The 55,361-nt window shown below is 60.0% G+C and carries 55 protein-coding genes and 1 other annotated feature (1 of these 56 only partly in view); of the genes, 17 read left to right on the forward strand and 38 right to left on the reverse strand.

Annotated elements, in window-relative coordinates:
• On the forward strand, nucleotides 1-379 hold the 3' portion of the coding sequence (locus ACEVJK_RS11980) for a TRAP transporter small permease (protein WP_186852921.1). Its footprint begins 107 nt before the window's first position; only the last 379 of its 486 coding nucleotides appear in the window; its start codon lies off the left edge, out of view; it ends in the stop codon at nucleotides 377-379.
• On the forward strand, nucleotides 376-1,644 hold the full coding sequence (locus ACEVJK_RS11985) for a TRAP transporter large permease (RefSeq protein ID WP_186852922.1): 1,269 nt from the start codon (nucleotides 376-378) through the stop codon (nucleotides 1,642-1,644). The genes ACEVJK_RS11980 and ACEVJK_RS11985 overlap by 4 nt, the downstream gene beginning before the upstream one ends.
• 39 nt (nucleotides 1,645-1,683) lie before the next feature.
• On the opposite strand, the gene ACEVJK_RS11990 is transcribed toward ACEVJK_RS11985, so the two are convergent.
• From ACEVJK_RS11990 to ACEVJK_RS12070, 17 genes are all read right to left on the reverse strand, one after another.
• Nucleotides 1,684-2,196, reverse strand: coding sequence for a Gx transporter family protein (locus ACEVJK_RS11990; RefSeq protein ID WP_340405913.1), 513 nt, complete (start codon nucleotides 2,194-2,196; stop codon nucleotides 1,684-1,686).
• On the reverse strand, nucleotides 2,177-2,554 hold the full coding sequence (locus ACEVJK_RS11995) for a NusG domain II-containing protein (RefSeq protein ID WP_186852923.1): 378 nt from the start codon (nucleotides 2,552-2,554) through the stop codon (nucleotides 2,177-2,179). Before ACEVJK_RS11995 ends, ACEVJK_RS11990 begins: the two co-directional genes overlap by 20 nt.
• A complete protein-coding gene (locus ACEVJK_RS12000; RefSeq protein ID WP_374740684.1) occupies nucleotides 2,551-3,588 on the reverse strand; it encodes an FAD:protein FMN transferase in 1,038 nt (345 codons plus the stop codon). Before ACEVJK_RS12000 ends, ACEVJK_RS11995 begins: the two co-directional genes overlap by 4 nt.
• Nucleotides 3,589-3,621: 33 nt before the next feature.
• Nucleotides 3,622-3,864 carry an RNA-binding S4 domain-containing protein gene (locus ACEVJK_RS12005; RefSeq protein ID WP_147572461.1) on the reverse strand — a complete coding sequence of 81 codons (243 nt, stop codon included), beginning with the start codon at nucleotides 3,862-3,864 and terminating at the stop codon, nucleotides 3,622-3,624.
• Between the two features lie 64 nt (nucleotides 3,865-3,928).
• Complete coding sequence (locus tag ACEVJK_RS12010; RefSeq protein WP_147572462.1) at nucleotides 3,929-4,204, reverse strand: HU family DNA-binding protein; 276 nt, start codon at nucleotides 4,202-4,204, stop codon at nucleotides 3,929-3,931.
• A 76-nt stretch (nucleotides 4,205-4,280) separates the two neighbouring features.
• Nucleotides 4,281-5,081: a nucleoside triphosphate pyrophosphohydrolase gene (mazG, locus tag ACEVJK_RS12015; RefSeq protein ID WP_147572463.1), complete on the reverse strand. Its 801-nt coding sequence runs from the start codon at nucleotides 5,079-5,081 to the stop codon at nucleotides 4,281-4,283.
• Nucleotides 5,082-5,178: 97 nt separating this feature from the next.
• On the reverse strand, nucleotides 5,179-7,014 hold the full coding sequence (locus ACEVJK_RS12020) for a polysaccharide biosynthesis protein (protein ID WP_147572464.1): 1,836 nt from the start codon (nucleotides 7,012-7,014) through the stop codon (nucleotides 5,179-5,181).
• A 72-nt stretch (nucleotides 7,015-7,086) separates the two neighbouring features.
• Nucleotides 7,087-8,391 carry an amidohydrolase gene (locus ACEVJK_RS12025; protein WP_186852926.1) on the reverse strand — a complete coding sequence of 435 codons (1,305 nt, stop codon included), beginning with the start codon at nucleotides 8,389-8,391 and terminating at the stop codon, nucleotides 7,087-7,089.
• Nucleotide 8,392: 1 nt separating this feature from the next.
• A complete protein-coding gene (locus tag ACEVJK_RS12030; protein ID WP_186852927.1) occupies nucleotides 8,393-8,665 on the reverse strand; it encodes a hypothetical protein in 273 nt (90 codons plus the stop codon).
• A gap of 34 nt (nucleotides 8,666-8,699) precedes the next feature.
• The gene (locus ACEVJK_RS12035; RefSeq protein ID WP_147572467.1) at nucleotides 8,700-9,524 is read right to left on the reverse strand and encodes a purine-nucleoside phosphorylase; all 825 of its coding nucleotides are present in this window, start codon (nucleotides 9,522-9,524) and stop codon (nucleotides 8,700-8,702) included.
• 10 nt (nucleotides 9,525-9,534) lie between these two features.
• Nucleotides 9,535-9,927, reverse strand: coding sequence for a zinc ribbon domain-containing protein (locus ACEVJK_RS12040; protein WP_147572468.1), 393 nt, complete (start codon nucleotides 9,925-9,927; stop codon nucleotides 9,535-9,537).
• Between the two features lie 192 nt (nucleotides 9,928-10,119).
• Nucleotides 10,120-10,731: a signal peptidase I gene (gene lepB / locus ACEVJK_RS12045; RefSeq protein ID WP_240286383.1), complete on the reverse strand. Its 612-nt coding sequence runs from the start codon at nucleotides 10,729-10,731 to the stop codon at nucleotides 10,120-10,122.
• Between the two features lie 68 nt (nucleotides 10,732-10,799).
• Entirely contained in the window at nucleotides 10,800-13,052 is a 2,253-nt protein-coding gene (locus ACEVJK_RS12050; RefSeq protein ID WP_240286381.1) for an ATP-binding protein, read from the reverse strand.
• Nucleotides 13,049-14,131 (reverse strand): exonuclease SbcCD subunit D, encoded by a 1,083-nt coding sequence (locus ACEVJK_RS12055; RefSeq protein WP_374740685.1) that lies wholly within the window; start codon nucleotides 14,129-14,131, stop codon nucleotides 13,049-13,051. Before ACEVJK_RS12055 ends, ACEVJK_RS12050 begins: the two co-directional genes overlap by 4 nt.
• A 2-nt stretch (nucleotides 14,132-14,133) precedes the next feature.
• A complete protein-coding gene (locus ACEVJK_RS12060) occupies nucleotides 14,134-14,910 on the reverse strand; it encodes a TIGR00282 family metallophosphoesterase (protein ID WP_147572471.1) in 777 nt (258 codons plus the stop codon).
• 361 nt (nucleotides 14,911-15,271) lie between these two features.
• Nucleotides 15,272-16,693, reverse strand: coding sequence for a glycine--tRNA ligase (locus tag ACEVJK_RS12065; protein ID WP_147572472.1), 1,422 nt, complete (start codon nucleotides 16,691-16,693; stop codon nucleotides 15,272-15,274).
• A gap of 321 nt (nucleotides 16,694-17,014) precedes the next feature.
• On the reverse strand, nucleotides 17,015-17,188 hold the full coding sequence (locus tag ACEVJK_RS12070; protein ID WP_240286377.1) for a ribbon-helix-helix domain-containing protein: 174 nt from the start codon (nucleotides 17,186-17,188) through the stop codon (nucleotides 17,015-17,017).
• 94 nt (nucleotides 17,189-17,282) lie between these two features.
• Between ACEVJK_RS12070 and ACEVJK_RS12075 the strand changes: the two genes are divergently transcribed.
• Nucleotides 17,283-17,504, forward strand: a complete 222-nt coding sequence (locus ACEVJK_RS12075; RefSeq protein ID WP_147572474.1) for a hypothetical protein — start codon at nucleotides 17,283-17,285, stop codon at nucleotides 17,502-17,504.
• Nucleotides 17,505-17,542: 38 nt separating this feature from the next.
• Here ACEVJK_RS12075 and ACEVJK_RS12080 read toward each other — a convergent pair whose 3' ends face one another.
• The 14 genes from ACEVJK_RS12080 to ACEVJK_RS12145 all read right to left on the reverse strand — a co-directional run bounded on the left by ACEVJK_RS12080 (nucleotide 17,543) and on the right by ACEVJK_RS12145 (nucleotide 31,844).
• Entirely contained in the window at nucleotides 17,543-18,283 is a 741-nt protein-coding gene (locus ACEVJK_RS12080) for a DivIVA domain-containing protein (protein ID WP_374740686.1), read from the reverse strand.
• A gap of 123 nt (nucleotides 18,284-18,406) precedes the next feature.
• Nucleotides 18,407-18,907, reverse strand: a complete 501-nt coding sequence (locus ACEVJK_RS12085; protein WP_147572476.1) for a cell division protein SepF — start codon at nucleotides 18,905-18,907, stop codon at nucleotides 18,407-18,409.
• A gap of 26 nt (nucleotides 18,908-18,933) precedes the next feature.
• On the reverse strand, nucleotides 18,934-19,659 hold the full coding sequence (locus ACEVJK_RS12090) for a YggS family pyridoxal phosphate-dependent enzyme (protein ID WP_240286373.1): 726 nt from the start codon (nucleotides 19,657-19,659) through the stop codon (nucleotides 18,934-18,936).
• Between the two features lie 50 nt (nucleotides 19,660-19,709).
• A complete protein-coding gene (locus ACEVJK_RS12095) occupies nucleotides 19,710-20,975 on the reverse strand; it encodes an HlyD family efflux transporter periplasmic adaptor subunit (protein WP_147572478.1) in 1,266 nt (421 codons plus the stop codon).
• Nucleotides 20,976-21,079: 104 nt separating this feature from the next.
• Nucleotides 21,080-21,190, reverse strand: coding sequence for an RNA chaperone Hfq (locus ACEVJK_RS12100; RefSeq protein WP_374740687.1), 111 nt, complete (start codon nucleotides 21,188-21,190; stop codon nucleotides 21,080-21,082).
• A gap of 119 nt (nucleotides 21,191-21,309) precedes the next feature.
• Nucleotides 21,310-21,546: an RNA chaperone Hfq gene (gene hfq / locus ACEVJK_RS12105; RefSeq protein ID WP_147572480.1), complete on the reverse strand. Its 237-nt coding sequence runs from the start codon at nucleotides 21,544-21,546 to the stop codon at nucleotides 21,310-21,312.
• Between the two features lie 67 nt (nucleotides 21,547-21,613).
• Nucleotides 21,614-22,555, reverse strand: coding sequence for a tRNA (adenosine(37)-N6)-dimethylallyltransferase MiaA (gene miaA / locus ACEVJK_RS12110; RefSeq protein WP_374740688.1), 942 nt, complete (start codon nucleotides 22,553-22,555; stop codon nucleotides 21,614-21,616).
• Between the two features lie 21 nt (nucleotides 22,556-22,576).
• Nucleotides 22,577-23,251, reverse strand: a complete 675-nt coding sequence (locus ACEVJK_RS12115; protein ID WP_240286369.1) for a hypothetical protein — start codon at nucleotides 23,249-23,251, stop codon at nucleotides 22,577-22,579.
• A gap of 165 nt (nucleotides 23,252-23,416) precedes the next feature.
• Nucleotides 23,417-25,447, reverse strand: coding sequence for a DNA mismatch repair endonuclease MutL (gene mutL / locus ACEVJK_RS12120; protein WP_374740689.1), 2,031 nt, complete (start codon nucleotides 25,445-25,447; stop codon nucleotides 23,417-23,419).
• A 50-nt stretch (nucleotides 25,448-25,497) separates the two neighbouring features.
• Nucleotides 25,498-26,007 (reverse strand): hypothetical protein, encoded by a 510-nt coding sequence (locus ACEVJK_RS12125; protein WP_147572485.1) that lies wholly within the window; start codon nucleotides 26,005-26,007, stop codon nucleotides 25,498-25,500.
• A 2-nt stretch (nucleotides 26,008-26,009) separates the two neighbouring features.
• Nucleotides 26,010-26,765, reverse strand: a complete 756-nt coding sequence (locus tag ACEVJK_RS12130) for an AAA family ATPase (protein ID WP_374740690.1) — start codon at nucleotides 26,763-26,765, stop codon at nucleotides 26,010-26,012.
• Between the two features lie 10 nt (nucleotides 26,766-26,775).
• Nucleotides 26,776-29,382: a DNA mismatch repair protein MutS gene (mutS, locus tag ACEVJK_RS12135; protein ID WP_147572487.1), complete on the reverse strand. Its 2,607-nt coding sequence runs from the start codon at nucleotides 29,380-29,382 to the stop codon at nucleotides 26,776-26,778.
• A gap of 25 nt (nucleotides 29,383-29,407) precedes the next feature.
• Complete coding sequence (gene miaB, locus ACEVJK_RS12140; RefSeq protein ID WP_262669543.1) at nucleotides 29,408-30,823, reverse strand: tRNA (N6-isopentenyl adenosine(37)-C2)-methylthiotransferase MiaB; 1,416 nt, start codon at nucleotides 30,821-30,823, stop codon at nucleotides 29,408-29,410.
• A gap of 373 nt (nucleotides 30,824-31,196) precedes the next feature.
• The gene (locus ACEVJK_RS12145; RefSeq protein WP_186852938.1) at nucleotides 31,197-31,844 is read right to left on the reverse strand and encodes a GNAT family N-acetyltransferase; all 648 of its coding nucleotides are present in this window, start codon (nucleotides 31,842-31,844) and stop codon (nucleotides 31,197-31,199) included.
• 256 nt (nucleotides 31,845-32,100) lie between these two features.
• Here ACEVJK_RS12145 and ACEVJK_RS12150 point away from each other — a divergent pair, with 256 nt between their 5' ends.
• From ACEVJK_RS12150 to argB, 5 genes are all read left to right on the forward strand, one after another.
• On the forward strand, nucleotides 32,101-32,556 hold the full coding sequence (locus tag ACEVJK_RS12150) for a hypothetical protein (protein ID WP_186852939.1): 456 nt from the start codon (nucleotides 32,101-32,103) through the stop codon (nucleotides 32,554-32,556).
• Between the two features lie 212 nt (nucleotides 32,557-32,768).
• Nucleotides 32,769-33,836, forward strand: coding sequence for an alanine racemase (locus tag ACEVJK_RS12155; protein ID WP_240286360.1), 1,068 nt, complete (start codon nucleotides 32,769-32,771; stop codon nucleotides 33,834-33,836).
• 60 nt (nucleotides 33,837-33,896) lie between these two features.
• Complete coding sequence (locus tag ACEVJK_RS12160) at nucleotides 33,897-35,117, forward strand: ATP-grasp domain-containing protein (RefSeq protein ID WP_262669544.1); 1,221 nt, start codon at nucleotides 33,897-33,899, stop codon at nucleotides 35,115-35,117.
• A gap of 59 nt (nucleotides 35,118-35,176) precedes the next feature.
• The gene (locus tag ACEVJK_RS12165; protein ID WP_374740691.1) at nucleotides 35,177-35,893 is read left to right on the forward strand and encodes an aspartate/glutamate racemase family protein; all 717 of its coding nucleotides are present in this window, start codon (nucleotides 35,177-35,179) and stop codon (nucleotides 35,891-35,893) included.
• 108 nt (nucleotides 35,894-36,001) lie between these two features.
• A complete protein-coding gene (argB, locus tag ACEVJK_RS12170) occupies nucleotides 36,002-38,365 on the forward strand; it encodes an acetylglutamate kinase (RefSeq protein ID WP_374740692.1) in 2,364 nt (787 codons plus the stop codon).
• 14 nt (nucleotides 38,366-38,379) lie between these two features.
• On the opposite strand, the gene ACEVJK_RS12175 is transcribed toward argB, so the two are convergent.
• Nucleotides 38,380-38,550, reverse strand: a complete 171-nt coding sequence (locus ACEVJK_RS12175) for a ribbon-helix-helix domain-containing protein (RefSeq protein ID WP_186852942.1) — start codon at nucleotides 38,548-38,550, stop codon at nucleotides 38,380-38,382.
• A 133-nt stretch (nucleotides 38,551-38,683) separates the two neighbouring features.
• Here ACEVJK_RS12175 and ACEVJK_RS12180 point away from each other — a divergent pair, with 133 nt between their 5' ends.
• The gene (locus tag ACEVJK_RS12180) at nucleotides 38,684-38,836 is read left to right on the forward strand and encodes a hypothetical protein (protein WP_186852943.1); all 153 of its coding nucleotides are present in this window, start codon (nucleotides 38,684-38,686) and stop codon (nucleotides 38,834-38,836) included.
• Between the two features lie 77 nt (nucleotides 38,837-38,913).
• On the opposite strand, the gene ACEVJK_RS12185 is transcribed toward ACEVJK_RS12180, so the two are convergent.
• Together ACEVJK_RS12185 and glf are read right to left on the reverse strand one after the other, a co-directional pair.
• Entirely contained in the window at nucleotides 38,914-39,942 is a 1,029-nt protein-coding gene (locus ACEVJK_RS12185) for a glycosyltransferase family 2 protein (protein ID WP_186852944.1), read from the reverse strand.
• 95 nt (nucleotides 39,943-40,037) lie between these two features.
• Complete coding sequence (gene glf / locus ACEVJK_RS12190; RefSeq protein WP_186852945.1) at nucleotides 40,038-41,201, reverse strand: UDP-galactopyranose mutase; 1,164 nt, start codon at nucleotides 41,199-41,201, stop codon at nucleotides 40,038-40,040.
• A 180-nt stretch (nucleotides 41,202-41,381) separates the two neighbouring features.
• Nucleotides 41,382-41,631, forward strand: a binding site (T-box leader).
• 322 nt (nucleotides 41,632-41,953) lie between these two features.
• Here glf and ileS point away from each other — a divergent pair.
• From ileS to ACEVJK_RS12205, 3 genes are all read left to right on the forward strand, one after another.
• The gene (gene ileS / locus ACEVJK_RS12195) at nucleotides 41,954-44,731 is read left to right on the forward strand and encodes an isoleucine--tRNA ligase (protein ID WP_374740693.1); all 2,778 of its coding nucleotides are present in this window, start codon (nucleotides 41,954-41,956) and stop codon (nucleotides 44,729-44,731) included.
• A 346-nt stretch (nucleotides 44,732-45,077) separates the two neighbouring features.
• Complete coding sequence (locus ACEVJK_RS12200; protein WP_262669547.1) at nucleotides 45,078-46,442, forward strand: Na+/H+ antiporter NhaC family protein; 1,365 nt, start codon at nucleotides 45,078-45,080, stop codon at nucleotides 46,440-46,442.
• A gap of 16 nt (nucleotides 46,443-46,458) precedes the next feature.
• The gene (locus ACEVJK_RS12205) at nucleotides 46,459-46,971 is read left to right on the forward strand and encodes a macro domain-containing protein (protein WP_147572501.1); all 513 of its coding nucleotides are present in this window, start codon (nucleotides 46,459-46,461) and stop codon (nucleotides 46,969-46,971) included.
• A 45-nt stretch (nucleotides 46,972-47,016) separates the two neighbouring features.
• Here the strand turns inward: ACEVJK_RS12205 and ACEVJK_RS12210 are convergent, their stop codons facing one another.
• Entirely contained in the window at nucleotides 47,017-47,169 is a 153-nt protein-coding gene (locus ACEVJK_RS12210; protein ID WP_186852948.1) for a ribbon-helix-helix protein, CopG family, read from the reverse strand.
• Between the two features lie 377 nt (nucleotides 47,170-47,546).
• On the opposite strand from ACEVJK_RS12210, the gene rpsO reads away from it, so the two are divergent.
• From rpsO to ACEVJK_RS12225, 3 genes are all read left to right on the forward strand, one after another.
• Nucleotides 47,547-47,813 carry a 30S ribosomal protein S15 gene (gene rpsO, locus ACEVJK_RS12215; protein WP_008982127.1) on the forward strand — a complete coding sequence of 89 codons (267 nt, stop codon included), beginning with the start codon at nucleotides 47,547-47,549 and terminating at the stop codon, nucleotides 47,811-47,813.
• A 265-nt stretch (nucleotides 47,814-48,078) separates the two neighbouring features.
• Nucleotides 48,079-50,229 carry a polyribonucleotide nucleotidyltransferase gene (locus tag ACEVJK_RS12220; RefSeq protein ID WP_147572503.1) on the forward strand — a complete coding sequence of 717 codons (2,151 nt, stop codon included), beginning with the start codon at nucleotides 48,079-48,081 and terminating at the stop codon, nucleotides 50,227-50,229.
• 207 nt (nucleotides 50,230-50,436) lie between these two features.
• Nucleotides 50,437-52,311: an LTA synthase family protein gene (locus tag ACEVJK_RS12225; RefSeq protein WP_374740694.1), complete on the forward strand. Its 1,875-nt coding sequence runs from the start codon at nucleotides 50,437-50,439 to the stop codon at nucleotides 52,309-52,311.
• 39 nt (nucleotides 52,312-52,350) lie between these two features.
• Here ACEVJK_RS12225 and ACEVJK_RS12230 read toward each other — a convergent pair whose 3' ends face one another.
• The 3 genes from ACEVJK_RS12230 to ACEVJK_RS12240 all read right to left on the reverse strand — a co-directional run bounded on the left by ACEVJK_RS12230 (nucleotide 52,351) and on the right by ACEVJK_RS12240 (nucleotide 54,770).
• Nucleotides 52,351-53,547 carry a VWA domain-containing protein gene (locus ACEVJK_RS12230; protein WP_374740695.1) on the reverse strand — a complete coding sequence of 399 codons (1,197 nt, stop codon included), beginning with the start codon at nucleotides 53,545-53,547 and terminating at the stop codon, nucleotides 52,351-52,353.
• Between the two features lie 3 nt (nucleotides 53,548-53,550).
• Nucleotides 53,551-54,360 carry a MoxR family ATPase gene (locus ACEVJK_RS12235; RefSeq protein WP_147572506.1) on the reverse strand — a complete coding sequence of 270 codons (810 nt, stop codon included), beginning with the start codon at nucleotides 54,358-54,360 and terminating at the stop codon, nucleotides 53,551-53,553.
• Between the two features lie 191 nt (nucleotides 54,361-54,551).
• On the reverse strand, nucleotides 54,552-54,770 hold the full coding sequence (locus ACEVJK_RS12240; protein WP_374740696.1) for a hypothetical protein: 219 nt from the start codon (nucleotides 54,768-54,770) through the stop codon (nucleotides 54,552-54,554).
• 52 nt (nucleotides 54,771-54,822) lie between these two features.
• Between ACEVJK_RS12240 and ACEVJK_RS12245 the strand changes: the two genes are divergently transcribed.
• A complete protein-coding gene (locus ACEVJK_RS12245) occupies nucleotides 54,823-55,137 on the forward strand; it encodes a DUF6442 family protein (RefSeq protein WP_186852952.1) in 315 nt (104 codons plus the stop codon).
• A 4-nt stretch (nucleotides 55,138-55,141) separates the two neighbouring features.
• Nucleotides 55,142-55,351: a helix-turn-helix transcriptional regulator gene (locus ACEVJK_RS12250; RefSeq protein ID WP_147572509.1), complete on the forward strand. Its 210-nt coding sequence runs from the start codon at nucleotides 55,142-55,144 to the stop codon at nucleotides 55,349-55,351.
• Nucleotides 55,352-55,361: the final 10 nt, after the last annotated feature.

Here is a 55,361-nt window from a genome sequence, read left to right on the forward strand (position 1 = left end):
TTTGAAGTCCCCCCTACCCTGGAGCCAGGATATCCTCCGCCTTGCCTTTACTTATCTAGTATTTTGGGGCGCCGCCTGGTGTGTCCGCGACAAGAACCATCTGAATGTAGACGTAATCCTTACCTCTCTGCCCAATAAGGTCCAGAAGGTAGTGGAAATAATAATTAACTTGGTTCTGTGCGGCTTCTTTGTTTTTTTGATTGTTATTGGCTATCAGTTCGCAATCGGCGGTATGCGCCAGACCACCTCTTATCTGCCCCTGCCCATGACCGCTTATTACGCAAGCATCCCCAGCGCTGCCGTGCTGATGTTGTACTACATGATCAAGAATATTATCGGCCAGTTCCGTAACTTTAATAAGGAGGAGGAAAAGAAATGATTTATATTCTGTTGCTCTTTGTTCTCTTCCTCATTGGTATTCCTATCTGCTTTTCCCTGGGGCTGGTTTCCCTGGGTGGCATCGTCGCCGGCGGTTATCCCCTTACCGTAGTCATCCAGCGCCTGTTTACCGGGGCTGACAGCACCGCACTGATCGCTATTCCTCTGTTCATCCTGGCTGGCGGTCTGATGGTACAGGGCGGCATTTCCAAGCGTATTGTCGACTTTGCCGATGCCCTGATTGGCCACCTGCCCAGCGGCCTGGCCTTGGTGAGTATTTTAGCCTGTATGTTCTTCGCCGCCATCACTGGTTCCGCCATTGCGGCTACCGCAGCAATCGGCGGAATTATGATGCCCATCATGGAGAAAAAGGGTTATGAAAACACCTTTTCCGCTCCTCTAATTGCCTGCGGCGGCTCCATCGGCCCCATCATCCCCCCCTCTATCCCTCTGCTGCTCTATGGCACCATGGCTGGCGTCAGCGTGGGCAAGCTGTTTATCGGCGGCTTCATCCCCGGCATCATCATGGGCGTTGGACTGATGATCCTCAGCTATTTCATCGGCAAGAAGCGCCACTATGTCGGCCGTGAGACCCGCGCCTCTATGAAGGAGATTCTTTCCACCGGTAAGGATGCCATTCTGGCTCTGATTATGCCCATTATTATCATTGGCGGTATCCTGTCCGGTGTCTTTACCGCCACCGAGTCCGGCGCCATTGCCTGCGCCTACGCCCTCATCCTGGGCATCTTCGTCTATCGTGAGCTGAAGCTGAAGGATCTCTTTGGCCTGTTCGTTGACTGTGCTAAGTCCACCGGCCAGGTGTTGCTGGTGGTGGCCTGCGCATCTCTGTTTACTTGGATCATCACTGTGGCCCAGGTACCTCAGATGGTTAGCTCCTTCCTGTCCGCTACCATTAGTAACAAGTATGTTCTGCTGCTGGTCATCAACATCGTATTGCTCATCGCCGGCACCTTTATCGACACCACCAGCGCCTTGGTCATCTTTACTCCCCTGTTCCTGCCCCTGGTTCAGTCCATGGGTATCGACCTGATTCACTTTGGCCTGGTTATGGCGGTAAACCTGACTATCGGTATGTGTACTCCTCCTCTGGGTGTGTGCCTATTTGTGGCTGGATCCATTGGCCGAGTCTCCTTGAAGGAGCAGATGAAGGACCTGCTGCCTATGCTGGGTGTGTTGCTCATTGTTCTGATCATCATTACCTATATCCCTGGTACGGTTACCTTACTGCCCAATCTAGTGGGTTAACCTTATAAAAAACTCCCGACACGTTGTGTCGGGAGTTTTTTAATGTATTTTCTCCAAATGTCGGATGAGCACCTGGGCACATAGGCCGGTAAACAGACCGGCCGCCGCGCCGGCCATGACCAGATAGGGGAGATAGGCCAAAACCGCCCAGGTCTTCATTACTCCGGCTGCCACCAGGAGCTGGCCCAGGTTGTGAAATATGGCAGCCACAGGACTGCACAGCCAGATCTGGTCTCTGGAGAGGACCCTTCTCAGCAGGCATAGGGCCAGCCAGCACAGCAGTCCGCCTCCGGCGCTGTACAACAATGTACTCATCTGTCCGGAGAACACCGCGCCCAGGAAAACCCTGGCGGACAGCACCAGCAGGGCATCACCGGGCCCCAGGACAAACATCACATACACAGTGACAATGTTGGCCAGCCCCAGCTTCACTCCTGGAATCGGAATCGGCACGGGGATCTGGGCCTCGACCATAAAAATCGTCAGGGCGATAGCGGTAAATAGGGCCAGCAGAGTAAGCCTGCGGGCCCCCCTAGCCGGTGGCCGCGTCAAGGCCGCCACCCCCTCCTGTAATCTCGATGATAAGCTGATGGGGCAGGCAGACGATGGGTACCGTACCGTCGGATATGGCGCCCTGGTCCACACAAACCTGGTCGGGACAGTTGGCCTGACTGATCCGGATACGCCCCCGCTCCACCTGTACCGTATTTGTACCGCCCGCTCCGTCAGACAGTACAAAGGAGTAGGGCGCGGACACCTTGTCCAGCTCTATCTTTTGGAGCACCTGTCCATGCTGGGTGATAACAGCCACAGGGGCCTCGGGGCGTTCCTGCTTCAAGAACACCGCCAGGGCAGAGGCAACTACCGCTGCCCCAAGCAGGGCCAGGATGATCTTGGTATTTTTATTCATGACAGCACCTCTACCTCCCGGTCCTCATAGCCCTGCGCCAGAGTAAAACTGTCCTTTAGCCCAGAGGTAAGGGCCAAAGAGCCGTCCTCCAGAATAAAGAGGGCCTCAAACTCCAGTTCGGGGTGATCCCGCCAAAATTGTGTCCCCCGCTCCAGTCCCATAACGAACAGAGCGGTGGACAGGCCGTCACAGGCAAGGCCGGAGGGGGATACTACTGTGACCGAGAGCAGGCCGCTTCGGGCTGGAGCAGCGGTGGCCGGATCAATAATGTGCCAGTAACGCACTCCATCCCTCTCAAAGTACCGCTGATAGCCGCCGGAGGTGCCCATGGCCTGCCCCTCCAGCTCCAGAACGCCCAGATAGCTCTCTCCCTGGGGATCCTGGATGCCGATGCGCCAGGGGGAGCCATCGGGCTTGGCTCCCAGGGCCAAGATGGTGCTCTGGCCCAGGTCCAGCAGGGCGGAGGTGATGTCTCGCTCCTGGGCTAGCTTGGCTAGACGGTCAGCCGTGTATCCCTTGGCCACAGCCCCCAGATCCAATTTCATCCCATCGGGCAGGGAGGCGCTCTCCTGGTCCAGGCTCACTCGCGTATAGTCGATATGGTCACCCAACTCCTCCAGCTCCGCCTGATTGGGTACTCGGTACTCCCCGGTGGTAAAACCCCATGCCTCCACCGCGGGGTAGGCTGTGATATCCAGCGCCCCCCCGGTGAGGGCACACAGCGCCAGAGCGGCGGAGAGCAGTTGGGCCGTATCAGGGGAGAGGTGTGCCTGTCCCCCTTCATTAAGGGCAGATATCTCGCTGTCTGGGGCGGTGGCGGACAGCAGGTCCTCCAGCTCATAAACCTCCGCCACCCCCTCCTCTAGAGCCTCCCGTCCACTTTCTCGGTCCTGCCCGTAGTAGGTCAAGGTCATGACCGTATCCATGGCAAAGATTCGGCTCTCCTCCCCGACATCCTCCACCTGGCAGCCTGCCGGCAGAGAGAGGAACAGCCCCAGGACCAGGGCGGCAGTCCATATGCGCGTTTTGACCACAGAGGTCCCTCCTTTTCCTTCTCCGCTCAGGCTTTACAGAACCTCACGATACATAGCCGCCGCGTCGCTTTTCCCAACATTATCGGCCACCACCAGCACCTCTACCTTGACAACGCGCTCTCCAAAGCGGAGCTCCAGGATGTCTCCTGCTTTTACATCATAGCTGGCCTTCACTGGACGGCCGTTGGCGACCACCCGGGCATTGTCACAGGCCTCATTAGCCACGGTGCGGCGTTTGATGAGGCGGGAAACCTTCAACCATTTGTCCAATCGCATAGAATGATCTCCTCTACGGAAAACGGGGACGCTGTATACAGCGTCCCCGTTCTATTTACGGAACTTACTTGGACACAGCATCCTTCAGAGCCTTGCCGGCCTTGAAAACAGGGGTCTTGGAGGCGGGGATCTGAATGGTCTCCTTGGTCAGGGGGTTGCGGCCAACACGTTCAGCGCGGGCCTTAACCTCAAAAGATCCAAAGCCGACCAGCTGTACCTTCTCACCGTTCTTCAAAGAGTCAGTAATGGCGTCGATGGTGGCAGTAATGGCGGCCTCAGCGTCCTTCTTGGACAGCTCGGCCTTCTCAGCAACAGCAGCAATAAGTTCGGTCTTGTTCATGGTGGTTTTCTCCTCCTGTGAATTTGGGCAGCGCCAGCGCGCCGCCGCCGTGATTATACTTAAATCCCGGGGGATGTTAAGTCATCGAAGTGGAGTCGCTATCCCGCTTTGCCTGTGCCCAGAACCGCTCCAAATCAGATAGCTCCATCTGGGTCATCGGCTGCCCGGCCAGCTCTTCTGTCCGGCGGAAGCGCCGGATAAATTTTTCACAGGCCGCGTGGAGTGCCAGCTCGCTGTCCAGTCCCAGAAACCGGCCGACCTTGACTGCAGCGAACAGCAGATCGCCCAGCTCCTCCTCCACGTTGGAGCCCTGGGCCGCGGCCGTCTTCAATTCTCCCAGCTCCTCGGACAGCTTGTCCAGCGCCGGACTGATATCCGGCCAGTCGAATCCCGCCTTTTTGGCCTTGTCCTGAATTTTCTCCGCCCGCATCAGCGCTGGCAGAGAACGGGCCACACCGTCCAGAGAATCAGCGGCGGTCTTCTGTCCTTTCTCCTCCCGCTTCTGCTTCTCCCAGGCGGTAAGAGCGCCGTCCGCATCCCCGGCCTCTACAGTGCCAAAGACATGGGGGTGGCGGAATACCAGCTTCTTGCAGATGCCGTCCACCACATCGTCAAAGGTAAACAGCCCCTCCTCCTGGGCCATGCGGGAATGAAACACCACCTGAAGCAGTACGTCGCCCAGCTCTTCCTTCAGGTTGGCTGTGTCCTGGTTATCGATGGCTTCGGCCACCTCATAGGCCTCCTCCAGCATATTGCGCCGGATGGACTGGTGGGTCTGCTCTCTGTCCCAGGGGCACCCCTCCGGAGCGCGGAGCAGCTCCATGATGCGGAGAAGGTCCTCCATGGAATAGTGGTCCATACACTGAAAATTTACCACAATTTCGCTTCCTTATCAAGTCATTTTATATATTTTCAAGTTTTTCAGGAAAAATACCTAAAATCTTTGAAATAATGCCACATTATGGAATTTGCGCTTACAGCCGGAGCAACCGGGCCAGCTTATCCCCCTTGGGCATCAGGGACAGGTCCTCCCGTGAGATGGCCCGCAGGGCCACCACCAGCACCAGATAGACCACCATAGCCACTCCGATAGCCGCCAAGGTGGCCACAGCGTTGCCCATCCTGCTGAGGACCGCCTCCGTCCCCCCCTCGGGGACCGCACTGAGCAACCGGGCCAGCACACGGTAGACTACCCATGCGGCTCCGCCCATCAGAGCGGAAGCTGCCAGCGGTTTAACAAAAATAGGCAGATACCGGGGCCTCTTGGGGATGACCCGGGAAATAATAAGCAAGTCCAGCGCCAGGCATAGGCCGAAGCACAGAATATTACCCGCCGGTGCGCCGAAGATACCGACTTCGGGCCGGACCACCAGGTTATAGTTGGTCACGATCTTCAGCACCCCACCCAGCACCATGACCAACACGGGCAGGTTGACAAACCCATGGGCCTGGAGGATGGAGTTGCACACCAGCATCATACACACAAAGACAGTAGCCAGGCCCAGAGTGGACAGCAGGGGACCAGCCAGATCCGGGTTGAGCTTGGTAAAAAGCAGCCGCATGATAGGCTGGCCCATGACGAACAGGCCCACTCCCATTGGGAAAGCCAAAAGGGCGGTGATGCGTAGAGCGGAGCCAGTGATCTTGGCGCTTCCCCGGCGGTCCCGGCGGGCCAGCGCACCAGAAACGGCTGGGATAACCGAGGCAGTGATGGCAGCCATAAGGGAAGTAGGCAAATTATAGATATTCAGCGCCCCGCCATAATTCCCGTAGAGGGTCCGGCTCACATCCTGCACCGCGTCGCTCAGGGCTTGGGCAGCGGCCGGCGGGGCCTCCAGGGCCATCTGCTGGGTCAAAGAGGCCATGTTAGCGGCGGCCCCAGCAGCCAGAGTTTCCTTCCATGTGTTCAGTGCGTTCTCCAGGGCGCCAAAGTCCACAAAGTCGGCATACAGCGCCCAACTGGCGGGGTCCTCCACCAGTGCCCGCTGAAGCTGCCCCTGGACCAGCGAGGAGTCGATGACCGTAACGATGCCCACCATAGAGGAGCTGAGGGTGATTGGAATGGCGATGCGCAGGATATCCTTCAAAATACTGCCCGCGCCGTCTGGCACATCTCGGGACAGCCGGGGCTCACGGGCCCGGCCAAAGCCGTAGCTGAGCAGCATATAGGCCAGGGCCACCACAGTACCCACCGTCACGCCGGTAATAGCGCCGGCAGCGGCCACATGGGCGGGCTGCCCCGCCTGAATCAGCCAGTAGGCCAGGGACAGGCCGATGACCAGCTTGCAAAGGGCCTCAATGATCTGGGAGATGGAGGTGGGGGCCATGTCGCTGTGTCCCTGGGAATACCCCCGGAAGGCGGCCAGACAGCCCACGCACACTACGGCGGGAGCCAGCGCCTTGATGCCGGCGGCGGCCTTGGTGTCGTTCATCATGGCGGCCAGCGTATCGGCCTTGAAATACATCACTAAAAAGGAGACCAGACCCAGGGACAAAAACAGGAGCATCGATACCCGAAAGGTCTTGCGCATCTGATTGTGGCGACCCAGGGCACTGGCCTCGCTGACCAGCTTGGACACGGCCACAGGCAGGCCGGCAGTGGAGATGGTCAGCAGGACCGCATAGATATTATAGGCGTTGGTAAAGTCGGTGTTCCCCTGCTCCCCAATGATATTGACCAGGGGGATCTTGTAGAACATACCGATGAGCTTGACCACCAGGATGCCCACAGCCAGGATGGCCGCTCCGCCAAAAAAGGTATTTTGTTTCTGACCGCTGATCCGGCGGGGGGCGGTATCTCGTTGGGACATAGGCAGCCTCCTTTATGCTGGGCACAGAGAGGGGAGAGAGCTCCGCTTTCCCACCTCTCCGTGGGTATCGCTTCATATGCCAAAGATTCGGGGCAGGGCGTAGCCCTCCACCTCGGCCCGGATCTTCTCCAGATCCAGGGTGAAAAATTCCCCCTTCTCATATATGACCTTCCCCCTGGCCATATTCATGACCACGTTGGAACCTCGGGCAGAAAAGGCCAAGTTTTCCACCGCGTCGTGACAGGGGAACAGGTTGGGGGCGGAAAAGTCCACCAGGATCAGGTCGGCCGTCTTGCCGGGGGCGATGACTCCGGTATCCAGGCCCAGGGCCCTGGCCCCATTGACCGTGGCCATCTCCAGGGCCTGTTGGGCCGTGACCGCCTCCGGGTCCAGGCCGACTCCCTTGTGGATGAGGGCGGCCAGCTTGATCTCCTCAAACAGGTCGTGACTGTTGTTGGAGGCCACCCCGTCGGTCCCCAGGGCCACGTTGACCCCGGCCTTTAGCATCTGGGGAACTCGGGCCACGCCGGAGGCCAGCTTCAAATTGGAGACCGGGTTGTGGACGGCGGTGATGTGTTTCTGGGCCATGATGTCCATATCCTGGTCAGACACCCAGACACAGTGGGCGGCGATACCCCCCCGCTCCCACACTCCGTATTGGTCCAGGAGGGCGACGGGGGTTTTCCCATATTTCTTCCAGCAGTTCTCATGCTCTGACTGGGTCTCAGAGATGTGGACCTGCATCCCTAAGCCATGCCTCCGGGCAAAGTCAGCCGTCCACTCCCACAGTGAGGGACAGGAGGTATACTCCGCGTGAATGGATGCGTCCACTAGGATCTGCCCCTCACCGGCGCCATGCCACTCCTCCACCAGCCGAAGCTGGTTTTGGCAGTCGCCGCACTTGTCAGGAGAAAAGTCCTCCGGCGCGCCAAAATAGACCCCGCCGCAGGACAGATTGGCGGAGATGCCCGCCTCCAGCACAGTTTTGGCGATGGCGTCGGTGTACATATACATATCCGCGATACAGGTAGTGCCGCTAGCAATCATCTCGGCCAGCCCCAGAGCGGTGCCCGCGGCAACGCATCGGGCATCCAGCTTGTCCTCGGCCGGGAAGATATAGTCGTTCAGCCAGTGGTACAGGTCGTGTCCGCCGCCGTATCCCCGCAGGAGGGCCATGGCCACGTGAGTGTGGGCGTTGACCAGGCCGGGCATGAGCACCTTGCCAGTCCCGTCAATGACCCGGTCAAACTCCCCCTGGGGGCGGGCAGTACCCACCGAGGAGATTTTTGTGCCCTCCACCGCTACAAAGGCGTCTTTCAGGACCGGCTGGGCCGAGTCCATGGTCACAGCGGTGACATGTTCCAACAACAGTGACATATCAGATCCCTCTCAGTATCGCTCTGGCCCAGTCCAGATCCTTCCGGCGGACATAGAGCTTATATTCCACCCAGGCCCCGTCGTTCATACCGAAGGTGCCGGTGCGGCCCCGGCTGCTGCCGCCGCACAGCCCCTCCCACATAGTGGGGCTGGTCAGATCCTTGCTCCGGTAGATATAGTCGAGCCCCGCCCCCTCCAGGGTGTCGCGCACCTGGTTAAAGCGGCTGAGGTCATAGGTCAGGAACAGCTCTGCGCGGTTGAAGATCGTAATCATGGACAAAGCCACCTTTCATCGCCGGGCAAAGAGATCACATCTTCCTCAGACACGCCCGCACCAGACCGGAGAACTTTTCACGGGCCGCCTCGCCGGCCTCCAGCACCTCCTGCTCGCTGAGAGGCTGGTCCAGGATGCCGGCAGCCATATTGGACAGCAGAGTCAGGCCCAGCACCTCCATGCCACAGTGGCCGGCCACGATGACCTCCGGCGCGGTGGACATGCCCACGGCGTCGCCCCCCAGGACGCGGGCGGCCCGGACCTCTGCCGGGGTCTCATACTGAGGCCCGTAGCAGTAGAAGTAGACCCCCTCCCGCAGAGGAATGCCCAGCTCCTGGGCCGTCTGGCGGGCCAGCTCCCGGAGGCGGGGGGTGTACAGATGGGAGGCATCGGGGAATCGGACCCCGAACTCGGGCAGATTTTCCCCCCGGAGGGGAGACTCGGAAAACATCTTGATGTGGTCGGTAATGAGCATCAGGTCCCCGGCCTGCCAGCTGGTGTTGACGCATCCGGCGGCATTGGTGACGATCAGGGTGTCACACCCCAGCAGGCGCAGCACCCGGACGGCGTAGGACACCTCCTCATAGGAGTAGCCCTCGTAGTGGTGCGTTCGGCCCTGCATGACCGCCACCCGCTGCCCCTCCAGAGTGCCGAAGACCAGCCGCCCCTTGTGTCCCGGCGCGGTGGATGCCTTAAAGTTGGGAATATCCAAGTAATCGATGGCGACGGCACCCTCCACCTCGTCCCCCATATAGCCTAGACCGGAGCCCAACACCATGGCCACCTTAGGGATAAAGTCTCCAAGGCGGTCCCGGATCGCTTTGGCGCTGGTCCGGTATTGCTCCATCGTATAGCCCATGGCCCCCTCCTTACAGAGAGGCGCCGCAGCTGCGGCAGAACTTGTCCCCTTTACCGCAGGGCGCGCCGCAGGCGGGGCAGCTGCGGGACTGGCGCAGGTCGGCGATGCGGGATTTGACCTCCTCCACCTTGGCCGCGGTCTCATCGGCCTCGGCCAGCAGCTCTGTCACCGGGTCTCCCTCAGGGGTCTGGCCCCTGTGGGTGTCATACATCACCTGGCCCAGTCGGCGCAGGATGTCGTTGAAATCTCCGTTCAGATCAAAGAGCTGGACATTCAGCTTGGCCACGTCCACCATCTGGCCCGCCTTCTTACCCGCCACCCTGGCGGTGTCGGCGGCGGCGTCGGCGGCCACAGAGGCAGTGCCGCGGATCTTATCCAGCAGTTCCTTCACCTTGTCGTCCATACTATGCGCTCCTTTCCCGCATCTGTATTTCAGTTTCGTCAGAGGGGAGGAGACCCCTCTCCACCCGTGACAGTTCCCTGTTATTTTACACCAATCCCCCTGTGATTGCAACAAATCCCTGTGCAGCCGGCGGTTTTCCGTAAAAAATAGCCCGCCCGCGCCGGGCGCGGACGGGCTGAAGCCGATATTCCGTTACAGGGGACCGATCTTGGAAGGGGGCCACAGGCCGCACACCACCTTGCCCAGCACATAATCCTCGTCGATGGCGCCAAGCCGGGCATCCCGGCTGTCGGTAGACTTGTTCCGATTATCTCCCATCACAAAGATAGAGCCCTCAGGCACCTCCCAGTGGGTCTGAACTCCCGTGGAGTCGTAGGCGGAGGGGGTATAGGGCACCCCCATAGGCTCTCTGATATAGGGCTCGTCCAGAGCCACCCCGTCCACATAGACCGTACTGGTGCCATAGTCGATATCCACGGTCTGACCGCCGGTGGCGATGACCCGCTTGACGATGGCCTTGCCCCCTAAAAACTCAGCCGTGGTCTTGTTGACGACCACGATATCCCCCTGCTGGGGCTGGTAGCCCAGGGACCAGACCAGCATCATCTCCCCGTGCTGCAGGGTGTTGTTCATAGACTCTCCATCCACCCGGGTCAGACGGCCCAAGCAGGTAAACAGCAGCACCGCGGCCAGGACACAGCCCATCAGCATCTGGAGCCACTCATACAGCTCCGACCCCAGAGGCCGCACCTCCTGGGGCTCCTCGTCCTTCTGGTCCAGGAACTGATCCATCTCTTCTGACAAAGGGTATCCCTCCTTCTGTATCACCGTGAAGCCCTGCTATTATAGCCGCTTTTCCATCCAAATTCAACTTATAATTCCAACCGGGTAACCGCAGACGTCCCCTCCAGGGCAGCCCCTTCCCGGCGCTGGCAGGTAAAGAGGAGGACCTGCTGCTCACGGGCCAGCTCCTCCAGCAACTCCAGCGCCAGGACCATCCGCCTGTCGTCAAAGGCGGCCAAGGCGTCGTCCAGCAGGATGGGGGGCTTCTCAGGCAGACATAGGCCGCACACCGCCAGCCGCACCGACAGGTACAGTTGGTCCGCGGTCCCTCGGGACAGGAACAGCGCGTTTCTAGGCGACACATCTTCTATCCGGGCGGCAGCACCCTCCAGCTCCCGGTTCAGTGCCACCGACTGGTACCGCTGCCCGGTGAGCCGGGCCAGATACTGGCCGGACAGCCGGTTCAGCTCCGGGGAGAATCGCTGCTGGAGCTGGGCGTTGGCCTCTTTCAGTGCCTCCAGCGCAACAGCCAGGGCACGATATTCCTCCTGTCGGCGGTCCAGTTGGGCAGCCAGCTCCTCCCGACGGGCAGCCAGGGCCGCCGGATCGCCCACCGCCTTCCGCTGTCCCAGGGCCTGATTCAGGTCCTGGTCAGTCTGGGCCAGCCGGCGCTCCGTCTCCGCCAGGGCCCGCTCTGTTTCCTCCGGTGTCCGGGCGGGGGGCTCCGCCTCTCCAACGGGTTCAGGCAGCCCGCCTCCCTGGGCCTCTAAGTCATCCAGACGGCGGCGGCGCTCCTCCACCCGCTCCCGCGCCAGGGACAGCTCGTGGTCCAGATTCAGCCCTCTGGACAGGGCGGCGGAGCAGCCGAACAGGTCGGTGACCTGGGGGGAGAAAGTGTGGACAAAGTCCAACAGGTCCGTCCGGCTGTTGTCCCGGCGGGCCTGCCGGTCGCTCAACGTTCCCCGGATGGTCCGAACCTGGCGGGCCGCCTCTTCCGCCGCCTGGCACCGCCGCCGGTAGTCCTGGGCCAGTTCCTCCAGCTCCTGGGGGGACTGCACCCGGTACCGCTCCAGCAGCTTGGCGCACCGGTCCTCCCAGGCCCGTCGGCCGGTGTGGTTGACAAACCCCGCCATCAAGGTGAGCAGAAAGATGAAGCCCCCGGCGTAGAGGGGATAGGACAGCAGTTGTCCCTCCCGGACCCCGCCGACCACACCGGCAATCAGGGCAAACAGCAGGCCCAGAGCAGGGAACAGCTTGGATGCCATCCCCTTGACCCGCGCGGTGGCCAGACCGGTGTTGTAGTCGGACAGGGCCTTCTGGACGGCCTGGACCCCCTCCTCCCAGGTCATGCCAGGAAAGCGGTCGTCCTGGGCCGCGATCTGTGCCTGGACATAGACCTCCTCCGCCTCCTTCCGGGCCGCCTCGCCCTGGCGCAGTTCCTCGTCCAGCACCTTCAAATATTGCAGCTCTCCCTGTGCCTTCTTCAGCAGGTCCTTGTCGGGCAGCGGGCCGTATTTGGCCGTCTCCCCCTCCAGGGTGGCCAGTTGGCTCCTGGCCGCCTCAAGCTCCTCCCTGGCCTGGGCAAAGCGCCGGTCCAGCTCTCGCTGGGCCAATCGGCGGTGGGTCGCCCGCTCGGCGGCCAGCAGGTCTCTACGGGCGGACAGGGCGGTCCGCTCCCCCTCCAGCAGGGCGATGCGGCCGGACAGCTCCTCCAACTGCTCCAGGGCCTGGTCCACCTCCCGCAGCTCTCCCTCCAGCCTGGGGATCAGCCCCACGCTTCGGTTGACCTTTCGGCGGTTGAGCCACTCCCGCAGCCTCCCCTCGGTCTGGGAGTAGGACACGTCCTCCTCCCCGGAGGACACCAGCGCGGCAATACGCCGCTCCAGCTCCGGGGCCGCTGTAACCGCCAGGTCTCCACCCGATCCAATGAAGGCCGACCGCTCAAAGACCTCCCGTCCCACACCGGTGAGCAGCTCGCCGCAGTTGGCGGCAGTCAGGCCGGGGACCGCCTCCTCCGTCCCGGTGTAGACGGCGGAAAAGGCCCCGAAGGGAGCGCTGCCCTTGGGACCCCGGCGGAGGGTGATGTCCCGGCCCTGCCACTCCAGGTCCATAGTCCCCTCCATGGGGGCGCCGGACCAGGGCTGATACCGGTTCTTGTCCGCCAAATACCCCTTTTTATCCCGGTCCCGGGTATCGATGCCATAGAGCATAGCCTTCCAAAAGGCGGCCCAGGTGGATTTGCCCCCCTCGTTGGGGGCATAGATCAGATTTAAGCCATCCCCCAGCTCCAGCCGGGCGTGGTCCAGCTTGCCGAAAGTGGCCGTCATGGATCTTATCTTCATAGGGACACATCCTCCCCGCCCTCCAGGGCGGCCAGGCCGAACCGGGCGGCCATCTGATAGGTCCGCTCCTCCGGCTCCTCTTGACATTTTGTCCACATGGCCCGGAGAAAGAGGCCAGTCAGGGTGTCCTCCTCCCGCCGTTTCCACAGGTCTGTGGGCAGTCTTGTCTGGTCCCGGAGGGTCAGGCCGTAAAACCGGGGAGCCAGTTCCCGCTCCAGCGCCGGCAGATTTGGGCTCTCTCCCTCGCCGGTGAGCACAATGCGGTAAATGTGCTCGCTGGTGTCCTGGGGCAGGGCGGCCAGTACGGCCTCCAGCGGTTCCTTTCCCGTAACATCCACCGGCAGAATCTCATACCGGCGGCGGCCCAGGGGGAGGAGCTGGGCCTGGGCCCGGTCCTCCTCCAGCTCTACATAGAGCACGCCCTTCTGTCCCAGCTCGTCAAAGCCGCGGCCCTCCGGGCAGCCGGGATAGGCCCAGAAGGTCCGGCCCGCCCGCCGCAGGCCGCTCCCCTGGTGGATATGGCCCAGGGCCAGGTAGTCCAGGCCGCTGGTCTCGATCTCGGCGGGGGAGAGGGGCCCATACTCGCTCTGGGGCGCCGTGTCGCCGTGGACGCACATGATCTGCACACCCTTCCCCTCTGGGGCCCGGAAGCCGGCCAGCGGGCTGTCTGTCTGGCGGCTGTCATAAAAGGCCCGGCCCCAGACCGTGCAGCCCAACTGGGGCAGCTCTACCGCCTCCATCTGTGGGGAGGAGAAAATATGGACGTTTTCCGGCCAGTCCAGGGTGGCGTACACCGACCGGGGGGACCAGAAATCGTGGTTTCCCGGAGAGAGGAACACCGGGCAGGGGATGTCCCCCAGGGCCCGGGCCAGGGCCTGAGCCGTCTCCTGAAAGACCCGCTCCGAGTCCAGCAGATCTCCGGCCAGCAGCACCAGGTCGGCCGCCCTCTCCCGTGCCGCCTGGGCCATGCGGCCCAGCAGCTCCCTCTGCTCTCCCCGCCGCCGTGCCGCCTGGTCCGGGGAGAGGCCAGAAAAGGGGCTGTCCAGGTGGAAGTCAGCCCCATGGATTATTCTAATCATGATTATTCCTCCAGGTCCGCCCGGCGGACCTCCACGCACCGCTTCTTCTCCGTGTCGATGGTAAACAGGCAGGCGTTGAGCTTGCAGTTCCCCTCCGCCTCCTCATACCGCCGGGGCAGTCCTCCCAGGAACAGATTGATGGAGTGCTCCGGCCGTATGCCCAGCACGGACCGCTTGGGACCTGTCATTCCAAGGTCGGTGACAAAGCCCGTGCCCTTGGGCAGGATCTGGCAGTCGGCGGTGGGCACATGGGTGTGGGTGCCCCAGACGGCCTGGACCCTCCCATCCAGATACCAGGCCATGGCCCCCTTCTCGCTGGTGGCCTCGGCGTGGAAGTCTACCAGGGCCAGGTCGTAGTCCTGCCCCCGGAGGAGGAAATTGGTGGCCTTAAAGGGGCTATCCAGGTTGGGGTTCAGCTCCACCCGGCCCATCAGGTTCAGGACAGCGACGCGCTGGCCCTGGCACTGGTATATCCCCATTCCCCGGCCCGGCACCCGGCCGGCGTAGTTGGCCGGACGGAGGATATGGGGGTCCTTGTCCAAAAATTCGCCGATCTGGATACGGTTCCAGGTGTGGTTGCCCAGGGTGATAACGTCGGCCCCCGCCTCCAGCATCCGCCGGGCCTGGGCGGGGGTGATGCCCACACCAGAGGCGTTCTCCCCATTGACCACGGCAAAGTGGGCCCCGGTGTCCTCCCGCAGCTCCCGCAGCCGGCGGGCCAGGATATCCTGGCCTCCCTCGCCCACCACATCCCCCACGGCCAGTATCTTCAACAGCATAACAAAGCCCCTCCTCCAAGTTGGTACCACTTCTATTCAAATGGATTATACCGTATCCCAGGCCGGTCCGCAACCACCGGAGGCAAAAGAAAGCGCCGCCCATGGAGGTCATGGGCGGCACGGAGGGCCTGATTGCGGGGCGGAGGGGCAGATCAATAGGCCAGCTTCTCCTCCAGCCAGCCCTTCAGCCCGCTGATGGGAACACGGACCTGCGCTCCCACACAAAGCTCGCTTTGTGTGGGGCCCCAAGGCAATTAAAATCCTCGGACGGAATGGATCCGCCCTCCGGAAATTCTCCCTGCGGTCGAATTTTTAAACCGCCGCTTCAGCAGGCGGCATGGAGCAGGTGGCGGCCGTCTGCTTAATAGGCCAGCTTCTCCTCCAGCCAGCCCTTCAGCTCGCTGATGGGAACACGGACCTGCTCCATGGTGTCCCGGTCCCGGATGGTAACGGCGTTGTCCGCCTCATCGGTGTCGCTGCCCACGGTCTGGAAGTCCACAGTGATGCAGTAGGGGGTGCCGATCTCGTCCTGCCGGCGGTAACGCTTGCCGATGGAGCCGGCGTCGTCGTAGTCCACCATGAAATACTTGGACAGCTCGGCCTGGATCTCCCGGCCCTTGTCGGCCAGCTTCTTGGACAGGGGAAGCACGGCGCACTTGAAGGGGGCCAGGGCAGGGTGGAGGCGCAGGACAGTGCGGACATCGTTCTTCTCGGCATCCACCACCTCCTCGTCATAGGCGTCCACCAGGAAGGCCAGTGTCACCCGGTCGGCGCCCAGGGAGGGCTCCACCACATAGGGGATATAGTGCTCGTTCTTCTCCTGGTCGAAGTAGGTCATGTCCTTGCCGGAGGTGTTCTGGTGGGCGGTCAGGTCGAAGTTGGTCCGGCTGGCCACGCCCCACAGCTCGCCCCAGCCGAAGGGGAATACGAACTCAAAGTCAGTGGTGGCGTTGGAGTAGTGGGACAGCTCCTCCGGGTCGTGGTCCCGCAGGCGTAAATTCTCATCCCTCATGCCCAGGTTCAACAGCCACTGATGGCAGAAGTCCTTCCAGTAGGCGAACCATTCCAGCTCGGTGCCGGGGGTGCAGAAGAACTCCAGCTCCATCTGCTCAAATTCACGGGTACGGAAGGTGAAGTTTCCGGGGGTGATCTCGTTGCGGAAGGACTTGCCCACCTGGCACACGCCGAAGGGCAGCTTCCGGCGGGTGGTGCGCTGGACGTTCTGGAAGTTGACAAAGATGCCCTGGGCGGTTTCGGGGCGGAGGTAGACGGTGTTTTTTGCGTCCTCGGTAACACCCTGGAAGGTCTTGAACATCAGGTTGAACTGGCGGATGTCGGTCCAGTTGTGCTTGCCGCAGGAGGGGCAGGGGATGTTGTGCTCCTCCACAAACTCCTTCATCTGGGCCTGGCTCATGGCGTCCACGCTGTGGCCCAGGTCAAAGCTGTTCTCCTGGCACCAATCCTCGATGACCTTGTCGGCGCGGAAGCGTTCCTTACACTCCTTGCAGTCCATCAGGGGGTCGGAGAAGCCGCCCACGTGGCCGGAGGCCACCCACACCTGGGGATTCATCAAAATGGCGGCGTCCAGGCCCACGTTGTAGGGGTTCTCCTGAACGAACTTCTTCCACCATGCCTTTTTCACATTGTTTTTCAGCTCCACACCCAGGGGGCCGTAGTCCCAGGTGTTGGCCAGTCCGCCGTAGATCTCGCTGCCGGAGAAAATGAAGCCCCGGCCCTTACACAGGTTGACGATCTTCTCCATGGTCTTTTCGGTGTTTTTCATGGTAACTGCTCCTTTTCATCATACTGTTTGATTGGCTCAGAGCAAAAAAAGCGCCCCGAGCCCTTTGGGCTCAGGGCGAATATGTTACAAATATCCGCGGTTCCACCTGAATTCGTGTCTGGCTGACACGCGCTTCGTTCCCGGTAACGGCGGGGGGACCGGCGGGCCATTTCCTGCCCGCGCTCCAGAGGCGCCTTCCCTTCGCGGCTTTGGAGGATTTTCACCAGCCATCCTCTCTCTGAAGCCCCGCCGCTGGGTACTATTCTCTGTCCTTGCTTTGAAGCGTATTGTATGACAGTTTTTCCCCGTTGTCAAGGGAATTTACGGTTTTTTGGCCCCGTCAGCCCCGTTTTTTTCCATCCGCTCCAGATGGGCCTTCAGGAGCAGATTGATATAGCTGGACAAAGAGCGGTCCTCTCTTTCAGCCAGGCGCTTTGTCTGCTCCAGTACCGGGTCATCCAATGTAATACTGATTTTTGTTTTAAGCGGCTTCATACTTATCACCATATACGACTATACTATCAAATAGTATTTAATATTGACGAATCCTATCGAATCGCCTATAATCGTACTAAAAGAGGTGATGCATATGTATTCCAATGATTTTGAAGCCGCCTTCTCCTGCTTTTTAGAGCGGAGGGACTATGACGAGGCGGCGAACCAGATGTTCACCCTGGCCCGTCTGGCCTTTGCCGCTGGATGGCAGGCGGCGGGGGGGACCCCGCCTCAGGAGGAGCCCATCTTTACCCTCCTCCGCGGCGGCGCGGAAGATGGACAGCGTGAAGCGGCCTCTCAGCCGGAAATCGGTTGAGAGGCCGCTTATTTCACACCGGACAAGTCCGGCTCTCTTCATTTGATCTCATAGTCTCGGCCGAACTGGAGCTCACCGAAGTTAATGCGGCTGCCCCGGACTGGGGGCAGATCCTCCTCATCTTCGTCCTCCGCCTCGCCGCCCGGCACGGGGCCAAACTCGGCGGTATCCTCCAGATCCTCAGGCTCCTCCTCCGCCTCCTGGCGGGCCTTCAAATTCTCCGCCGTGGCCTCCAGCATGGCCTGGTTCAGCAATCGCTGAACATTGTCGTCTATCTCGGACACCGTTTCCTCCACCGGATCAGGGGCCGGCTGGGGCTGGGCGTCGGGACACATCTCGCCCAGCTGGTCCAAAAATTCCTCCTGCTTGGCGTGGATGGCCCGCAGCTTATCCACAAAGGCGGCGGTGGCGTTCTTGGCCTGCTGAAGCCGGAACTCCTCCGCCTCCACCTCCTTGGTAATGCTCTCCATACGCTGGCGCGCTTCGCCCTCCGCCTCGTGGATCAGGGCGGCACGCTTCTGCTCCGCCTCCCGGACCAGATCATCCGCCCGGCGCTGGGCGATCATAAAGGCCTGCCGCATGGCGTCCTCGGTGGCCCGGTACTCCTCCACCTTGTCGGCCAACACCTTCATCTTGCTTTTCAGCACGGCGTTCTCGCTGTACAGGGCGGAGTAATCCGCCGTCAGAATATCCAAAAATTCGTCCACCTGGGACATATTGTAGCCGTTGAAGGTGGCCTTTTGAAAGGCGCGCTCAGACACTTCCTGGGGCGTAAGCATAGTGTGATCCCTCCTAAAATCTTTCTACTGCCAAAAGGGAAGCGGGCCGACGGGTATGCCGGCCCTTCCAATTTACGGCGCTTGCCGCGCCGCCCCATCCGTGACGGGGCTTGGGCGGCAATCTCAGAAATATAGCCCGTTGTTCTCCAGTTCGTCGATCAGGTCGCCCAGGATATCCACGTTGTAAGGGGTGATGATATAGGTGGAGATGGCCACCTTTTTGATCTTGCCCTCGTTGGCGTAGGCCACGCCGGACAGGAAGTCCAGCAGGCGGCGGGCGATCTCCTTGTTGGTGGACTCCAGGTTCAGCACCACCGTTCGCTTCTCCCGCAGATGGTCGGCGATGGCGGAGGCGTCCTCAAACTTCTCCGGTTTGACCAGCACCACCTGGAGCTGGGTCGCCGCCCGGATGTTGACCACCTTGTTGCTCCGGCGCTCCTCCTCCTGGGAGGAGCCGTACAGGGTGTCCACATTCCGGGAGGACCGCTCCAACCGCTCGGGCCGCTCCCGGCGCTCTGCCCGTGGGGCGGGGGCGTCGAAGTCGTCAAAGCCATCAAAGTCGTCGTCGGGCTCCTCGTCCTCATAGGGGTGGGCCAAACGCTTAAATTCGTCAAAAAGTCCCATCACACGTTCCTCTTTTCTTCAGCGCGTCATTTGTGTATGTCCGTCCGGGGCGTGCCCATGGGAGGCCGGGGCCCAAACAGGGCGGTGCCCACCCGGACAAGAGTAGATCCCTCGGCGATGGCGTCGGCGTAGTCGCCGCTCATCCCCATGGACAGACAGTCTATACTAGCTTGATTATCCGACATTTTCTCCTTTATGTCAACAAAAAGCTGTCGCATGGCCTGAAAATATGGCCGGTTGGAACCAATTTCCAGTGAGACCGGAGGAATAGCCATCAGGCCCCGGAGCCGGACATGGGGAAGCTGGGCCGTCAGCTGGGCCAGCTCCTCCGCCTCCTGAGGGGAGCAGCCTCCCTTGCTCTCCTCGCCGGCGATGTTGACCTCCAGCAAGATGTCCTGGACGATGCCCAACTTCTCCGCCTGGCTGTGGATGGCCCGGAGCAGGCGCTCCGAGTCCACCGAATGGATGAGCTCCACCTTTCCCACCACCTGCTTGACCTTGTTGGTCTGGAGGTGGCCGATAAAGTGGACCCTGGCCCCCTCATAGGCCCCGGCCTCCAGGTGGGCGGTCAGCTCTTGAACCCGGTTTTCCCCGCACACCTGGACCCCGGCGGCAATAGCCGCCCGGATGGTTTCGTCCGTCTGTACCTTGGTGGCGGCACACAGGGTGATCTCACCCGGCGTCCGGCCGGCGTCAGCCGCCGCCTGGGCGATTTTTGCCCGCACCGCCTGAATATTTTGTGCCAGCTCCATAAAATATGACCTTCTCTCTATCTCAAGGGATCTTCCCCTTTTAATCCTCTCTAGAATTGAAGCAGTTGGCCGTCAAACAGTCCGATGGCCTGGGTGATGACCTCATCCCCGGCCCGCAGGGCATCGCTGCTGGTGGAAGTAGGCTTGACCACATAGTAGTCGCCGCCCTCCGTCACCACCTGGATGCCCTTAAACTCCGCCCGGCCGGCCACCAGCACATAGACGCCCAGCTTGCTGACCTCCCGCTCCTCGCCGGTCTCCTCATCTTTCTGGGTAGATTTTATCATGCGGACCGCCTCCTTGGGCACCCGCAGGCCGGAGAAGCTCTCAAAAATCAGCTCTGCCGTCTGATGGCGCAGCAGAGTGGTACGGGCCAGATACCGGTCCGAGGAAAAGACCACCAGGGTCACCTCTCCCTCTGTGGGACCCACCTGCTCCACCCGCATGTCCACGTCCTGGGAGAAGTCCCCGGTAAACCGGAGGAGGGCCGTTCCCCCCTCCCGCAGCCGCTCCGCCGCCTCGTTGGGCAGGCTGGCGGCAAAGTACCACCGGTCGGAGGTGATAAGCTTGCCCACCGCGCCCTCGTCGGCGCTCTGGCTGTCCATCATGGCGGCCAGGGAGGAGGGGGTGAGCTGGAACACCGTTTCCGGAGTCAGCAAGCTCTCATAGCCGTCCACCAGGCTGGAGAACACGCCGGACCGGTCGGCGGTGATCCGGGTCGTGGCCCCGGAAGACTGCTTGTACAGGGCGGAACGCTGGCTCTTCAGGCTCTGGAGCTGGGCCGTCAAATCGGCGGAGGTGAGGCCGTCGCCGTAGGTATAGCCCCGCTTCAGGACGCCGCTCTTTACCTCTCGCACCTGATCCTCCAGATCGGCGTAGTCCCCCAGGGCCGTAGAGGCCCGCAGAGATACCACGGACTGGAGGATATCCTCATCCAGCCGGGCGGCCGACTCCACGTCGCCGCTCTGGGCGGCGGCATATTGGAGCAGCTCGATCTCCATGGACAGCCTGTCCAGCTCGGCCTGGTCGGCCTGGGCCTGGCTGTCCCGGTAGATGAGAGCCACGGTCTGGCCCACGCCCACCTTCTCTCCCTCGGTCCGGGTCACGTCCAGGATGCCGGCCTGACCGGACAGCGCCTTCTCCTCACGGACCAGCAGGCCATCGGCCTCCACGCTGTCGTTGACCGTGTAGGAGTAGGCCAGAGTGGTGGTGAAGGGGTCGTTCAAGGTGTCAAAGACGTAGTAGCCAAAGTAGATGGCCAGCGCCCCGGCGATGAGGACCATCACCAGTGTGATGACAGATTGTCCTTGCTTCATGGGTATTCTCTCTTTCTGTACAGCGTGCCTGCCCCGGCGGAACCCCGGAGGCCCCGCAATTCACAGCCCTGGAGCCACTAGACCGCCCTTGGGACAGGCGGTGGTCATTCCTGCTCCCCCGGATCGCACAGGGGCACAGGCCGCTCCGGGACGATGGTGGAAATGGCGTGTTTATAAATGATCTGCTGCTTTTCCCATGGGGGGCAAGCCCCCATGGGGTCCCGTTTTTTTATATCCTCGGGGCAAATGAATTGCCCCTCCGGAAATTGCCGGCTCGGCCGGCAATTTTACGCGCTTCGCGCGGGTCGCTGGCGCTCCCGCGGCAAGCAGCAGATTAGTCTCCCTCCCCGGGCTCGCACAGGGGCACCGGCCGCTCCGGAACGATGGTGGAAATGGCGTGTTTATAAATGATCTGCTGCTTGCCATCGCTGGTCAGCACTACAGTAAAGGCGTCAAATCCGGTGACATAGCCCCGCATCTGAAAGCCGTTCATCAAAAACATGGTGACGGGCCGGCGGTCCCGGCGGACCTGGGTCAGGAAGATCTCTTGAAGGTTGTTGGTTTTCTGCATGATATGTAGCACTCCTTTTTTCTTTAAGGGGGAAACCCGATTTGTTTTCCACCCTTGAGTGCTTCCACTATATACCAAAATCTTCCAGATATCCTGTCGAAACCTGGAGGGCCTGGGCAAAATTTGGCTCAGAGTCCCAGGTGATCCATTTGGCCGCCCCGTTCCGGCGGAACCAGGTGAGCTGCCGCTTGGCGTACTGACGGGAGCGCAGCTGGATCTCCCTCGCGGCCCGGTCCACATCCCCGTCCCCCCGCAGGGCGGCGGCCATCTCCTTATAGCCGATGGCCTGCATGGCAGTGCACTTCTCCGGCACGCCGCTGTCCAGCAGGGAGCGGACCTCCTGTGCCAGCCCCCGTTCCATCATTTCGTCCACCCGGCGGTCGATGCGGGCCCACATATCCTCCCGGCGCTGAAAGGCCAGGGTGATGGTCAGGGCGTCATAGCGGGGGGGCAGGGCGAGGGTCTCCCTGTTGTGCTGGGTGATGGTCTTTCCCGTGGACAGATAGACCTCCAGGGCACGGACGATCCGCTTCTCATCGTTGGGGTGGAGGCGGGCGGCGGTATCCGGGTCCGCCCTGGCCAGCTCGTCCAGCAGGGCCTGGCCCCCCTCCCGCCGGACCCGCTCCTCCAGTTGGGCACGGAGGGCGCTGTCCGGGTCAAAGTGGGCGAAGGTCCGCCCGGAAAGCAGGGAGTCGATATACAGTCCGGTCCCTCCGGCCACGATGGGCAGACCGCCCCGGGCGAGAATGTCGTCCACACAGCGGGCGGCCATGTCCACATACCGGGCCACAGAGAAGTTTTCTTCCGGCTCGGCCACATCCAGCATATGGTGGGGCACATCCTCCATCTCCTCATGGGTGGGCTTGGCGGTGCCGATGTCCATGCGGCGGTAGATCTGCATGGAGTCGGCGGACACCACCTCGCCGCCCCGGGCCTTGGCCAGCGCCACCGCCAGCTTTGTCTTGCCGGAGGCGGTGGGGCCGCTGATGACTAAGATTTTTGGGGGCATAAGAGCCACCTCCGCTGTCAGTTACGTTGTCTTGGGCATAGGCCACATGGTCACCCCGTCCCGCGCCGCCCGGAGGAGCCCTAAAAACCCGTCCATTTGAGTATTAAAGCACCTGCTGCCTGCCTGTAAAAGGGCTTCCTTGTCCTCCGGGTCCATATAGAGGGTATCAGCGGCCATAGCCTCATTGATCCAGGGGGAGGCGCCCCCTATTGTGCCGAACACATCGCCGGCATTGACTTCTATCCTATGCCAGCCCCCGCCCTGGGGGGCCTCTCCCACCTGGATGGAATCTTTTTCCCGCATAGCCAAAGCGTTGCGGAGGGCCAGATCTCCCAGCACCAGCTTGGTAAAGGCGGGGCTGTTGGTGGTGATGATCCGGCCACGGGTGGCCTCAGGATATCCAAACTCCATATCTCCGCCCACGAGACCCATCACGTTCTGAACCCCCGCCCCCACCACGCTCTTGGCCCGGATGTGTAACGTATACTCCCCATCCAGCCACACCATGGTCCGGGCCCTCAGCACGTCTCTGCTGCTCCCTCCGGTGAATTCCGTGTCAAACCAGACCAGAAGGGGGGTCTTTTCCCCCTCCGCCAGTACCAGATATCCGTCCCAGCAGGAGTCTCCGTTGCCGAAGAAATAGCCGCCCCGCTCCTGCTGGTAGCGCGCCAGATACCGATTCCATTCGATCGCCATGGATCTTCACCTCCAACCACCGGGGGCGGTCTGCCGCCCCTCGCTTTTCGACGCTCCGTTTCCTTATGGAAAGGGGGCTTCCACGCCGGGAGCCCTTTTTTGATTTCTCCTCGGGGGAAAATAGATTCCCCCCTGCGGCGGCTGCGCCTGTAAAATATTGCCCTATCAGGCTCTTTTGAACTGTTTTTCCAATTCCTTTTTCGTCAGCTCGATGGCTACCGGCCGACCGTGAGGACAATATTTTACGCTGCCCTCCATGACCGCCTGGGCCACCCGCTCCAGCTCCTGAAGACTGGTCTTCCAGCCCCCCTTGATGGCCGCCTTGCAGGCCATGGTGTGGAGCAGCTCATCCCGGGCGGCGGCGGGGTCCGCCCCGCCCGTAGTCAGCAGCTTTTGGGCGATCTCCTCCAGAGTGGCGGGGATATCCTCCACCGCCACGTCAAAGGGGGCCTGACGGACCGCCAGGTCCTGCCCCAGCTGGTCCACCTCAAAGCCGAACTCCTCCAGCAGCGCCCCGTGGGCCAGCAGGACCTCCCGCTCCTGGGCGGACAGGCGGCAGATGGCGGGGGCCAGCAGGCTTTGGGCCATGGGGTCATAGCCCGACGCCTTCATCCGGTCAAAGTTCATCCGCTCATGGGCGGCGTGCTTGTCGATCAAATACACCGTGTCCCCCCGCTCCACGATGATATAGGTGTTGAGCACCTCCCCGGCCAAGCGCCAGCCCTCCTCCTGGGGGATAAGGGGGGTGTCCCCGGCGGAGGCGTCCCGCTCTTGACCAGGCCGCTCCTCCGCCACTGTCACTTGCGGCGGAGCCTCCTGATTCCTACGGGGCAGCTCCCCCTGCCCGGTGGAATCGCCCTTTTGCGGAATGGGGCTCCCTGTGGCGCGGCCGGGCGCCTCCTCCCGCCTCGCCGGGGCGGCCGGGGTCAGGACGGCGGCCAGAGGGCTGGGGCTGAAGCGCCCAACGGGCTTCCTCTCTCCGGCGGGGACGGCCGGCCGACCCTGGTAGCTGGTGTCATGGACCTGGACCACGCCGGACGGGACGCTCTCCCGGCGGGGGGGCTGGGGTAGGACGGGGGGCCTTTCCCCCTGCCGTTCCTCCGCCGCCCAGGACGGACCTCCGAGCCGGGTCTGGTTCGGCGTAACCGTGTCCTGGGGCCTCACCCCGGCCAGGACGGTGTTTTTCAGCTCCACCTGGGGGTGGGAGCGGTCGCTCTCCAGGGCGGAGAGGACCGCGTGGTATATGGCGGAAAATACCTGGCGCTCCTGGCCGAACTTCACCTCGGTCTTGGCGGGGTGGACGTTCACATCCACAGCGGACAGCTTTAACTCCAGATGGAGGACACAGCCTGGAAATTTGCCCACCATCTTCTGGTTTTGATAGGCCTGCTCCAGGGCGGCGGCCATCAGCGGGCTTTTCACCTGGCGGCCGTTGACGAAAAAGAACTGCCAGCTCCGGCTGCCCCGGCAGCAGGCGGGCATGGACACGAAGCCGGTCACAGTCATATCCTCGCCGCTGGCCTTCACCGGGCGGAAGCCCAGTGCCAGCTCCCGGCCCAGGACAGAATAGACGGCGGACTGGAGCTGTCCGTCACCGGGGGTGAGCAGCTCCTGCTTGCCGTCCCTGATAAATTTCACACTCACCTCCGGGTGGGACAGGGCCGCCCGCTGGACCACGGCAAAGACGGCCGCCCCCTCGGCGGCGTCCTTTTTCATGAATTTCAGCCGGGCGGGGGTGTTGTAGAACAGGTCCCGCACCACCATGGTGGTGCCCAGGGGGCAGCCCGCCTCCTCCACCTGTCCCGGTACTCCGCCCTCCAGGGCCAGGGAGGCCCCCAGAGGGGCGTCCGCTGTCCGGGTCATCACCTCCACACGGGACACGGCGGAGATGGCGGCCAGAGCCTCCCCCCGGAAACCCAGGGTGCCAATGGCCTCCAGGTCATACTCAGTGCGCAGCTTGCTGGTGGCGTGGCGGAGGAAGGCGGTTTTCAGCTCCCCGGCGGGGATGCCCTTCCCGTCGTCCGTCACCCGGAGGAAGGTCATTCCTCCGTGGGAGATCTCCACCGTGATGGCGGAGGCCCCAGCGTCGATGGCGTTCTCCATCAGCTCCTTGGCCACGCTGGCGGGCCGCTCTACGACTTCACCGGCGGCGATCAGGTCGGCAACATGGGGGTCTAACACTTGGATATTTGGCATGATATACCTCTTTTTCTGTTCTAAGCTGTGGGGCGTTCAGGCCGCTGTGCCTACAACACTGTGGCAACGCTGTCCGGATCCACCGCCGCCCGGCGCGGCTTTTTTGCGTCCAGATAAACAGTGACCGGTCCGGATCTGACCGGCTCCCGCCATATCAGGGGGCTTTGAACGGTGTACTCCCTTCCCTCCCATGTGTATCGGCACGAAACACTCCAGGGGGAATTCTTTCCCGGAAAATTGATCCAGTCATTTTCATTCCAGGTGATAAAAATGTGGCGCCGGATCTCCAGGATCTCTCCCGGAACAGGCTGTCCCTCCGTCAACAGGCGGATGCGGGCGGCTTTTTTACTCCGTGCCCACAGGTCGCACGCCCCTCCAACAGCCAGAATGACCAGTCCCATAGGGAGAAATCCCCGCGCCTCACCCGCTTTCATGGGCAGGTCTAATACATACCCCAGCAGGCCCAGCACAGAAAACAAAGTACCCAGAGCCATAAGTATTAAGGCCGCTATTTGGGATATGGAATCCGGGCTGTTTTTTCCGGCGTTTTTGCGGGACATGGTCAGCCCTCCTCCTGAAACAGCAGCTCTATCATCCGCTCCGGGGCCTCCAGAAACCGCCGTGTCAGCTGATAGTGCTCTGTATCTCGATAGTTCACCTGGGAGATCCCTGTTTCTGACAACTGATAGATACAGGCGCCGGGGTACGCCATCAGGATCGGGGAATGGGTGGCGATGAGAAACTGGGAGTCCCGTCCCACCAGATGGCGGATGTGGACCAGCAGAGTCATCAGCCGGGCAGGGGAGAGGGCGGCCTCCGGCTCGTCCAGCAGGTATAGGCCCTGGCCGCCAAAGCGGTGCTCCACCAGGGAGAGGAAGCTCTCCCCGTGGGACTGCCGGTGGAGGGACACCCCGCCGTAGCTGTCAATGACCCGTCCGCCCGGCCCCGGCTCCTCGTCCATCTCATCGATGTTGGTAGCCACGTTATAGAAGCTCTCCGCCCGAAGAAAAAAGCCGTCCCGTGGGTAGCTCCTTCGCCCCACCGTCAGATAGCGGTGCAGGGGAGAGTGGGTGTCACGGGTGGAAAAGCTGAAATTTCGGGTGCCTCCCTCGGCGTTGAAGCCACAGGCCACCGCAATGGCCTCCAACAGAGTGGATTTGCCCGTGCCGTTCTCCCCCACCAAAAAGGTGACGGGAGCGGGGAAGGTCAGGGGGTGGTCCCGGCCCCCCAGGGCCCGGACGGCCGGGAGGGAGGCAAGATAGCTGTCCGCCGGGACAGGCTGATTTAAGTAGATACGGTCGATATAGCGGCGATCCATGGCGCTCCCCTCACTGGGCCAGATCCTGTTTCAGCTCGGCCAACAGATTCAACGCCTCGATGGGGGAGAGGACGTTCACATCGGTCATCCGCAGCTTCTTCAGCACGGTCTGGCCCCCCAGGTCGCCCAGGGAGATCTGCTCCTCAACCGATGGCTGTGTCCCGGCAGCGGGCTGGGGTACTCCTGCCTCCAATTCCTCCAGAATCTCCCTGGCCCGGCGCACCACCCGGTCGGGCACCCCGGCCAGCTTGGCCACCTCCACGCCGTAGCTCTGATCGGCCCCGCCCCGGACGATCTTCCGCAGAAAGATGACGTCAGAGCCCTTTTTCTTGGCGGCGATGTTGTAGTTCTTCACCCCTGGGATCTGGCCCTCCAGAGCGGTAAGCTCATGGTAGTGGGTGGCGAACAGGGTCTTGGCCCCCAGCCGCCTGGGGTCGGCGCAGTGCTCCAGCACCGCCCGGGCGATGGCCATGCCGTCATAGGTGGAGGTGCCCCGGCCGATCTCGTCCAGGATCAGCAGGGATCGCCGGGTGGCGTTTTTCAGCAGGGCGGCCACTTCGGTCATCTCTACCATAAAGGTGGACTGGCCGGCGGACAGGTCGTCGCTGGCTCCGATGCGGGTAAACACCCGGTCCACCACCCCGATATGGGCCGACTTGGCTGGGACGAAGGAGCCCATCTGGGCCATGAGGACAATGAGGGCCACCTGGCGCATATAGGTGGACTTGCCCGCCATGTTCGGGCCGGTAATGATGGCGCACATATCCTGGCCGCAGTCCATGTGGGTATCGTTGGGGACAAAGAGGGCATTTTTCAACACCTTTTCCACAACGGGGTGGCGGCCCTCCACAATGGTCAGAGAGTTGGAGGCGTCCACCTGAGGCATACAGTAGCCGTTGGCGGCGGCCACGGCGGCAAAGGAGTTGAGCACGTCCACCTGGGCCACGGCGGCGGCGGACTTCTGCACCCGGTGGACCTGGGCGCACACGGTCTGCTTTAATTGGCAGAAGATCTGGTACTCCAGGGCGGTCACCTTATCCTGAGCGGACAGGATGGCGTGCTCCAGCTCCTTCAGCTCCTGGGAGATGTACCGCTCGGCGTTCACCGTAGTCTGCTTCCGGGCCCACTCAGGGGGCACCAGGTCGATCTGGGACTTGGCCACCTCGATGTAATAGCCAAAGACCTTGTTGCTCTTGATCTTCATGTTCTTGATGCCCGTCTGCTCCTTGGTCCGGGCCTCCAGCTGGGCCAGCAGCTCGGCGGAGTGCTCCAGCAGGTTGCGCTGCTCGTCCACCTCCGGATCATAGCCATCCCGGATAAAGCCGCCCTCCCGGACGGAGAAGGGGGGCTCGTCCACCAGGGCCCGGTCCAGCAGGTCCCGGACCTCGGGCAGGTCGTCCAGCTCCTCCCGGAGGGACTGGAGCAGGGCGGAGGGACAGTGGCCCAGCAGTTCCCGAATACGGGGCAGTCGGGCCAGGCCGCCCGACAGGGCCACCAGGTCCCTCCCGCCGGCGGAGCCATAGACCACCCGGCCGATGAGCCGCTCCAGGTCGGTGACTTCCCGCAGGGTGAGGGCCAGCTCCTCCCGGGTGATGATGTCCTCCACCAGGTCGGACACGGCCTGCTGCCGCCGGCCGATCTGGACTGGGGAGAGGAGGGGCCGCTCCATCCAGCCCCGGAGCAGGCGGCCGCCCATAGCGGTCTTTGTCTTGTCCAGCACCCACAGCAGGGAGCCCTTCTTGTCCTTGGACCGGAGGGTGGAGGTGAGCTCCAGGGTCTGCCGGGCGGTCAGGTCCAGCTCCATGAACTGCTCGGCGGTGTAGTAGGTAAAGTTGGCGATGTGGGACAGGTCTGTCTTCTGGGTCTCGTAGAGATAGGTCAGCAGGCCGCCGGCGGCCTGGACCGCCCCCTCGTCCCCCCGAGGCAGGGTGTCCAGCCCGGCCTTAAACTGCTTTTCCACCAGGGGACGGGCGGCGTCCAGGCGGAACCTGGCCTCCCCACCGTTCTCACAGGGGCAGTCCAGCCGCTCCCGCAGGAAGGGAACCAGGCCGTCAAGCTGAAACGCCCCGTCGGACAGCACCGCCTCGGCGGGGTGAAATCTACCCAGCTCGTTCTCCAGGTGGTCCAGGGCCTCCGCTCCGGCGGGGAAAGAGGTGGCGTACACCTCGCCGGTGGAGATGTCGCACAGGCACAGGCCAAAGGCGGCCGAGTCGGCGTAGACGGCGCAGATGTAGTTGTTTTTCCCCTCCTCCAGCATGGAGGAGGCGATGACGGTGCCCGGAGTGATAACCCGGATGATCTCTCGGTCTACCAGGCCCTTGGCCAGAGCCGGGTCCTCGGTCTGCTCGCAGATGGCCACCTTGTAGCCCTTGGCGATGAGCCGGGCGATATAGCTGTCACAGGAGTGATAGGGGACCCCGCACATGGGGGTGCGCTCCTCCGGGGGCTTGTTCCGGTCCCGGGTGGTCAGCGTCAGGTCCAGCTCCTTGGACACCAGCTTGGCGTCCTCGTTGAACATCTCGTAGAAGTCGCCCAGCCGGAAAAACAGGATGGAGTCCGGGTTCTGGGCCTTGATATCCAGGTATTGCTGCATCATGGGGGTGGTTTCTGCCGGCATAGGGGGCACCTACTTTCTTCTCTCTCTACTCAATCAGCTCCCCAAACAGGGACCACTTGTTGGCGTCGGTGATCTTCACATCCCGGAACTGGCCCAGGGCGGATCTGCCGCCCACCACTCGGACCAGGCGGTTTCCGGGGGTGCGGGCGGTAAGGTCGTACCGCTCGTCGTCGGACAGTCCGTCCAGCAGACAGCGCACGGTCCTGCCGACATAGGCCCGGTGCTTCTCCTCGGAGATGGCGTCCTGAAGGGCGGTCAGCCGGTTGAAGTTGACCAGCTTCTCCTCCCGGGGCATGGGATCGTCCATGTTGGCCGCCGGGGTCCCCACCCGGGGGGAAAAAATGAAGGTGAACAGGGCGTCAAAGCGGACCTCCTCCAGCACCTTCAAGGTGTCCTCAAACTCCTCGGTGGTCTCCCCAGGGAAGCCCACGATGATGTCGGAGGTCAGTACGATATCGGGAATCAGGGACTTTAGGTCCCGAATCTTTTCTAAATACTGCTCTCTGGTATGCCTCCGGTTCATCACCTTCAGCACCCGGTCATTTCCCGCCTGGAAGGGCAGGTGGAGGACGGGGGCCACCTTCTCACACCGAGCCATGGTTTCAAACAGCTTGTGGGTGGCGTCCTTGGGGTGAGAGGTCATGAAGCGGATGAGAAACTCCCCAGGGATAGCGTTGACCCGCTCCAGCAGGTCGGCGAAATCCATCGGCTCCTCCAAATCCTTGCCGTAGGAGTTCACATTCTGACCCAGCAGGGTGATGTCCTTATAGCCCTCCCGCGCCAGCTCCTCCACCTCCCGTAGGATATCCTCCGGCCTCCGGGACCGCTCCCGCCCCCTGACATATGGCACAATACAGTAGGAGCAGAAGTTGTTGCACCCGTACATGATGGACACCCATGCCTTCACCTTATCCTGGCGGACTACCGGAATGCCCTCAGCGATGGAACCCGCCTCGTCAGCGTTGGAGAAGATGCGGCCCCGCTGGGTCAGCAGGGTGTAGATCATCTCCGGAAACTTCCACAGTGCGTGGGGGCCAAAGACCAGGTCCACATGGCGGTAGGACTGGCGTATCTTTTCAGCCACATGAGGCTCCTGCATCATACAGCCGCACAGGCAGATCAGCTGCTCCGGGTGGCGGCGCTTCACATGGACCAGCGCGCCCACGTTGCCCAGCACCCGCTGCTCGGCGTGTTCCCGGATGGCGCAGGTGTTGATGACGATGATCCGGGCCCGCTCCTCGTCGTCCGTAAAGCCGAAGCCCATCTTTTTCAGATAGCCCCGGATGCGCTCGCTGTCCGCCTCGTTCTGCTGGCAGCCATAGGTGTCCACAAAGGCCAGAGGCCGCTCCGGCCACTGGGCGGTGACGGCGGCGACCTGTTCGCAGTACCAAAGCTGGCGCTCTACGTCGCCCTGGGGGATGATCGTAGTGGTCTTTTCCATGTTGTTCCTCCCGATACAGGGGTATTTGCCGCCCTGTTTCGGGCGCACATACTGAATCATTATATTATAGCATTTATTGAGCGGAAACACAAGAAGGAGGGGGCGCCGATCTGGCGCCCCCTCTCAGGCCTTTCGACAAAGTCAACAGGCCCTCTCCAAAACGCAAACATTTCTTTCGAAGACCTGCAGCCTGCTGCGTCGCACTCGCTGTGCTCGCACACTTGCAGGCTGAGAAGTGTTTTTTCCAGGCGCATATCCTCGGAAAAACAAATTTCATTCTGTCGTCTGCGGACGATGGAACTCCGCGAGGCTCTTACACAAAATTTGGGGTATTTCTACTTTTTCGACGAGCTGCCTGCTTTTTTATATCGGTCTATTCCGGCAGCATCGCGCTGCTTAGGATATAGAACTCCTCTTGGCAGGGCAGTTCCTTTTTCTCCAGGGGCTCCAGGGTGTCGTCATAGGCCAGGGCCTCCTCCTCGCTAAACTCAAAGACGGGACTCTGGCGGTACACCCACTTCCTGCCGTCCAGGGAGCCGGGGACCAGCTCCTTTACCAGCATGGCCGCCGGGAAGGAGCCGTTCTCCAGGCAGACGTTGTACCTCTTGCAGCTCTTAAAGCCCCGGCTCACATAGTTGCCCGGTGCGCCGAAGATTACAATGGTGTCGTAGCCCATCTCCACCGCCTTTTGGAAGGATGCCTCCATCAGCCTCTTTCCGTACCCCATGCGCTGATACTCCGGCAAAACGCATACCGGACCAAAGGTGAGGATCTCCCGCTCCTTCCCACGCTCGTCCACCAAGTGGGCTCTGGTGTACATGATCGCTCCGATGACCTGTCCCTCCAGCTCCAGCACTAGGTCCAGCTCCTGAATAAAGTCCGGGTGGGAGCGCATGATGTGGACTAGGTAGTGCTCCGCGGCTCCGGGAATATACAAGTTATAAAAGGCCCGCCTGACGATCTCCTCTACCCTGGGCCGGTCGTCCTCTGTTTCCCTCCGGATAATAATGTCTTTTCTCATAGATGTTCCTCCGATCCTGCGGGCCGCTGTCTGGCCGTGCCCGTATTGTTTAGTTTACCACGCTTTCTTCCCCCGTACAACAGAGGTCCGCTTCCTTTTTCTCCATAGGGATGTCCCGGTGAGATCCATTATCCCTTTTTCCTTTTGAATGCATGGAGTCTAACTCCATCGATTTTACCAAGCATTGATACAAACAAAACAATGTGATAAATTAAACCAAAAGGACAGATTGGAATATTTTAAGGGGGCATCTCCAATGAGTGTATGTACATTTATCGCTTCAGACTATCCTTTGACTGAAATAGAACCTTCACAGGATTACCCATTGGATATACATATTGATGATGGCACAGTACATGATGGCGGCGCGGATGATAACTATTGCCTGTACACCTTTACAGATGTTGAGGACTATACCGAAAAGAGAAACGCTGTCTATCTGGAATGGAATTATACCGATGGCAGAGCCAAGCAAATAATTGCATATATAAAAAACGCGCTGCAAAATACTGATTCTATAGAGCTCTGGCATGTGTGGCTGATGGACTGCTATGAATTTGAGGACAGCCCTGTAGTTCACAGAAGAACAATATCCATTTCTGATCTTACCACAAAACATATCAAGGACATTGATAGTGCAGATATTTGGAATACCCCGGATAAAATGCATCCAAATAGGCCTTCCTTTTATTGCATGGAAATAAAGCGATAATAACAAGGAAATTCCGGCTTATGTATCAGTTATCAACTGAGAATATGCCTCCCTTCGTCATTTCGACGAACGAATTGTTAGGTAAGCCTAAATCGGTCCAAAGGGGAAAGGGGAGGCGCCATCTATCCGTTGCCTTTTATTTCAAATAGTGGTAAAATGAAGCGTTAATATGGGTAAGATATATCCTGGAGAGATAGAGGGGAGCCATCCATATGCGTAAATTAGTCATCGAGAAGTCGGCGGTCAAAAACAACCTGGCGGTGATCAAGGAGCGGGCCGCCGGGGCGGTGATCTATGGCGTGCTGTCTGGGGACGGAGGGGGCGCCGGCATCGCGGCCCTGGCCCAGCTTCTCCGGGACGAGGGTATCGGCCACTTTGCGGTGTCTGAAGTGTCCGAGGCCCAGGCGCTGCGCGAGGCCGGCTTTGTGGACGAGGAAATCCTGATGCTCCGTTCCACCACTGACCGGGAGGAGCTGGAGCGGCTGGTGGACCTAAACGCGGTGTGCACCATCTCTTCGGTGGACACCGGGATGGCTCTGAACGCGCTGGCGGAGAACCGCTCCACCGTGGTGGAGGCCCACATTCAGGTGGACACCGGGATGGGCTTTGGAGGCTTTCTGGTGGGGGAGCCGGAGAAGATCCTGCTGGCCTATCGCTCTCTCCCCAATGTGGCTCTATCTGGCATCTATACTCAGCTCCACGCCGCCCAGCCCAACGACCCGGAGGCCAAGCAGCAGCTGGAGCAGTTCCACCAGGTGCTGGACACGATCCATTCCGCCGGCTTTGAGACCGGAGTGGTCCATGCCGCCGGCTCCTTCTCTCTGCTCCACGACGACAGCGCCCGGCTGGACGGCGTGCGGGCCGGCTCCGCTATTTTGGGGCGGTGCCGACGGACCCGGGACGACGGATTGCGAACCGTTGGCTATGGGGAAGCCCCTCTGGCCGAGGTCCGCTGGCTGCCCAGGGGCCACACCATCGGGGCGGACAAGCCCCTTGTGCTGAAAAAGCCTACCCGAGTGGCCGTCCTACCCGTGGGCTATCAGAACGGCTTTGGCGTGGAGCGCCCCCGGCAGTCCGGCCTGACCGCCCTGCTGGCCCAGTGGCGCCGGAGCCGGAGACGCACCGTCCGCGTCGGAGAGCAGCGCGCCCGGGTGCTGGGCCCCGTGGGTGCCAGCGAGACTATTCTGGATGTAACCAACATGAAATGCGCCTATGGGGATTTAGCGGTCTTTGAGATGGACCCTCTGTTTGCCAGGGGCTTTGTCATTGAGTACCGCTGACCTGCCTTTTGGCACGCCCCCTCTTTACCCTTTACTCTTGAGAAAAAGGAGTCCTATCAAGTGTCCGATCCTTTACAATTTCAGCCCCTCCTCTTTGGCGGGGACATCAACGTGTACTCCGTGGCCAGGGCCTTTCATGAGGCCTATGGGGTAAGGAGCGTGGCCTATGGCAAATATCCCTCCTTCCCCTGCCACGGCTCCGCCATCCTCGACTACCGGGTGTGCCCCGACAACGAGAGCGAGGCGGCCTTCCGCCGGAACACAGAGGCGGTAGCCAGGGAGTTTCCGGACAAAAAAGTCCTCCTGCTGGGCTGCGGGGACAGCTATGTCCAGCTGGCCGCCCACTGTAAGGACAGCCTGCCGGCCAACGTCATCGCCCCCTACATTGACGGAGACCTGCTGGACACCCTCATCAACAAGGAAAAGTTTTACGCCCTGTGCGACCAGCATGGCATCGATCACCCGGCCACCTTTATCTACGACAAGTCCATGGGCCACGACTTTCAGCTCCCCTGGGGTCCGCCCTACATTGCCAAGCCCGCTGACAGCGTGGCCTACTGGGCCTGTGGGGACCACTCCTTGGCCAAGGTCTACATCTGTCAGAGCTGGGAGGAGCTGCTGGCCGCTCTGGACCATGTATACGCCGCCGGCTACCAGGACCACATGGTCCTTCAGGAGTTCATCCCCGGAGATGACAGCTATATGCGGGTGCTGACCAGCTACTCCGACCGGAACGGCCGGGTGACCACCATGTGCCTGGGCCATGTGCTGCTGGAGGAACACTCCCCCCACGGCATCGGAAACCACGCCGTCATCCTGACTGAGTGCGACGAGGCCCTAGAGCTGAAAATCAAAACTCTCCTGGAGGCCCTTCACTTCACCGGCTTCTCCAACTTTGACATCAAGTACGACAGCCGGGACGGGAAGTACAAGGCCTTTGAGATCAACTGCCGCCAGGGGCGGAGCAACTACTACGTCACCGGGGCGGGCCACAACATCGCCAAGATGGTCGTCCAGGACCGTGTGGAGGGGAAGGACCTGCCCTTTGAGATGACCCGCAACCGCTCCCTGTGGCGCATGGTTCCCCGGAAGGTGGCCTTCAAATTCACCCCAAAGCAGTACCACCAGGAGATGCGGGCCCTCATTAAAGCCGGGGCGGACAGCCACTCCCTGGTTTACGACAAGGATGGCTCTCTCAAGCGGCGGCTCCGGGTGATGAAAAACCACCTGGGGAATATCAAGCGGTTCGACCAGTATAACAAGATACCCGCGGAGGATTGACCGGCACAGGACCTGCGGTTCCTCTTTTTTGCTGTTCTTCTTCCCACCATGGTGATTTTATGGAATATCGTTTAGGCGTTCTGGGGGGAATGGGCCCCCAGGCAACCAATACCTTTTATCAATTTGTCATTGACCGGACGGAGGCCTCCTGTGACCAGGAGCACGTCAACGCCCTGATCCTCTCGGACAGCCAGATGCCCGACCGCACCGAGGCTATTTTAGGCAGCGAGGGGGAACGGGAGGCTGTTTTTCAACGGCTGTTGGCCGACGCGCGCCTGCTGGAGGGAGCGGGCTGTACCGTCATCGCCGTCCCCTGCAACACCTCGCACTTCTTTTTGGACAGGGTGCAGGAGCAGGTAGGGGTGCCCATCCTCCACATGATACGGGAAACCGCCCGTCTGCTGGCCTCCCAGGGGTTGAAGCGCCCTGGCATTCTCGCTACGGATGGTACAATTCAGTCCGGATTATACAAAAAGGAATTTGAGGCTGTGGGGATTCAGGCGACAGTACCCACGCCGCCGGCCCAGAAGCTGGTCATGTCCCTGATCTACGACGATGTGAAGTCCGGTCGGGACGGGGACCCCCAGAAGTTCGCCGCCATCCACCGGGACCTGGAGGAACAGGGCTGCGACTGCGGCGTGCTGGCCTGCACCGAGCTGTCCGTCTTTGCCGACAGGCACCACCTGCCTCCCTTCTACACAGACGCCATGGCCGTCCTGGCCGAGCGGTCGGTCCAGGCCTGCCGCAAGCCCCTGCGGCACATCTTCATCAAATAGCGTGAAGCGTAGAGATTTTGTGTCCGGCCCTGCCGGACGCCTTAAAATCGGTTTGCCTGGGACAAACACAATATCTTCCCTCTCAACCCTGAAATCGAGGTGTTCATCATGGCGCACATTCTGAAGGACTACATCGCCCTGCTGGATCGCTCCGGCCTCTTAGCCGCCCCCATTCCCAAGGAAATAGACCAGACCGCCCCGGTGGCTCTGGTGTCTTACGACTCCCGAGAGGTGGTCCCCGGCACCCTGTTTCTTTGCAAGGGAGCCCACTTTAAGCCGGAATTTCTGGAGATGGCCCAGGAGAGAGGGGCGCTGGCCTATGTGAGCCAGGTCCCCTATCCCCAGTCTGGCCTGCCCTGCCTTCAGGTCCATGATATGCGCTCGGCCATCGCTCCTCTGGCCGACCTGTTCTACGGCCACCCCTCCGGAAAGCTGAAGGTCATCGGCCTGACGGGCACCAAGGGGAAGTCCTCTACCGCCTACTATTTGAAATATATCCTGGATGAGTATATGGCCGAGCGGGAGAAGCCGGAGAGCGGCATCATCTCCTCCATTGACACCTATGACGGGGTGGAGCGGTTCGAGTCCCACCTCACCACACCCGAACCGCTGGAGCTCCAACGCCACTTTGCCCACGGGGTGGAAGCGGGGATGGAGTATCTCACCATGGAGGTATCCAGCCAGGCCCTGAAATACCACCGGACTCTGTGTACCGAGTTCGCCGCCGCCTGCTTTCTCAACATCGGCCTTGACCACATCTCACCCATTGAGCACCCGGACTTTGAGGACTACTTCTCCTCCAAGCTGAAAATTTTTTCCCAAGGGGCTGTCAACTGCGTCAACCTGGACTGCGACTACGCCGACCGGGTGCTAGAGGCGGCCCGGGCGGCGGGCAGGCCCTTGTTCACCTTTTCTCAGAAGGATCAGGAGGCGGATGTCTACGCCTCCCAGGTCCGCAAGCGGGGGAACGACATTCTGTTCCGGGTCCGCACCCGGCGCTATCTGCGGGAATTTCGGCTGACTATGCCCGGCCTGTTCAACGTGGAGAACGCGCTGGCCGCCATCGCCGTGTGCGAGGCGCTGAACATCCCGGAGCGGTGTGTCTATGTGGGGCTGATGAAGGCCCGGGTCCCCGGCCGGATGGAGATTTACTCTAATGCTGATGAAACGGTCACCGCCATCGTAGACTATGCCCACAACCGAATGAGCTTCGAAACGCTGTTCCGCTCTGTCCAGGCGGAATATCCCGGCCGGCGGATCGTCACCGTCTTTGGCTGTCCGGGGAAAAAGGCCCTGGACCGGCGGAAGGACCTGGGGGAGATTTCGGGCAAATACTCCGATCTGGTGGTCCTCACCGAGGAGGACAGCGGAGAGGAGGACACCCTGGACATCTGCCGGGAGATCGCCTCCTATGTGGCCGGACAGAACTGCGAGTGGTCCATTGAGCCCAACCGGGGGGAGGCTATCCGTCAGGCTGTCCTGGGCTGTCATGTCCCCTCCGTCCTGCTCATCACTGGAAAGGGGGCGGAGACCCGCCAGAAGCGGGGGAATGAGTATGTGGACACCCCCTCTGACGTGGATTATGTCCAGGCTTTCCTGCGGGAGTACGATGTCCAGCATGGTCTGGACGGCATGGAAAAGGTACGCAATCTGCTGTCCATCCTGCCCATTCTGAATCGGCATGAGGGGAAGACCGTAGTGGTCAAGTACGGTGGCTCCGCCATTGGGGCGGAGGCCGCCCTGGACACCACCCTCCAAGATGTGGCCGCCCTTCGGATGGTGGGTATGCGGGTGGTGCTGGTCCACGGGGGCGGAAAGCACATTACTGCCCTGCTGGACAAGCTGCAGGTGCCCACCCGCTTTGAGAACGGCTACCGGGTCACTGACGAGGCCGCCCTGGAGGCGGCGGAGATGGCCCTGTCCGCCCAGGTGAACAAGGCCATCGTCCGGGACCTGGCCCGGTTAGAGGTCTCCGGTGTGGGCATTTCGGGCAAGGACGGCGGGCTCATCACCGCCGTGGTCAAGGACCCGGCTCTGGGGCGGGTGGGAAGCATCACCCGTGTAGACCCCAGAGTGCTGACCACCCTGCTGGATGGGGATTTTGTGCCCGTGGTCTCTCCCATCGCCCTGGGAGAAGACGGCGACGGCCTGAACTGCAACGCTGACGACGCCGCCCGGGCGGTGGCCGAGGCTCTGGGGGCGGAGAGCCTGGTTTTTCTCACCGACGTGGGGGGCATCCTGATCGACAGCCACAACAGCAAGACCGCCGTGGACCACATGGACGTCAAGCGGGCGGAGGAGCTCATCGACACGGGCCTCATCGCCGGGGGCATGGTGCCCAAGGTGCGGGGCTGCATCCACGCCATTCGGGCCGGAGTGGGCCAGGTGTCCATTTTGGACGGCCGGGTGGAGCACTCCCTGCTACTCCATATGCTGGGCCAGCGGGCCTCTGGAACGACGATCACAGGATAAACAAAAAGGATGGCCTACTCGGCCATCCTTTTTTCATATTTTTTCAACAAGTCCTCCACAGCCTCGTCAATCAGGCGGGATTTGGGGACCCTTGTCTTTTTAGACAGCTTGTCAAAGGGCTCTACCAGCTCATTGGCAAGGGATGTGATGAGTTTTTTTCGATTGACCAATACTGCTTCTCCCATAATCGCATCACCTATGTACTATATAGTTACTATCTACTGTCATTAGGGTAACAGTAATTTTTTTCACCGTCAAGTAGTGTCCATATATTGACTTCATGGTAACTATATGGTATCGTTTGCTTGAGGTGATACTATGGAACAATCATACAAAACTGTATCCGTCCGAATGTCCCAGGAGCTCTACACCGCCCTGAAGGATCTGGCGGACCGGGACTGCCGCTCTGTCCCCAGCTACATCCGAAAGCTCCTGCGGGAACACATCCGCCGGCTTCCACCAGAGGAGTGAGGCGGGGCGCGGGGGAGAGGACTGCCCCATATTGCCGGCGGGGCCGCCCATGACAGCCATGGGCGGCCCCGCGCTCTTTAATTGAACTTATAAATCTTCCGGGCCAGCCGGTAGAGCCCCACCGACAGCCGCCGCCCCTGGTAGCCGGGGAAGGCGGTAAAGGCGGAGACCGCCCGGTACTTCATCTTGTGGTACACCGCGCTGTCCACCGTCCGCAGGTACTCCCACAACTGGGTCCGCTTACCCAGTGCTTCGGGGGAATTGTCGATAATCAGGAAAATGGAGGAAATAGCCATCATCATGGCCAGGTAGTTGAACATATAGCGGCCCAGCTTCTTGTGCTGGGCGCTGACCTGGCGCAGATCGTGAGAGCCGATCATGTGATAGGTGACCCGCAGCTGCTGGTCCACCCGTGTGACCATCACCTTCTCGTTGACCGACTGGTCCGCCCGACCGATAAAGTAGCGGTACAGGTCCACATCCATGTAGTACATATTCTTCACCGCCGGCAGGGGCTGATAGACAAAGATATTGTCCACATAGAAGGTGTGTTTGGGCAGCTCCAGCCCGCAGTCCCGCAGCAGCTGGGTGCGGTAGATGACGCTGTGCATCAGCAGATACTGGGAGGGACGGAACCGCCCGATCTGCTCCCAGCCAAAGACCCGGCCCACGGGAAATACGTTCCGGTAGTTCACTACCTTTTGGGTGTTGTCCTCCACATGCTCATAGACATAGTTGGCGATCATCATATCGATGGGCTTTTCGTCCCGCTGGAACTGCCGCAGCTTGTCCAGCACCTTTTTCAGCGCGTCCACGTCCACCCAGTCGTCCGAGTCCACTACTTTATAGTAGACGCCCTGGGCGTTTCGGATGCCCTGGTTGACTCCCTCTCCATGACCGCCGTTCTCCTGGTGGATGGCCCGGACAATACCGGGATACCGCTCCTGGTAACGGTCACAGATGGCCGGGGTCTCATCCTTGGTGGAGCCGTCGTCCACCAGGATGATCTCAATATCGTCCCCTCCCTGGAGCAGTGTGTCCACACAGTGCTCCATATAGGCCGCCGAGTTATAGCAGGGGACCGCGAAAGTAATGAGCTTTTCCATGTCTTTCTCTCCCATTGTACGTGGATTTCCTCAGCAGGAACCAAGTTCCCGCCGCGCTTTTAGCCTCTCAGTCGCCCCGCCGGGCTCCGAATTGGCTAGAGTTTTTCTGCCAGCTCCAGTGCTTTCCCGGCAATCGCGTCCATGTTATAGTATTTGTATTCGGCCAGACGGCCCAGCAGATGGAGGTTGGAGAACCGGTCCGCCTCCGCCCTGTATTTCGCGTATAGGGCGTTGTTCTCCGGGTTGATGATAGCATAATAGGGGATCTCGCCCCTCTCCCCGGTATACGCCTTGGAATATTCCTTTACAATCGTAGTCACGCCGGGCGCCGCCTGGCCGGTCAGGTGTTTGAACTCAGTGATGCGGGTAAAGTCCTCGTCCACTGTGTAATTGACTGTGCCGTACCCCTGGAAGTCGTCCTGCTCCAGCGTTTCGAAGGCAAAATCCAGCGTGCGGTAGGGGAGGGGGCCGAACCGGAAGCCAAACAGCTCGTCCGCCTGGCCGGTGTAGATAACCTGGCCGTCAAAGGGGGCGCCGTCTACCTTCAGTGTGTTACCGGACAGGTCCAACCGACCCAGGGCGTCCGTCCCCAGCTCCACGGTGATGCTGGGATGGTCCAGCATCCTTTCAAACATGGGGGTATAGCCCTCCAAAGGCATCCCCTGGTATGTATCCTGAAAATAGCGGTCGTCCCTGGACAGGAACACGGGCACCCGGGCGGTGGTATTTGGGTCAATGTCCTCCGGCCTCTGGCCCCACTGCTTCATGGTGTAGTGGACAAAGACGTGCTCGTACACATAATCCGCCAGGGCGGCGATTGACGGGTCCTGATTTTGCCGCAGTTCCAGAATGGTGACCTTTTTCTCCGCTCCATAGGCGGCGGTCAGCTTATCCCCCAGCCGTCTCCCCTCCTCCGGACCGAAGGCCGTTTCCAGGGAGGTCAGGTTGAAGGGCACCGGATAGGTTATCCGTCCGCCCCGGCCGTCCGGGATATTGGCCACCACCCGGTGCTGGTAGTCCCGCCACCGGGTGAACCGGGAAAGCCAGTCAAAGACCTGTTTGTCATTGGTGTGGAAGATATGGGGGCCGTATTGGTGGATCAGCACCCCCGCCTGGTCCGGACGGTCATAGGCATTGCCGCCAATGTGGTCCCTCCGCTCCAGCACCAGGACCCGTTTCCCCTGATCCGCCAAAGCGCGGGCGGCCACGGCGCCGGCATAGCCCGCTCCCACGGCCAGAACGTCAAATTTCTCCTCCAAGCTCGATCCCACCTCATTTTCCGGCCTGCTGGCCGTTATAGATGTTCCTTTGTATCATATCACACTTTCCCGGAAAAGGAAATTAAAATTCCTTGAAGATTGGATAAAATAAGCGTAATATGCTGTTCCATCCCCCTTGACATTCCCCGAAAAAGCAGATAAGATATCAACTGCATATAGAAACACGCGATGAAAAGGACGAGTATCCACCCCTGAATGGTACAGAGAGCCGCCGGTCCGGTGCGAGGCGGACAGGAGGGGGAGGGGAAAATCACCTTGGAGCAGAGGGCCGAACCGGGAAGCGCTGTGGGATCAGGCTTCCCTGACAGTAAGCGCCTCCGGACGCCCCCGTTACCAGGCAGGCTTGAGTGGCCGTGGTCTTTTCCCACGGCAAGAAGAGTGGTACCGCAGAGGATGTTTCGCCTTTGTCTCTTTCGGGGGACAGAGGCGTTTTCTTTTTTGAAAGGAGCGGCTTCTATGAACTGCCCCCAATGTGGACGCCCTATGGAGGAGGGGACGATGCACACCTAAAAATACCCCTTCTGGACTCAACAGGAATTACGGTTTTTCCGCGGTCCGACGGACGTGGTGGAGCTGGGGCCCCACGGTGACGATACCACCAGTATGTTTACCCGGGACCCGTTTCCCCAATTTCCCCATACGATGCTCTGCCGGCACTGCGGCTTAGTCACATTCCTATGTAATCTGATAGAAAAGTCTAAAAAAGACCTGAAATAGGAGGAAGCAAACCAATGGACTACAACAAGACCATCAACCTGCCCAAGACCGATTTCCCCATGCGGGCCGGACTGCCCGCCCGGGAGCCCGGTATGCTGGAGGGCTGGGAGAAGCTGGACCTGTATCACGAGCTGCTGAAGAAGAACGAGGGCAAGCCCCTGTTCTCCCTGCACGACGGCCCTCCCTTCTCCAACGGCAATCTGCATATGGGCCACGCTCTGAACAAGTCCATCAAGGACTTCATGGTCCGGGCCGCGGCCATGCGGGGCCGCTACACCCCCTATATCCCCGGCTGGGACAACCACGGTATGCCCATCGAGTCCGCTATCATCAAGGAGCAGAAACTCAACCGCAAGCAGATGAGCGTCCCCGAATTCCGCACCGCCTGTCACGACTACGCCCAGAAGTATGTGAATATCCAGCGGGAGGGCTTTAAGCGGCTGGGCGTGGTGGGGGACTGGGAGAACCCCTACCTCACAATGGACCCCGGCTTCGAGGCAGAGGAGGTCAAGGTTTTTGGCGAGATGTACAAGAAAGGCTACATCTATAAGGGCCTGAAGCCTGTGTACTGGTGCCCCAAGGATGAGACCGCCCTGGCCGAAGCGGAGATCGAGTATCAGGACGACCCCTGTACCACCGTATATGTCAAATTCCAGGTCAGGGACGATCTGGGCAAGCTCAGTCAGTACGGCGATCTGTCCAAAATGTACTTTGTGATCTGGACCACCACCATCTGGACCCTGCCCGGCAACCTGGCCATCGCTGTTCACCCCCGGGAGAGCTATGTGCTGGTAAAGGCGGACAACGGCGAAATGTATATTATGGCCGAGGCCCTGTGCGCCAAGGTGATGAAGATCGGCGGCTTTGAGAATTATGAGATCGTCAAGCAGTTCAAGGGCGCTGACTTTGAGTATATGCTGGCCCAGCATCCCTTCCTGGACAAGACCAGCCAGCTCTGCACCGCCGAGTATGTCACTATGGACTCAGGCACCGGCTGTGTTCACACCGCCCCCGGCTTTGGCGCAGACGACTACGAGACCTGCAAACGCTACAAAATCGAGATGGTGGTGCCCGTGGACGACCGGGGCCGCCACACCGATTACGCTGGAAAATACGCCGGCATGAAGACCGAGGAGTCCAATCCCGTCATTCTGGCCGATATGAAGGAGAGCGGCGCCCTCTTCGCCAGCGAGGACATCGTCCACTCCTACCCCCACTGCTGGCGCTGCAAGAATCCCATCATTTTCCGGGCTACCCCCCAGTGGTTCTGCTCTGTAGACGCCTTCAAGGAGCAGGCCGTGGCCGCCTGCGACGACGTGCGGTGGATCCCTGGCTGGGGCATTGACCGGATGAAGTCCATGATCCGGGAGCGGGCCGACTGGTGCATCAGCCGCCAGCGCCGCTGGGGTCTGCCCATCCCCGTGTTCTACTGTCAGGACTGCGGCAAGCCCATCTGCAACGACGACACCATCTCCCCCGTGTCCAAGCTCTTTGGTGAGAAGGGCTCTAACGCCTGGTACGAGATGGAGGCCGCTGACATTCTGCCTGCCGGCTTCTCCTGTCCCCACTGTGGGAGCAAAGCAGGCTTTACCAAGGAGGAGGACACTCTGGACGGGTGGTTCGACTCCGGCTCCACCCACTACGCCTCCATGAAGAAGGACCAGGGCTTCTGGCCCGCCACCGTCTATATGGAGGGCCTGGACCAGTACCGGGGATGGTTCCAGTCCAGCCTGCTCACCGCCGTGGGCGCTCTGGGCCAGGGCGCTCCCTTTAAGGAGTGCGTCACCCACGGCTGGACCGTGGATGGCGAGGGTAAGGCCATGCACAAATCTTTGGGCAACGGCGTGGACCCCGCCGACATCTTTAAGAAGTACGGCGCCGACCTGATTCGCCTGTGGGCCGGCTCCGCCGACTACCATGTGGACGTGCGCTGCTCGGACAATATCTTCAAGCAGCTCAGTCAGAATTATCTGAAGTTCCGCAACACCGCCCGCTACTGCCTGGGCAACCTGGATGGGTTTGACCCCAACTGCCTGGTCCAGCCTGGGGAGATGCTGGAGCTGGACCGCTGGGCCGTTACCAAGCTGAACCAGCTCATTGAAAAGTGCTTCGCCGCCTATGATGAGTACGAGTTCCATGTGGTGTCCCACGCCATCAATGACTTCTGCGTGGTGGAGCTGTCCTCCTTCTATCTGGACATCATCAAGGACCGGCTGTACTGCGAGGGCAAGGACAGCCTGGAGCGCCGCTCCGCCCAGACCGCCCTGTTCCTTATCCTGGACACCATGACCAAGCTGTTTGCCCCCATCCTGGCCTTCACCTGCGACGAGATCTGGCTGGCCATGCCCCACCGGGCGGAGGACGACGGCCGGAACGTGCTTCTCAACGAGATGAACAAGCCCTTTGCCGACTATGCCCTCACCCAGGAGCAGATGGCCCAGTGGGATAAGATCATTGCCGTCCGGGACGCGGTCAACGTCGCTCTGGAGGCAGCCCGGAACGGGAAGAAGATCGGTAAGAGCCTAGAGGCCGACGTGGCCCTCACCGTCCCGTCCGAGGACGCCTTCCTGGCCGAGATGGACAGCGCCCTCCTGGCCGACCTGTTCATCGTTTCCCAGGTGGAGATCACGGTGGGCGGCGAGCTGGCTGTCTCTGTGTCCGAGGCCGCCGGTCAGAAGTGTGAGCGCTGCTGGAAGCACCATCCCCTGGTGGGTGCCGATATGGCTCATCCCACACTCTGCCCCAGATGCGCAGGCGTCATCGCAAAGTCTACCTCTTTTGAGGCGCTTTAACAGCCACCCCCTCTCGATTCGTTCTTCTGCGCCGCACCTTCAAATAATGATCGCTTCACGCAGGAAGCGCAATGGAACTGGAAAGAAAAAAGTTGCCTGGACGGATGTCCAGGCAACTTTTTTCTTTTGTCCATGAGTCTATTCCGCCCAAGTCGTACTCTCCCCTCAGGAGACCCCAATCATCCACCGCTACGCCATAACACCGGCCGTATCATCGGACTGCCCTAGTCCTTCCCTTCACTCCACAGGCGCCTCCTTATTTTATTTTAATGCCTCCGGACAAACTCTTTGCCCTCCTTAATCCCTCTGACACTATACTTGTGCCAAACAGAGGGAGGTACCTCATATGGATCACGGCATCTTGACCCTGCTGCCCATCGTAACAGTGGTGGCTATCGCATTAAAAACCCGACGAACTCTGGAGCCCCTAATCGCGGGTACCCTGGTTGCCTATCTGATCATTGATGGACCCAAATTTATCTTCGGCTGGATGGACGCCTTTTTCCGGGTGGCCACCAGCTATGACCACCAGTGGGTATTTATGGTTTGTCTACTGTTTGGCAGCCTCATTGCCCTCCTGGGGGCCTCCCACGGCACCATGGGCTTTTCCAAAATACTGGACAAGCTGTGCCGTGGGCCAAAAAGCACACTGATTATCACTTGGATTATGGGCATCCTGATTTTTGTAGACGACTATCTCAACATCATGACTCTATCCATCTGCATGAAAAAGGAAACGGACAAACACCGTATCCCCAGGGAGGCCCTCTCCTATGTTATCGACTCCACCGGCGCCCCGGTCTGCGCTCTGCTTCCCTTCTCCACTTGGGCGGTATTCTTTTCCGGTCTTTTCTTTGCTGAGGCCGGCGTCCCAGAGCTGGGCTACGGGAGCGGCATCTCTACCTTTTACCGGGTCATTCCCTTTGTGTTTTATGCTATCGCCGCTGTGGTCATCGTGCCCCTGTTCGCCCTGTCCGTCATCCCACCTATGGGCAAGATGCGGGCGGCCTACCAGCGGGCGGCGAAGACCGGAGCGGTCTACTCCCCAGAGAGCGAACTGATGAACTTGGAGGGCGAGGATGATGCCCCTGATATACAGGGCAATGTATGGAACTTCGTCATTCCCATCGGCGTACTCATCGTCCTGGCTATCGTGGGGGGTGAGCTGTTTCTGGCCGTCATAGCTGCCATCGCTATCTGCCTGCTCCTGTATGTCCCCCAGCGGATCATGTCCCTGTCCAAGGCTTGCGACTTGGCCATGCACGGCTTCTGCAATATGATCCCCACCGTGGCCATCATTTACTTTGCCTTTGTCATGCAGGAGGCCATGAACGAAATCGGCATTGCTCCCTACATTATTAATTTGGTTCAGCCCTTTATGAGCGCAGAATTTTTTCCTTGTATTACCTTCCTGGTGGTAGCCGCCCTCAACTTTTCCACTGGCAGTGTGTGGGGCATCCCCGCTATCGTGGTCCCCGTTATCCTGCCCTTAGCCGTTTCTCTGGACGCCAATCTGCTGGTTGTTATGGGAGCCGTGGTATCTGGAGCAGTATTAGGCAGCCACGCCTGCTTTTACTCCGACGCCACCGTTCTTACCTCCAGTTGCTGTAAAATGGAAAATATGGACCACGCCCTTTCCCAGTTTCCCTATGCCATGCTGGCCGCCGCCATCGCTGCGGCAGGCTATCTGCTGTGCGGATTCTTACTGTGACAGGAGGTCTTACCCTATGAAACTACTCACTGGTGACATTACCAAAATAGAGACAGATGCCATCGTCAATGCCGCCTCCCCCGATCTGCGTCGGTCTCCCGGCATCTGCGATGCCATTTTTGCCGCCGCTGATACCAGGGCCCTTACTGCCGCCTGCAAAAAACTGCGCCGCTGTCCTGTGGGTACGGCAGTAGTCACCCCGTCCTTCGGTCTTCCCTGTAAGTATATCATCCATGTGGCCCTGGGTGAGTGGATGGGGGACCTGCGAACTGGAAAGCGGCTGATGGAGGCTTGCTACCGCCACGCCATGCAGCAAGCCCTGATGTGCCGGTGCAGAACTCTGGCCTTCCCCCTGGTCTTTTCCGGAGCCTTTCATCTACCCAGAATGGAGGCCCTCACAGTAGCAGAAAAAGCGATCCTGAAATTTGAAGCCAAACATCCAGAGTTAGATGTGTCCCTGGTCCTCTACACCCCCCAGATACTGGCCCAAGCTCAGGCTGTGCTGCGCCAGCTTTGTCCAGAGAACTAAAGACAGCGGAAGGGCCAATAAATTGGTCCTTCCGCTGTTTTTAGGCTATTTTTCGCTTTCTCTGTTCTTCAGATACTCCTCCATCACCCGAAGGATCAGAGCGGTGACGCTGCGCCGTTCCCGCTTGGCCTGGGCCGTTAACTCCTCCTTGAGCTTTTTGGACAGCCGTAGGCTGATCTGAGCGTCTGACTTGGCCACAGGATCACCTCCTTTTTTCTATCATACCGAAATGGAGGCTCCGTCGGTCGCATGACTTTGTATTATTTCGCATTATTTTTACGCTTCAACTCTTCGCCTCTGGCGGGCAGCAGGACCACTACATCTTGCGGATCTGGGAAAAGATAAAAAATTTCCTTGGAATACGGGACTTTTTTCTTTACATAGGGGGAAAATTGTGATATATTAACCCAGCATGAGAATGCGTCGGTATGCCCACTGGCTTGGTTCCGGGATATGGCCTGCGCAGGTGCGCGGGGTTCTGCCCGCCCGCTACCCAGCCCTTAGGGTAAAACAACAAGCGGCTTTACCGTTAGACGGGAAAGTAGTATGCCGCAATTAAGAAAGGTGGAAATTTCATGATTCGCAAGGACGAAAAGACGGCCGTTATTGAGGCCAACCGCACCCATCCCACTGACACCGGCTCCCCCGAGGTCCAGATCGCCATTCTAACCGCCCGCATCAACGAGTTGACCGAGCACCTGAAGGTCCACAAGCAGGATAACCACTCCCGCCGCGGTCTGCTGAAAATGGTCGGTAAGCGCCGCAAGATGCTGGACTACCTGATGGCCAAGGACATCGAGCGGTACCGCGCTATTATCGCCAAGCTGGGCATTAGAAAATAAGTTTATGCCGCATAGGGCAGCGCGTTCCGCGTGCTGCCCTATGTTCGCATATAAAACCAAACGAAAACTCCGAATTTCCCGCACTTTTTTAGCAGTTGAATATGAGCCGAAGCGCCGAATTTCCCAGCAGGGGTGCTTAGACCGGGGCGAAGGCGAGAACCCAGGAAAGGAACTTTCTGGCTCGATCCTATCCGTTTCGGCCTGTATTCAAGTGCTAAAGAGTTGTTGGACGTTCGGAAAAATTTGAAACAAAGGAGAATCCGAGATGTCAACTATCATCAAGCACAAACAGTTCCCCAAGTACAGGACCTGGACCATGGACTTGTGCGGCCGGCCTCTGACCATTGAAGTGGGTAAGACCACCGAGCTGGCCTCCGCCGCCGCCTGGGTCAAGTACGGTGACACCACGGTCCATGTGGCGGTCACGGTGTCCCCCCGTCCCCGGGACGGCATCGACTTCTTCCCCCTGTCCGTGGAGTTTGAGGAAAAGTTATACGCCGTGGGCCGCATTCCCGGCAGCTTTATGCGCCGGGAGGGCCGCCCCTCTCTGCCCGCCGTGCTGGCCAGCCGCCTGATCGACCGGCCTATGCGTCCCCTGTTCCCCTATGACTTCCGCAACGACGTGTGCATTCAGTGCACTGTCATGAGTGTGGACTACGACTGCTCCCCCGAGGTGGCCGCCATGATCGGCGCCTCCGCCTGCGTCAGCTATTCTGAGATCCCCTTCGCCGGCCCCATCGGCTGTCTGGAGGTGGGCTACTGTGACGGCCAGATTGTCCTGAACCCCAATCAGGAGCAGCGCAAGACCAGCCGCATGGACGTCACTGTGGCCGCCACACGGGAAAAGGTGGTCATGATCGAGGCCGGCGCCGACGAGATCCCCGACGAGATCATGTACGCCGGCATCGTGAAGGCCCACGAGGAGATCCGCAAGCAGATCGACTTTATTGACCAGATCGTCTCCGAGATCGGCAAGCCCAAGATGGAGTATGACCACGCCCAGTTCAACCAGGAGCTGTTCGACAAAATCGTGGACGAGTTCATGGACGAGGCCAAGGAGGCCATGGACACCGACGACAAGAATGTCCGGGAGACCCGCTGGAACGCCATGATCGACAAGTGGCACGAGAAGTATCTGGAGGAGTATCCGGATATGGACCAGTACCTGGAAGAGTTCACCTATAAGTTCCAGAAGAAGATCGTCAAGGCCTGGCTGCTGGAGGGCCACCGTGTGGACGGCCGCGCCAAAAACGAGATCCGTCCCCTGGCCGCCGAGGTGGGCGTCCTGCCCCGGGTCCACGGCTCCGGCCTGTTTACCCGGGGCCAGACCCAGGTGCTGTCCGTGTGTACCCTGAACACTCTGGCCGCCAGCCAGAAGCTGGACACCATCTGGGAAGAGGAAGAGAAGCGGTATATGCACCACTACAACTTCCCCCCCTACTCCGTGGGCGAGGCCCGTGCCCCCCGCTCCACCAACCGCCGGGAGTACGGCCACGGCGCCTTGGCCGAGCGGGCCCTGGTGCCTGTGCTCCCCTCTGTGGAGGAGTTCCCCTACGCCATCCGTGTAGTGTCCGAGGTGCTGTCCTCCAACGGCTCCACCTCCCAGGGCTCCATCTGCGGCTCCACTCTGGCTCTGATGGACGCCGGCGTACCCATCAAGGCCCCTGTGGCCGGCATCTCCTGCGGTCTGATCCAGGACGACAACGGCGGCTTTACTACCTTCATCGACATCCAGGGCGTAGAGGACTTCCACGGCGAGATGGACTTTAAGGTGGCCGGTACAAAGGCCGGCATCACCGCCATCCAGATGGACCTGAAGAACGACGGTCTGACCCATGAGATCATTAAGGAGGCACTGGACATCACCCGTGACGCCCGGTTCGCCATCCTGGACGAAATCATGCTGCCCTGCATCTCCGCCCCCCGGGCCGAGGTGAGCAAGTACGCCCCCAAGATGATCACCGTCAAGATCGATCCCGACAAGATCCGTGAGGTCATCGGCAAGGGCGGCTCCGTCATCCAGAAGATCACCGCCGAGTCTGGCGCCCAGATCGACATTGAGGATGACGGCACCATCCACATCGCCTCCCCCAACGCCGAGGCCTGCGACGCCGCCAAGAAGATGATCGAGACCATCGTCTTTGTCCCCCAGGTGGGTGAGTTGTACTACGGCAAGGTGGTCCGCATCCTCCAGTTCGGCGCCTTTGTGGAGCTGGCTCCTGGCAAGGACGGCATGGTCCACATCTCCAAGCTGGCCGAGCACCGGGTGGACAAGGTGGAAGACGTGGTCAACATCGGCGATATGATCTGGGTCAAGGTCACTGAAATTGACGACAAGGGCCGGGTCAACCTGTCCTATAAGGACGCCCTGCGTGAGATCCGCGCCAGAAAAGAATCCGGCGAGCCCATCAAATAAATCTGTTCTTACCATTTAAACGAGGTGGACAGCAAAGCTGTCCACCTCGTTGCTTTTCCCTCAAAGCACAGAGGGAGTTTTCTTTTACTTTTCCAAAATATGTGCTATAATATCAACAATTCCCACACGGAGTGTCATTTGGGGACCAAAATCACGGCCGTTCTCTCCCACCCGGCCTTTTCTCCCCATAGTAAGAGGTGCCTCCCAATGAAAACGCTGCTTACCATCATGCGACTGCCCGACGGCTCCCAGGAGCACTGCGGCCGGGCTCACACCATCTGGCTGGCCCTGGCCCTGACGGGAATGGGGTGCTGCGTCGGCGGCCTTTCCCTGTTTTTTTCCGCTACCGCCTATGTCAGTCTGAACTCCTGGCATCTGCTGGGCGCCTATCTTTCCAGCCCCTTGCTCATGTTCTTGAATCTTCTGCCTCCTGTCCTGCTGATCTGGCTGTTCTACTTCCTGTTCCGCCGGAGCTGGGCCGCCTTTATCTGTACTTTTCTGCCCGTTTTGGCCATCGCTCTGGCCAACTACTTCAAGATCCGGCTCCGGTCGGACCCCCTGCTGGCCACTGACTTGCTGTTGGCGGCAGAGGCCGGGGGTATCGTGGGCAACTACACACTGGACCTGACCTGGCTGGTGTGGTTTGCCCTGTTCTGCTTTGTGGCCGGACTGCTCTTTACCATCTTCCTTATGCCCCATGGCATTCAGGGCTGGCGGGAGCGGACCTTCGGCGCCTTGTCCTGTCTGGCCTTGATTGGCGTCGCCTTTGTGTCCCTCTACCTCAACCCCACTGTCTATGACCAGACTCCCACCCAGGCCATCCGTTACGCCTGGTCCGATGTGGAGGTCTATCTGTCCAAGGGTGGACTGTACCCCTTTCTCCACTCCTTCCGGGATATGCTTCCAACCCCACCGGAAAACTACGACAAAGAGGAGGCCGACAGCCTGCTTCAGCAGTACGAGGACCAGAGCATCCCGGAGGGTCAGAAGGTATCGGTCATGGGAATCATGCTGGAGGCCTTCTGTGACCTCACCGACTTCGACGCCCTGGCCGGGCAGGAGGGGGTGACCCAGGTCTATGCCCCCTGGCACCAGCTGGAGGCCCAGTCCATCTCCGGCGACCTGCTGACCAACATCTTTGCCGGGGGCACGGTGGACAGCGAGTGGGCCTTCCTCACCGGCTACTCCACCCATGATGAGTTTTGGAAGGACACCGACTCCTATGTGTGGTATTTGAAGGACCAGGGCTATCAGACCTTTGGCAGCCACCCCGGCTTCGGCTGGTTTTACAACCGCCAGAACGTGAACCAGTACCTGGGCTTTGAGGAATACTGGTTCACAGAGAACCACTATGGGGAGCTGGTGGACCCGGTATTCGCCCAGTGGCACTCCGACCCCCTGTTGGTCCAGGAGCTGCTGGCCCAGATGAAGGAGCGCGTCCAGAGCGGCCCCTGCTTCTCCTTCTCTGTATCCTACCAGAACCACGGCCCATACAGCACCGAGCTGCCCTCCGGGCCCCGGCACCTCACCCCAGAGGGCTCCGGTCTAAGTCAGGAGAGCTGTAATATTTGGAACAATTATCTCAACGGCGTGGCCGAGACCCTTCAGGCCCTCACCACTCTCGTCCAGGGGCTGGAGGAGATGGAGGAGCCGGTGGTGCTGGTCCTGTTCGGCGACCACAAGCCCTGGGGCGGCAACGGCAACTCCGCCTATATTGAGATGGGGGCCACCTTTGATTTGTCCACCCTGGACGGCTTCTATGACTACTATGCCACCCCCTATGTGATTTGGGCCAACTCTGCCGCCAAGGAGACCCTGGGCCGGGACTTTGTGGGGGACGGGGGAGACTTCTCCCCCTGCTTCCTGATGACAGAGCTCTTTGACCAGTGCGGCTGGACTGGCCCCGGCTTTATGGAGCTGTCCAGGCAGGTCCGGGCCGTCACCCCCCTGGTCCACACCCAGGGGCTCTATCTGGTGGACGGCCAGCTCACTGATATACTAGCGCCTGAGGATCAGGCTTTGCTGGACCAGTTTCTGTCCGCCGAATATTTCAGAGAGAACCAGCTCCTCCCCGTTGAATAGACAAGGCCCCCGCCTGATATCAGGCGGGGGCCTTTTTGATTACCGAACAAGGAGTTTCTTCATGGCCTCCTCCAGGCCGTCCACTGTCAAGGGGAACATGGGGAACTCCTGGGAAATGGCATCATAGGTCTGGCACCAGTACTGGCCCCACCCCGGCCGCTCACTGGGATTGAGCCATACCGTATGGCCAAAGCGTCCCTTCAGCAGCCGCAGCCAGTCCATGCCACACTTGGGCCCGTCCTCCCGACTGCCGCCGTAGTAGCCGCCCAGCAGCTCATGGGGCGCCATCTGGGCATCCCCCACCAGAATCAGCTTATAGTCGCTGGGGATATTGGACAGCACCCAATCTGTCTGCACTGAGTTTCGGCTCATGAGCATGGGGTCCTGATACAGTCGAGAATAGATGCAGTTGTGAAAATAGTACACCTTCAGATCCTTGAAATGGCCCGACTTGGACACCGCCTGAAACAGAGCTGAACAGAGCTGACTGTAATAGTCCATAGACCCCCCGGAGTCCATCAAAAGAAGCACCTTCACCGTGTTTTCCCTGGGCCGCTTGTATCGCACCTTCAGCACGCCGCCATTGTCGGCGGTGTCTTTGATGGTGTTGTCCACGTCGAACTCCGTGGGGGGGAGGTCCACCAGCCCGGAGAATTGCCGCAGCTTCCGTAGGGCCACCTGGAACTGCCGGGTATCCAGGGTGTTATCCCGGCGGAAATCCCGAAACTTCCGCTCCCCGGCCACCCGGAAAGCCCGTCGGTACATGCTCTGGCCCCCTACTCGAATGCCCTTGGGGGACAGTCCAGAGTTTCCAAAGGTGGACATCCCGTGGGTTCCTACCCAATAACGCCCCCCGTTGTGCTCCTCGGTCTGCTCCTCCATACGCTCCTTCAGCATCCGCTCGATCTCCTCCTCGGAGAAGCCCAGGTTTTTCAGCGCCTGTTCCTCATCCCAGCTGGCGTAGTCGGACAACACCTCGGGCCTGTTCAGCCAATCCAGCAGCTCCTGAGACACCTCCTGCTGGAAGGGCACGTCCTTAAAATACTCCAGAAAGCAGCGGTCGAAGGTGTCAAAGTCCGCCTCGCTTTTCACCAGAAGACAGCGGCACAGGTGGTAAAAGCCCGTGAAACTGGAGCTGTGGAGCCCCTTGTCCATGGCTTCCACCAGGGCCATCCACTCAGTGAGGGACACCTTTAGGCCGTTCTTCCGCAGGAGATACAGAAAATCCTCAAACATGGCTCACCGCCACTGCCGCCGAAGCGTATCGATGTCCTCGTTTTTCTTCAGCAGCACCCCCAGATAGGGGACCTCCTTGACGATTTTATCCACATTGACGCCGCCGTGCTGAAGGGCCTGAATCCAGTCGATAATCTCACTGGTGGAGGGCTTCTTCTTAATGGTGGGCAGGGAGCGGATCTTGTAAAATGCCTCCAACACCTGGGTAAGCAGCTTGTTGTCGATGTCCGGGAAGTGGACCCGGACGATATCTGCCATCAGCTCCTTGTCGGGGAACTCGATATAGTGGAACACACACCGGCGCAGAAAGGCGTCGGGCAGCTCCTTCTCCGCGTTGGAGGTGATAATAACCACCGGCCGGTGATTGGCCTTGACCGTTCGCCCTGTCTCCGGGATATAAAACTCCATCCGGTCCAGCTCCCACAGCAGGTCATTGGGGAACTCCAGGTCCGCCTTGTCGATCTCGTCGATGAGGAGGATGACCTGTTCCTCGTCAGTAAACGCCTCGCCCAGCTTGCCCAGCTTGACATACTTCTCGATATCGTCCACGCCCTGTCCACCAAACTGGCTGTCGTAGAGCCGCTGGACTACGTCGTAGACATACAGGCCGTCCTGGGCCTTGGTGGTGGACTTGATGTTCCAGATGATGAGCTTTTTCCCCAGCGCCTGGGAGATGGCCTCGGCCAACATAGTTTTTCCGGTACCTGGCTCCCCCTTAATGAGCAGGGGCTTCTGGAGCACCATGGCGATATTGGCCGCCCGGAGCAGCTCCTCCGAGGCCACATAATTCTGACTTCCTCTAAATTCCTTCATTCCAAATATCCTTCCCGGCCCGGGGATTCGGGCCTGTGTAGTCTATGCTCCGAATTTTATAGTCTTTTGCAGAGAAAAGCAACCCCTTTCCCTGAAATTACCTAGAATCACCTGACCTCCCCAAAACTGCACCTATTTCTTGCCAAAAAAATGGTCAGAAATTAAAATAAATTCCCCCTGTGGAGAAATTTTTATTCTGCTGCTCTGACCTTGCAAACGGCGCCGCGTTCCCTCTCTAAGGCTGTAAGGGCAATCCGGGACAGATATCCTTTTGGGAATACCAGCTGCCTCTGTAAGTTGTCAATCTCCCTAACCAGTAGAGGATAACCCCACTCCATTTTGACAAGTTTTATTATTTTTTTGATAAGTATACTTGACATAAAAATTTCTATGTGATATGCTCTCTCCATAAGCCGGGGCCTCAAATCAGAAAACGTCCCACAGGGGAGATGGAGGAACGTTATGGACAAAGAGAAAATTTTAGAAAAAAGCAGGAAGGAAAACATGCGCCAAGATGAGATGGAACGCACCGTCCAAGTGGAAGGGGAGTCCTTCTCTCTGATTTTCGTCTTTCTGGTTGGGCTGGTCATTCTCATCTATAATCGGCTCCACGACCTGCCTAGCAGCCAGGTGTTAGCCATGTTTTGGGCCAGTTGTGTGGGCAGCCGAGTGTACCGGCTGACCAAGCGAAAAAACATTTCCGATATCATCACTGGGCTTATTTCTCTTGCATTTCTGGTATTCTGTCTGGTAAGATATTTTACACAGGGGCGGTGATAAAATGGATGACCAGCTGATCTTAAAGAACCGGCTGAAGATAGCCCGTGCGGAAAAAAATCTGTCCCAGGGAGAACTGGCCAAGCTGGTGGGTGTATCCCGCCAGACCATTAGCTCTATCGAAACAGGGCAGTTCAACCCTACGGCCAAGCTGGCTCTGGTCCTGAGCATCGCCTTAGACAAAAAATTTGAGGACCTTTTTTATTTTGACTGACGGCTTTGAG

Origin of the sequence: Flintibacter sp. P01028, assembly GCF_041925235.1 — a bacterium.
Classification (GTDB): domain Bacteria; phylum Bacillota; class Clostridia; order Oscillospirales; family Oscillospiraceae; genus Lawsonibacter; species Lawsonibacter aceti.

Bases quoted from the DNA above. Each gene is read 5' to 3' on its own strand.
- rpsO (WP_008982127.1), top strand. From the start codon at position 47,547: ATGATTCGCAAGGACGAAAAGACGGCCGTTATTGAGGCCAACCGCACC.
- ACEVJK_RS12020 (WP_147572464.1), bottom strand. From the start codon at position 7,014: ATGTCCCAACGAGATACCGCCCCCCGCCGGATCAGCGGTCAGAAACAA.
- ACEVJK_RS12005 (WP_147572461.1), bottom strand. From the start codon at position 3,864: ATGCGATTGGACAAATGGTTGAAGGTTTCCCGCCTCATCAAACGCCGC.
- ACEVJK_RS12030 (WP_186852927.1), bottom strand. From the start codon at position 8,665: ATGATTACGATCTTCAACCGCGCAGAGCTGTTCCTGACCTATGACCTC.
- ACEVJK_RS11995 (WP_186852923.1), bottom strand. From the start codon at position 2,554: ATGAATAAAAATACCAAGATCATCCTGGCCCTGCTTGGGGCAGCGGTA.
- argB (WP_374740692.1), top strand. From the start codon at position 36,002: ATGGCGCACATTCTGAAGGACTACATCGCCCTGCTGGATCGCTCCGGC.
- ACEVJK_RS12130 (WP_374740690.1), bottom strand. From the start codon at position 26,765: ATGGATCGCCGCTATATCGACCGTATCTACTTAAATCAGCCTGTCCCG.
- miaA (WP_374740688.1), bottom strand. From the start codon at position 22,555: ATGCCCCCAAAAATCTTAGTCATCAGCGGCCCCACCGCCTCCGGCAAG.
- ACEVJK_RS12085 (WP_147572476.1), bottom strand. From the start codon at position 18,907: ATGGGACTTTTTGACGAATTTAAGCGTTTGGCCCACCCCTATGAGGAC.
- ACEVJK_RS12025 (WP_186852926.1), bottom strand. From the start codon at position 8,391: ATGTCACTGTTGTTGGAACATGTCACCGCTGTGACCATGGACTCGGCC.
- ACEVJK_RS12060 (WP_147572471.1), bottom strand. From the start codon at position 14,910: ATGCTGTTGAAGATACTGGCCGTGGGGGATGTGGTGGGCGAGGGAGGC.
- ileS (WP_374740693.1), top strand. From the start codon at position 41,954: ATGGACTACAACAAGACCATCAACCTGCCCAAGACCGATTTCCCCATG.
- ACEVJK_RS12095 (WP_147572478.1), bottom strand. From the start codon at position 20,975: ATGAAGCAAGGACAATCTGTCATCACACTGGTGATGGTCCTCATCGCC.
- ACEVJK_RS12220 (WP_147572503.1), top strand. From the start codon at position 48,079: ATGTCAACTATCATCAAGCACAAACAGTTCCCCAAGTACAGGACCTGG.
- ACEVJK_RS12230 (WP_374740695.1), bottom strand. From the start codon at position 53,547: ATGTTTGAGGATTTTCTGTATCTCCTGCGGAAGAACGGCCTAAAGGTG.
- ACEVJK_RS12240 (WP_374740696.1), bottom strand. From the start codon at position 54,770: ATGGAGAGAGCATATCACATAGAAATTTTTATGTCAAGTATACTTATC.
- ACEVJK_RS12080 (WP_374740686.1), bottom strand. From the start codon at position 18,283: ATGCTTACGCCCCAGGAAGTGTCTGAGCGCGCCTTTCAAAAGGCCACC.
- ACEVJK_RS12245 (WP_186852952.1), top strand. From the start codon at position 54,823: ATGGACAAAGAGAAAATTTTAGAAAAAAGCAGGAAGGAAAACATGCGC.
- ACEVJK_RS12055 (WP_374740685.1), bottom strand. From the start codon at position 14,131: ATGATTAGAATAATCCATGGGGCTGACTTCCACCTGGACAGCCCCTTT.
- mutL (WP_374740689.1), bottom strand. From the start codon at position 25,447: ATGCCAAATATCCAAGTGTTAGACCCCCATGTTGCCGACCTGATCGCC.
- miaB (WP_262669543.1), bottom strand. From the start codon at position 30,823: ATGGAAAAGACCACTACGATCATCCCCCAGGGCGACGTAGAGCGCCAG.
- ACEVJK_RS12035 (WP_147572467.1), bottom strand. From the start codon at position 9,524: ATGGGCTATACGATGGAGCAATACCGGACCAGCGCCAAAGCGATCCGG.
- ACEVJK_RS12225 (WP_374740694.1), top strand. From the start codon at position 50,437: ATGAAAACGCTGCTTACCATCATGCGACTGCCCGACGGCTCCCAGGAG.
- ACEVJK_RS12090 (WP_240286373.1), bottom strand. From the start codon at position 19,659: ATGGAGCTGGCACAAAATATTCAGGCGGTGCGGGCAAAAATCGCCCAG.
- ACEVJK_RS12235 (WP_147572506.1), bottom strand. From the start codon at position 54,360: ATGAAGGAATTTAGAGGAAGTCAGAATTATGTGGCCTCGGAGGAGCTG.
- ACEVJK_RS12205 (WP_147572501.1), top strand. From the start codon at position 46,459: ATGAAACTACTCACTGGTGACATTACCAAAATAGAGACAGATGCCATC.
- ACEVJK_RS12180 (WP_186852943.1), top strand. From the start codon at position 38,684: ATGGAACAATCATACAAAACTGTATCCGTCCGAATGTCCCAGGAGCTC.
- hfq (WP_147572480.1), bottom strand. From the start codon at position 21,546: ATGCAGAAAACCAACAACCTTCAAGAGATCTTCCTGACCCAGGTCCGC.
- ACEVJK_RS12175 (WP_186852942.1), bottom strand. From the start codon at position 38,550: ATGGGAGAAGCAGTATTGGTCAATCGAAAAAAACTCATCACATCCCTT.
- mutS (WP_147572487.1), bottom strand. From the start codon at position 29,382: ATGCCGGCAGAAACCACCCCCATGATGCAGCAATACCTGGATATCAAG.
- ACEVJK_RS12070 (WP_240286377.1), bottom strand. From the start codon at position 17,188: ATGAAGCCGCTTAAAACAAAAATCAGTATTACATTGGATGACCCGGTA.
- ACEVJK_RS12165 (WP_374740691.1), top strand. From the start codon at position 35,177: ATGGAATATCGTTTAGGCGTTCTGGGGGGAATGGGCCCCCAGGCAACC.
- ACEVJK_RS12065 (WP_147572472.1), bottom strand. From the start codon at position 16,693: ATGAAAAACACCGAAAAGACCATGGAGAAGATCGTCAACCTGTGTAAG.
- ACEVJK_RS12145 (WP_186852938.1), bottom strand. From the start codon at position 31,844: ATGAGAAAAGACATTATTATCCGGAGGGAAACAGAGGACGACCGGCCC.
- ACEVJK_RS12250 (WP_147572509.1), top strand. From the start codon at position 55,142: ATGGATGACCAGCTGATCTTAAAGAACCGGCTGAAGATAGCCCGTGCG.
- ACEVJK_RS12100 (WP_374740687.1), bottom strand. From the start codon at position 21,190: ATGGGGGCTTGCCCCCCATGGGAAAAGCAGCAGATCATTTATAAACAC.
- ACEVJK_RS12050 (WP_240286381.1), bottom strand. From the start codon at position 13,052: ATGAAGATAAGATCCATGACGGCCACTTTCGGCAAGCTGGACCACGCC.
- ACEVJK_RS11985 (WP_186852922.1), top strand. From the start codon at position 376: ATGATTTATATTCTGTTGCTCTTTGTTCTCTTCCTCATTGGTATTCCT.
- ACEVJK_RS12010 (WP_147572462.1), bottom strand. From the start codon at position 4,204: ATGAACAAGACCGAACTTATTGCTGCTGTTGCTGAGAAGGCCGAGCTG.
- ACEVJK_RS12200 (WP_262669547.1), top strand. From the start codon at position 45,078: ATGGATCACGGCATCTTGACCCTGCTGCCCATCGTAACAGTGGTGGCT.
- ACEVJK_RS12185 (WP_186852944.1), bottom strand. From the start codon at position 39,942: ATGGAAAAGCTCATTACTTTCGCGGTCCCCTGCTATAACTCGGCGGCC.
- ACEVJK_RS12040 (WP_147572468.1), bottom strand. From the start codon at position 9,927: ATGGACGACAAGGTGAAGGAACTGCTGGATAAGATCCGCGGCACTGCC.
- ACEVJK_RS12125 (WP_147572485.1), bottom strand. From the start codon at position 26,007: ATGTCCCGCAAAAACGCCGGAAAAAACAGCCCGGATTCCATATCCCAA.
- ACEVJK_RS12075 (WP_147572474.1), top strand. From the start codon at position 17,283: ATGTATTCCAATGATTTTGAAGCCGCCTTCTCCTGCTTTTTAGAGCGG.
- ACEVJK_RS12115 (WP_240286369.1), bottom strand. From the start codon at position 23,251: ATGGCGATCGAATGGAATCGGTATCTGGCGCGCTACCAGCAGGAGCGG.
- ACEVJK_RS12155 (WP_240286360.1), top strand. From the start codon at position 32,769: ATGCGTAAATTAGTCATCGAGAAGTCGGCGGTCAAAAACAACCTGGCG.
- ACEVJK_RS12150 (WP_186852939.1), top strand. From the start codon at position 32,101: ATGAGTGTATGTACATTTATCGCTTCAGACTATCCTTTGACTGAAATA.